Raw genomic sequence first — 56239 nt, 5'->3', positions numbered from 1 at the left:
ACGAACGCGAGGGTGAGCGGGTAGGAGCCGCTCAGCCCGCTCAGCGCGATGCCGACACCGCCGAGCAGCGTGCTGACCGGCAGCAGCCACGGCATAGCCCACCGGTCGGTGAGCACTCCGAACACCGGCTGCGCCACCGAGGACAGCAGCGAGGCGGCCAGCACGATGCCCGAGGCGACCGCGAGCGAGTAGGCGCGCTCGGCGATGAAGAACGGCACCAGGGCCGCGACGCAGCCTTGGTAGACGTCGACGCAGGCATGGCCCACGGACAGCAGAACGATCGGCGTGTTCCTTCGCATGCCGTCATGGTCCGGCCGGGGCGGGCTGTCGCGCTTTCGATAAACTGCCAGGTGATGCCGAACATCCGCCACGCTGACGTCGACCACGCCGCCGTACGCCCGGCTGACATCCCCCCGGCCGCCGTCCGTCACGACCCCGTGGCCCCGACCCGTACACGTCGACTGGCTCCCGGCGGCTCGATCGACGCCCACCGGCACGACGACCACCAGATCGTCTACGCGGGCCGCGGCGTCCTGACCATCACGACCGACGCGGGGTCCTGGGTCGCCCCGGGCACCCGCGCGATCTGGGTCCCCGCCGGCGTCGTGCACGCGCACCGGGCGTACGGCGAGCTCGATCTGCATCTGGTCGGGCTGCCCGTCACCGAGAATCCGCTCGGCCTCGACGCACCGACCGTGCTCGCCGTCAGCCCGCTGGTGCGCGAACTGCTCATCGCCTACACCCGCGCCGAGGACGACGACGGCCCCGAACGGGCCCGCCTCCGCGCGGTCCTCCTCGACCAGTTGCGGGCGTCCGCGCAGCAGCCGCTGCACCTGCCCACGCCCACCGCACCCCTGCTCCGCGCCCTGTGCGCCCTCCTCCAGGCCGACCCGGGCGACGGCCGTACGCTCGCCGAACTCGGCCGCCAGGTCGGGGCGAGCGACCGGACCCTGTCCCGGCTGTTCCGCAGCGACCTCGGCATGACGTTCCCGCAGTGGCGCACCCAGCTCCGCCTCCACCACGCCCTGATCCTCCTGACCGAGCGGACGCCGGTGACCGCGGTGGCGCATCAGTGCGGCTGGTCGTCCACCAGCGCCTTCATAGACGTCTTCCGCCGCACCTTCGGCCACACCCCGGGCTCGCATCCGGCAGGGTGAGCCCACTACCCGGAACCCGCTCGCATGCATACTGCACCGACCGCTAGCGTGCAGCCATGAGCACACCCGAACCCACCGAAACCACTCCCGCCGCAGCCGCCGCCCAGGTCTCCCACGCCCACCCCCGGTTCGCCGAGGCGCTGGCCGAACTGGGCCTCCAGGTCGAGGTGCGCCGCTTCCCGGACGCGACCCGTACGGCGGCGGAGGCGGCCACGGCGATCGGCTGCGAGCTGAGCGAGATCGTCAAGTCCCTGGTCTTCACGGCCGACGGCGTGCCCGTGCTGGTCCTGATGGACGGCTCGTCGCGGGTGGACGTCGAGCTGGTACGCCGCGAACTCGGCGCGCAGAAGGTCAAGCGGGCGGACGCGGACCTGGTCCGGCAGACGACGGGTTACGCGATCGGCGGCGTACCCCCGTTCGGCCACGCCACCAAGACCCGTGTCCTGGCCGATCGACGCCTCCTGGACCACGCGGTGGTGTGGGCGGCCGCGGGCACCCCGCACACGGTGTTCCCGCTCGACCCGAAAACGCTGATCGCCCACGCGGGCGCGACGGTCACGGATGTGCGCGAGTCCGCCAAGTGACCCCCCTGGTCGCCCTCGCGGTCCTCATAGCCGCCGTCACGCACGCCAGTTGGAACGCCATCGCCCACGCGATCAAGGACCAGCTGGTGTCCTTCACGCTGATCTCCGGCGGCGGCCTGCTGATCGGTGTGGCGATGGCCCTGTTCGCCCCGTTCCCGGCGGCGGCCGCCTGGCCGTACCTCCTGGTCTCGGCCGCGCTGCACGTGGCGTACATGATGCTGCTGATGCGCTCGTTCACGCTGGGCGACTTCGGCCAGATGTACCCGATCGCCCGGGGCACGGCCCCGCTGGTGGTGACGGTCCTGGCGGCGGTGTTCGTCGGCGAGCGTCCGGACGGCTGGGCGACGGCGGGCGTGGCGGTGGCCTCGGCCGGGCTGGTCGGGCTGGCGCTGTGGGGCATCCGGGGTTCCGGGAAGCGCCCGCACTGGCCTGCGATCGTGGCCGCCCTCGGCACGGGCCTGGCCATCGCCGGGTACACGACGGTCGACGGCGTCGGGGTACGCGCCTCGGGCACACCGCTCGGTTACGTCGCGTGGCTGATGGTCCTGGAGGGCCTGGCGATCCCGGCGTACGCGTACTACCGCCGCCGCGCCGAACTCCTCCCGCAGCTAAGGCCCTTCGCGGTACGCGGCCTGCTCGGCGCGGCCCTCTCGGTGGCCGCGTACGGGCTGGTGCTCTGGGCCCAGACGAAGGCCCCGCTGGCCCCGATCGCGGCGCTGCGCGAGTCGTCGATCATCGTGGGCGCGGCGATCGGCACGCTGTTCTTCAAGGAGCGCTTCGGGGCTCCGAGGATCGCGGCGGCGGGGCTGATGGTGGTCGGCATCGGGCTGATGCTGCACACGAGTTGAGGCTTCTGTCCGTTCGACCGCCCGCTGCTCAACGGGTACGGCGGGAGGGGCTGAGCCAGGAGGGGCTTGTGCGGTCGGGGCGCTGAAAGGCCCCGACCATGTGCCACGGAAGCAACACACGGACGAGGCCTGTCCGGGGCTGCGCTGCTATTCCTCGTCGTTCTTCGGAGGCAACACAAACCCTCGTGTCGGCCGCCCTTGCCTCTTCGGGGCAGGGTCGGGAGTGGACGCGGGAAGCAGTGCCGCAAGAGCCGCCAATGCGTCCGCAGTGATGTCCTTGCGGGTTGCCGGGTCGGTCTGATCGAACACTCGCCACGGGCCTGTCAGGTTCTCGGGGTTCTCCGGGGCGACGACGCCCGGAATACCGAACCGCCGCAACACGCTGCCGACCTGGCGGGCCTGTTCGGCGTCCATGTGCTCACCTTCCGTAGCGGTCCGGGAAGCCTAGCTACTCGCCGGATGCGGCGCACTGGCCCGGACGGACCGTGCCGCAGCCACTGCCCCGCTACTGCATCCTGTGTCCTGTGTCCTGGCACTGGGCGGCGACACTCACCAAGGTCTTGGTGGGGTCCGTCCAGAGTTCCCCGTCGATGGCGTATCCGGCCGGCTCAATGGAAGCAGGCTACGGATCGAGGCCACGGACACGCACGGCGGCAGCGTTCCGCCCGACCCCGTTCCTCGCAAGACCGTATGGGCGGAAATCGACCTCGTACGGTGACGGCTCCCGCCGGGTCGCGCCCTCCCGCGACCCGGTAGACCCCCGACACGCCACGACACACCCGCGACCGGATCGCGCCCGACCGCGACCCACTGAAGCGCGACATCAACCCATCAAAGAAACAAGAGAAATAACCCCACCCAACCGACCCCCTTGGGCACCTGCGGGCACGTCACCCACACGGGTGAGGTTTGCCAACTCGGCTCGCTTTCGGCCCGGTTGCCCGGCATATGCTCACGCCAGCACCACACCGCACATACGTCGGCCCCCGACCGGGAGTGCAATCCCAACCGAGGGCCTGGCCACCAAGGAAGAAAGCCGCTTCCCCGATGGATACCCAGCAGAATACTGCCCTCACCCGCGCCCTGGCGGAGATTCCCGGACCTCTCCCCACCTCCGGCGTGATCCACATCGCGATCCCGCACACCGACCGCTTCACCGTCGTCGGCAACCACCTCGCCCAGCACCCCGACCTCAGCTGCACCGCAGTCGGCATCGCCGTACGCATCCAGTCGCTCCCCGCTGGAACCAAGGTCGGCATCAAGGCGCTCGCCGCCCACTGCCGCGAAGGCGAGAAGCGCATCGCCGCCGCCCTGCGCGAACTCGAAGCCCACGGCTACCTGCAACGGGCCCGGGTCCGTCAGCCCAGCGGCCGGATCGTCACCCGCACGGTCTTCTGCAACCAGCCGCCCGCGCTGTTACGGCCTCGCCCGGCAGTCCAACAACAACAACGGGCCACACCTGCCGAGTTGCCCGCGCCCCCGCCACCGGAGGCGGACACGGAGACGCCCGCAGCCCCGCCCGTACCGCTGTCACCGCTGTCACCGCCTCCTCCGCCGGCCCCACCCTTCGTACCGCCCCCGACCGCGCCCAAGCCGCCGCCCCGGCCCCTCCCCCGGCCCAGCGAGCTCACCCCGGAACTCGCCCGCGCGGCCACCGCGTTCCTCAGCGATCTACGCCGCCACGCACCCCAGTTCGTCCTCTCCGAGGACGACGTCCGCCGACTGGTCCCCGGAGTCGCGGCCTGGCTCGAACGCGCGGCCCAACCCGACGCCATGCGCCACGCCCTCACCTACGACCCGCCCCGCCCGCTCAAGCACCCCGCCAAACTCCTCAAGTACCGGCTCACCGAACTGCTCCCACCACCGCTCCCCGGCATCCACGGCATCCCCACGCCCGCCCGCCCCCGCGTCACCGTCACACCGTTCCAGACCTGCGACGACTGCGACCGGGCCTTCCGCTCCCCCACCCCCGGCCACTGCCGCGACTGCCGCGACTGCCGCGCGGAACACACCCGAGCCGCCGCCTGAGACAGCTCGTTCGTCGTCCGCTCGGTCAGGCGACGAGAAGGCGGAGCCCCAGCTCTGCCCTGTCGAGGGCGACGAGGTCACGGTTGCGTTCGGCCCATCGGCCGGAGGAGAGGTCGTCGCGGAGGCTGTCCACGGCCCGCTGCTCGGCCTCCGGCCCGACTCGGGTCCACACCGACACCGCACGGCGCACCTGTTCGTCCAGGTAGGACTCGGGCCGCCGCCAGTGCGCCTCGAAGAAACCGTCGGCGCAGTCCCAGGGGATGAGCACCGGCTCCGCACGACCGCCGATGGCGCGCGTCAGATCGGCCAGGGAAGGCCAGTCGACGAGGAGGTCGGCGAACTCGGGCAGGTAGTCGCGGGTGAGCCAGAACCGTTCGAGCCACCCGGTCGTGCTCGCGTCGTACGTGAACACGACCACGCGGCGGGCCACGCGCCGCATCTCGCGCAGGCCCGCGATCGGGTCCTGCCAGTGGTGCACCGTGCTGAACGCCATCGCGGCGTCGAAGGACCGGTCCTCGAACGGCAGGCTCTCCGCGGCGGCGGCCACGCACGGGGCCGCGTCCGGCGGACGCTGCGCCCGCATGACCGCCGACGGCTCCACCGCAGTGACGTCACGGTCGCGGGGCTCGTAGGAACCGGTGCCGGCCCCGACGTTCAGTACCGTCCGGGCGTCCCCGAGCGCGTCCCAGACCTGCGCGGCGATCCGCGGATCGGTACGTCGCGTCGCCGGATAGGCGGACCCGATGACTTCGTACAACTGCGCGCCGAACACCTTCAATTGTTCCTCCGGTGTGGTCGTGATCCCCATGGCCCGTGCCTCCAGTTCCCTGTCGATGGCCGCCACCATGCCGTCGGCGCGGTCGCGCTGGGCCACCAGCAGGCCGCGCAGCCGGCGCAGGTGCGCGACCGCGTCGGTGTCCGGGTCGTCGACGAGATCCGCGATCTCACGCAGCCCGAAGCCCAGCCGCCGATAGGCGAGCACCTCGCGCAGCCGCTCCACGTCGCCGGCCGTGTAGGCCCGGTACCCGGCGGCTGTCCGCTCGGACGGCCGCACGAGGCCGATCTCGTCGTAGTGATGCAGCGTGCGGACGCTCACACCGGCCAGCCCGGCCACGCGCCCCACGATCAGGTGTTCCTCCATGGGACGGACTATGTGGCATCACGCCACGTGAGGGTCAAGCACTCCTCCGCGGCCTGACCGGGCCCTGATAATCTGCGATCTTCGCCGGTCGCCCGGACGGAGTCCCCCGGCAGGTCCTTATGCCTTGCTCCGAACAACTCGCCACAGCACTCGACGACTTGGACCAGGCCTTCGCCTCGGAAGAGCCGTTCCGCGTCACAGGGTGCACCCACTGCTACGACGAGCAGGACTTCGCCGAACTCTCCGGGCCGGCGCACCTCATACCCGACAGCCTGGTGTCCTCGGTCGCCGCGGAAGTGCCCGATCACTGGGACGACTTCCCGCGTCTCTACCGCCGTCTCCTCCCGCGCATCATCCGCGCCCTCGTCACCGGCCGGCTCCATGTCGACGAGGAGCTCATCGCCTCCCGCCTGGTGCAGGCGGGCTGGACCACCTGGGACGCGCCGCTGACCGAGGCTCTCCGCACCTTCTGGTCCACCTGGTGGTCGAGCACGCTGCGCACCCATCCCGGCCCCGTACCCGTCCGGGAAGTCCTCGGCTTCCTCACCGTCGCCACCAACGGCCTGCGTCCTTGGCTGAACACCTGGACCGCGACCCGTACCCCGGCCGCCGACGCGCACTTGGAAGACCTCGTCGACGGCGTGATGTTCCAGTTCGAGATCACCGACCTGGCCATGGGCTTCTACGACGAGTACGACGCCGGCACGGAGCTACTCGGCTGGCTCCTCACCGATGTGCGCGACCGCGTCACCGACGCCCGTCTCGACGACCCCTACCTCCAGGAACACCTTCGAGCCGCTGACCGGCGCTGACGAGGCGGGGCGGTCCGGCGGGCGGTCCGGCAGGCGGTCCGGCAGGCGGTCCGGCGGGCTCCGCGACTACCATCCGGCCCATGACGACCACCACGCGCGGCGAAGGCACCCACGGCTCCCAGGAACACCCGGAGAGCGTCGGCCTCGTGGACGGGTACGAGGTCGACACCGATCCGGACCGCATCGACATCGGCCTCGTACACCACTGGCTCTCCACCGACGCCTTCTGGGCGCTCGGCCGCAGCCGTGACCTCGTCGAGCGGTCGATGCGCGGGTCGCTCAACTTCGGTGTGTACGACGGCGACGGGACGCAGGTCGCCTACGCCCGGGTCGTCACGGACCGGGCGACCTTCGCCTGGCTCTGCGACGTCTACGTGGACCCGGCGCATCGCGGCCGGGGCCTCGGCGTACGGCTGGCGACCGCCGTCCGCGACCACCTCGCCCCGTACGAGCTCAAGCGGACTCTCCTCGCCACGCTCGACGCCCACGAGCTGTACGCCAAGGTCGGGTTCGTCTCCGTGTCCGATCCCAACATGCTCATGATCCTGGGCCCGACGTCGTAGCCGACCGAGCGGCACGTGCCGGTCGGCGGCACCTCGGCTCCACATCTCCGCGCGGCTACTGTGTTGCCGGCAGATCGTCCCGCCCGACGAAGAGAGCTGGGTTGTGCTGACCACTACGCACCCGCCGTAGGTACCTCTGGAAAGCCCGGAGGGCCCTACGGAGGCTCCTGATGTCCCGAACTGTCCGCACGACTCCCAGCCGGCTCCGCCGCCGAGAGGGCGCGTCGGAGTCCACGTTCCTGTACGACCTGCGCTACGCGAACGCTGAACTGGCCCAAGCAGCCCGTGAAGGCCGTCGCCCTGCCCCGGTGAAGACGCTGCGCCGGATCACCTCTTGGCAGTGGATGGTGCTGTACTGCAGGAAGGGCTCGTTCTCCGGCGAGATCGCGTCAGCCGAGGGCCGCGCCCGGCTCCAGGGGCGACTGGAGGCCCAGCGGATCCGCGGGCTGCACCGAGCTGGCCACGACCTTGACGACGCGGACATACCGCCGGTCCGCCACCGTCATGGTGTGCTCTGGAGCGCCTGGTAGAGGCAGAAGCACCCAGGACTGGCCGGTACTCACGAGCGCAGGAAGTGCGTACCGGCGACGGCCGTCCGCGCCGGAGGGCGGCGGGCCGTCGAGCAAGAGCCTGCGGTGGTCCGCCGGCCTTGGCCGGTTCGTTGAAGGTGAGGCGGCCGACGACGGCCGCGCAGAGGCGGGGGTGTGGTGTGAGGGATCGGCGGACCGATCCGGCGTTCGAGATGTGCCAGGCGCTGGTGGCCGGAGCGGATCTGGCCTCGTTCGCCGGAGGCGCGTTCGATGTGCGGGCGGTGGTGGCCGGCATCCAGTCCGGGGCCCACGGCAGGTTGCCTCTCGACGCCGTTCCGTGGGGGAACTTCCCTCACGGGAACGAGGCCCGGAAGGCCGTTCACCTGCTGCACACCGGCGAGGGCCCCGCAAGCCACGCTACGGGCGTGCTGGGGGGCCTGTGTGCCAACGACAGCCGGGCCGCCGTCGCCCTCGCCGTACCGTTCCTGATCCCCATCGCCACCGATGCCCACCACCCGCACCGTGCCGCCGCCCTCGGCGTACTCTCCGGCCCGGCCCGTGCCCAGCACTTCGGCGTCGCCTCCCGCGATGAACTCCTGCTCCACCGCGCCGATCCTCGGCGTCACGCCCCCGGCGGCTACGACGGCTACGGCGTCGAGGTGACCGGCTACCCGGCAGGCTGGTCGGTGGCCGCCGCCCGCGCCGTGATCACCGCCGAAGCACCCGTGCTCCTGCCCCTTCTCAACGACTCCGACCCCACCATCCGCATCGACGCCGCCTACGCTCTGGCCACCGCCGCCGACCCCGACCACACGGTCCGAAGCGGCCTCGCTGACAGGTTCGACACGGAGCACGACGCCATGGTCCGTGCCGCCCTGCTCCTTGCCGCCGCGGAGACCCGCCGGGCCCACGCACATCCGCCGACCGTCCGGTGGCTCCGTGAGCGGTGGCAGGACTGGACAGAGGCACCCGAAGTCCGCCTGGCCGCGGCGATCGGCTGGCTCTGCCTCACGGACGAGCCCGCCCCCGAGGACCTCCACCGGACCATCGACACTTTCGCCACAGATGAACGCGTGCACGCCATGGACGCCCTGCCGTGGATGAACGCCGCCGCCGGATCCGGTGAACCGGGACTCCGGCGCTGTATTCGCCGCATGCTCCACCCCGAAGAGCCCGAACCGTCGGACGACCCCTGGGCCTCCTCGCCTTGAGTGCCCGACCTCGCCCCCGGGAGCATCCGGCCTCTCGGCCTCACGATCACCGTGAGACGCGGTCTACCCTTGTCGAGGTGTCGTCCCTCGCTGTCACTGCGTCTTCGCACTCATCGGCATCGGCCGCCATCGTCTACGCGGCGCTCCTGCATGCGGAGTCCTGGCCGCTGTGGTCCGCCCACGCCGACGTCGAGTGGGATGTGCCCGCGGGAATCGACCGACCGGCACGCGTGGGTGACCGGCGCACCATCCGCACCCTCACCGGACGTGTGCACTGCCACGAGCGCGTCGTGGAGATGGTTCCCGACCAGCGGTTCAGCTACGAACAGGCCGCAGGGCTGTTCACCTCTCACCGAGGGTCTGTGGACCTGGCCCGAGCCCTCGATGGCGGCACCGACATCACCTGGTCAGCGACCTACCGGCACGCCCTCCCCCTCTTGGACAAGCTCAGGAGGCGGCGTCTGCGGGTTCTGGTCCACGACCTCGCTTCATACGCCAACTCGATCGTGAGCCGTAACTCCTAGAAGTGCAGCGAAAGTTCAGCTCCGCCACCACCTCCCCGTCCTCCTCCACCCCCGTCGGCCGGAAGCCGAGCGCGGTGTACAGGTGCGCGGCGGCCCGGTTGGCCGGGGCGTAGGAGAGGCGTACGGCGGTGCTGTCCTCGCGGGCGGCGAGCCAGGCCGCCAGGGTGCGTACGGCGGCTGCGCCGATGCCCGTGCCCTGGTGGGCGGCGTCGATCAGCATGCCGCCGATCCAGTACGCGCCGTCCTCCTCGTCCCGAGCCCACATGATGTGGCCTGTCACCTGGTCGCCGGCCAGGACCGCCAGCGAGGTCCAGGTGTCCTCGCGGCTGCTCAGCAGCAGGTAGCGGGCGGCCAGGGCCGGGACCCAGTCGCGCTGGTCGTCGCGGGGCGCGCTGTCGGCGACCGCCCGCCAGTTGTCCGCGTCCACCTCGTGGAGGGTGACGGGGCGGCCGGTTCTGTCGGTGTGTCCGTGGTTGATCATCCGCGCAGGGTAGGTCGCACGGGTGCCGAGCGACCACGGATTTACGGCTGCGCCATCGCCTTCCGGAAGCCCGTGTTCACCGCGAGGATCCCGCCGTCCACGCGCAGCGTCGTCCCGGTGATCCAGGCCGCGTCGGTGGAGGCGAGGAAGGCGACGGCGGACGCGATGTCCTCGGGGGTGCCGACGCGGCCGAGCGGGTAGAGGGCGGCGGCCCGGGCCAGTTCGGCGTCGCGGCCCGCCCAGGCGTCGGTGCGGATCGTGCCGGGGGCGACCAGGTTGACGCGTACACCCCGCGGTCCCGCGTGGCCCGCGAGCGTACGGGTCAGGCTGGTCAGGCCCGCCTTGGCGGCGCTGTACGCGTGGCCGCCGAAGTCCTGTTCGCCGTTGACCGAGCCGATGGTGACGATCGCGCCCCGGCCCGAGGCGACCAGGTGCGGCAGGGCGGCGCGGGCGCAGCGGAACGGGCCCGAGAGGGTGATGTCCAGGTCGCGTTCCCAGACCTCGTCCGTCTCGTCCTCGAAGAGCGGGGTGTCCTGGCCCGCCGCGTAGGCGTTGTTGACCAGGACGTCCAGGCCGCCGAAGGTCTCGACCGCGTACGCCACCGCCGCCTCGACCGCCGCCCGGTCGGCCACGTCGCAGACGAGGGACTCGGCGGTGCCGCCCGCCTCGCGGATCGCCGCCGCCGTGTGGGCGGCGCGCTTCGCGTCCAGGTCGGTGACGAGGACGGAGGCCCCTTCCGCCGCCAGGCGGCGGGCCGTTGCCGCGCCGATGCCCTGGCCGGCGGCGGTGATCAGGACGCTGTAGCCATCGAATCGAGGTCGTGTCATAGCGCCGACCGTACTGCCCTGACCAGGGCCTGGGCACGGGGGTCGGCGGTGACCCCTTTCTGGAGGCCGTTGGTGACGTAGCCGAGTGCGATGCCCGATTCGGGGTCGGCGAAGCCGAGCGAGCCGCCGCGGCCCGGGTGGCCGAACGAGCCGGGGCCCAGCAGCGGCGCGGCCGGGCCGTGCAGCATGTAGCCGAGGCCGAAACGGGTGTTGACGACCAGGACGCGGTCCGGGCCCGCCGACTCCTCGGTGCGGGCCAGAGTGAGCGTGGCGGGGGCGAACAGGCGGCGGTGGCCGTCGACCGGGCCGATCATCGCGGCGTAGCAGCGGGCCAGGCCCCGGGCGGTCGCGATGCCGCCCGAGGCGGGGAGTTCGGCCGCGCGGTAGGCGGGGTCGTTCTCGTCGGGGAACGGGTCGATCGCGCCGAACGCCCGGCGGGTGAGGGAGTCCGGGTCGCGGTAGGCCTCGACGACGGAGCGTTTGGGGCGTACGCGCAGGGCGCCCGAGGCGGCGGCCGCTGCCGGGGGCTCCACAGGGCCGATGCGGCCGATGCGGTGGGCCTCGTCGGCGGGGAGCCCGAACCAGAAGTCGAGGCCGAGCGGGCGGGCGATCTCCTCCGCGATCCAGCGGCCGATGGTGCGGCCGGTGGCGCGGCGGACCAGTTCGCCGATCAGCCAGCTGTAGGTCTGGGCGTGGTAGCCGTGGTCGGTGCCGGGCTCCCACTGCGGGCGCTGGGCGGCGACGGCGGCGGGCCCGGAGACCCCGTCGGCGGCCTCGGCGGGGGTGAGGGCGGTGTCCAGGGCGGGCACCCCGGCCCGGTGGGCGAGGAGGTCGCGGACGAGGACGCGTTCCTTGCCGTTCGTCTTGAACTCCGGCCAGTAGGTGGAGACCGGGGCGTCCAGGTCGACCTGCCCGCGCTGGTGCAGGAGGAGCGGGACGGCGGCGGCGATGCCCTTGCCGGCCGAGCGGACGATCTGGACGGTGTCGACGGCCCACGGTTCGGTGCCGTCGACGTCTCTCGTACCGGCCCACAGGTCGACGATCTTGCGCCCGTGGCGGTAGACGGCGACGGCCGCGCCGCGCTCGCCGCGCTGCTCGAAGTTGCGGACGAAGGCGTCCGCGACCGGTTCGTACCCGGGGGCCACCGTGCCCCGTACGTCCACGGCCCTGGACGCGTTCACCGCCTCCGTGCCCGCCTCCGTGCCCGCTCCCGGTTCCGCTGCCGCGCCCGCCGTGCTCACTCCCGCGCTCCCGCTCATCCCCCCATGGTGCACGTCCCGGCGGGGTGTTCGCGGGGCGGGTCGCCGTGGCCACCGCACTGTCACGAGCTGTTTACGGCCACGATCCGTTCACGGCGATGGAACGGTGACCGAACGCGGGTCGAAGCCGAACGGCAGCTCCAGCCGGTGGGAGCGCATCAGCTTCTCGTCGCAGAGGAGGTGCTGCGTACGGTCGTCGGCGGCGATGACGCCCTCGCTGAGGATGACGGCGCGCGGGCAGAGCTCCAGGGCGTACGGCAGGTCGTGGGTGACCATCAGCACGGTGACGTCCAAGGAGCGCAGGATGTCGGCCAGTTCGCGGCGGGAGGCCGGGTCCAGGTTGGACGAGGGTTCGTCCAGGACGAGGATCTCGGGCTCCATCGCGAGGACGGTGGCCACGGCGACGCGGCGGCGCTGCCCGAAGGAGAGGTGGTGCGGCGGCCGGGCGGCGTACTCCGCCATGCCGACCTGCTTCAGCGCGCGCAGCACCCGCTCCTCCAGCTCCGGGCCGCGCAGTCCGGCGGCGGCCGGCCCGAAGGCGACGTCCTCGCGGACGGTGGGCATGAACAGCTGGTCGTCGGGGTCCTGGAAGACGATGCCGACACGGCGGCGGATCTCGGCGAGATTCCTTTTGGCGACCGGGAGTCCGGCGACGCGCACCGTGCCCGAGCCGGCGTCCAGGATGCCGTTGAGGTGCAGGACGAGGGTGGTCTTGCCCGCTCCGTTGGGGCCGAGGAGCGCGACGCGTTCGCCGCGTCCGACGGTCAGGTTCACCCCGAAGAGGGCCTGGTGGCCGTCGGGGTAGGCGTAGGCGAGGCCGCTGACTTCGAGCGACGGGGCGTCGGCCGGGGCGTCGCCGGAAACGGAGGTAGGGGTCACAGGGTCCATCCCAGCAGACAGACAGTGAGGGCGAGTACGGGGAGGGCGGCGGCGTACGCCCACTGGGTGCGGGTGGCGGTCGCCCGGTCGATGACGGGCATGGTGCCGGTGTAGCCACGGCTGACCATGGCGAGGTGGACGCGTTCGCCGCGTTCGTAGGAGCGGATGAACAGGGCGCCCGCCGAGGCGGCGAGCACCCGCCACTGCCGTACGCCGCGCGCCTCGAAGCCCCGGGAGCGGCGGGCGATCGACATGCGCCGCATCTCGTCGGTGACGACGTCCCCGTACCGGATCATGAAGGAAGCGATCTGCACGAGCAGCGGCGGCAGCTTGAGGCGCTGGAGGCCGAGCAGGACGGCGCGCAGTTCGGTGGTGGCGGCCAGGAGCACCGAGGCGGCGACGCCGAGGGTGGCCTTGGCCAGCACGTTCCAGGCGCCCCAGAGGCCGGGGACGCTGACGGAGAGGCCGAGCACGGTCGTCTGTTCGCCCGGCACCACGAACGGCATGAGCAGGGCGAACGCGACGAACGGCACCTCGACGACGAGCCGCTTCAGCAGGAAGCCGGCGGGGACGCGGGCCACGGCGGCGACGGCGGCGAGCAGCACCGCGTACAGCCCGAAGGCCCACATCGCCTCGCGCGGGGTGGAGACGACCACGAGCACGAAGCAGAACACGGCCGTGAGTTTGCAGTGCGGCGGCAGGTCGTGGACCGGCGAGGGTCCGGGCCGGTAGAGCTTGTCGGCGTGGCCCGCACCCATGTCAGCTGTTCTCGTGCTCGCGGGAGGCGATGGCGTTCTCGTCCTCGCGGCGGCGGCGGACCACCCAGAACACCCCGGTGCCGACGACGACGGTGGCGCTGACGCCGATCACTCCGGCGAGGCCGCCGGAGAGCCGGGCGTCGGCGATGTCGCCGACGCCGTAGTCGGCGAGCGGCGAGTCGGCCGCGCCGTGCTCCTCGGCCTTCTCGTCGATGCCCTGGTCGGCGGCGACCTTCTCCAGGCCGTCCGGGTCGGCGGAGGCGTAGAAGGAGACGACGCCGGCGAGCAGGAACGCGGAGACCAGTCCGGTGATCAAGAACCCGCGGTTGGAGCGGGCGGCCGCGGGCTCGGGCTCGCGGGTGGCGGCCGGGGCGTCGACCAGTTCGCCGTCGATCCGGAGCTTGAGGGGGGCGGCGAGTCCGCTGACGCCGTGGACGAGGTCGGGGCGCACGGCCAGGACCGCGCCCACGGTCAGCGCGGTGATGACGGCCTCGCCGATGCCGATCAGGATGTGTACGCCGACCATGGCCGTGAAGACCTTGCCGATCGGGATGTCGGTGGTGCCGCCGATCCAGTAGAGGAGCGTGAAGGCGGCGGCCGCGGCCGGTACGGAGACCAGGGCGGCGACGAAGGCGGAGGCGGTGGCCGACCGCCGGGTGCGCGGGAGTACGCCGGTCAGCAGCCGGAACAGGCCGTACGCAACGAGGACGGTGACCACGCCCATGACGGTGATGTTGACGCCGAGGGCGGTGAGCCCGCCGTCGGCGAAGAAGACGCCCTGCATCAGCAGCACCACCGCGACGCAGAGCACCCCGGTGTAGGGCCCGACGAGGATCGCGGCCAGCGCCCCTCCCATGAGGTGGCCGCTGGTACCGGCCGCGACGGGGAAGTTCAGCATCTGCACGGCGAAGATGAAGGCGGCGACGAGCCCGGCGAGCGGGGCGGTGCGCTCGTCCAGCTCGCGGCGCGCGCCGCGCAGGCTGACGGCCACCGCACCGGCGGCCGCCACCCCGGCGGCCACGGAGACAGGTGCATCGATGAATCCATCGGGTACATGCATGGGAGGCTCCGCTTCCTGCGGGGGTCCACGCGGTCTCCGCGCCGTGCGGACGCGGTCCTGCGGGGCGGGGTCATGAACCCATCAATAATAGTGCCCTCCTGCGAACCATACGCAAGAGCAGAGGTCCAGCATCTGGGCTCCGCGAACCCCTCGGGCTCACCCGCTGTCACGTGAGCACACGCTCACCGTGCCACTTCCGCAAAATATGGGACATTAGAGGGCAGAGCTACACATATAGGAGGAGCCGGCCTATGTCCCCTGTCGTCGAAGTACATGCTCGGGCCCGGCTCATCACCGATGGCCCTCTGACCCGTCCGGTCCCCGTGGACCTGCGCTACGACCCGGCCGACGAACGGCGCACCGTCCACATAGGGCTGCCCGACGGCATCGACTGGGCGTTCGGCCTCGACCTCCTGGAACGCGGCCTGCGCACCCCGATCGAGCGCGGCGCCGTCCGCGTCTGGCCGTGCGGCCGTACGCAGCTGATCGTGGAGCTGCACTCGACGGACGGCGTCGAGGTGTTCCAGTTCGAGATCCGGACGCTGATGCGCTTCCTGGCCCGTACCCGCGCGCAGGCACCGGCCGCGCCGAAGGACTCCGGCCGGGGGCCGCAGCCGCCGTCACGTACAACCGCCACCCGCCCGGAGCGAGGCGCGCAGCCGGCCCACGGCTGAGCCCTCGCACCCCCGAGAAACACGGAAAGCCCCCGTGCTGTCAGCACGGGGGCTCTCGCTGTGCCCCGGTCCCCGTCCCCACAGGTAACCGGCGCTTCCGGGGCCGCGCTCCGCTCAGACGCGGACCCCGGAGCCAGAAGGGCTCACAGGCCCCACGGGGATCGGGTCAGACGCGGACGAGCTCGCGCTCGCCCTCGCCGCCGCCGTCCCCGGACCCCTGCCCGGAGCCGGGCTCGTCGGTCAGCTGCTTCTGCAGCTTCTCGCCCTCCACGTCCACGTTGGGCAGCGCCCGGTCCAGCCAGCGCGGCAGCCACCAGGCCTTCTTGCCGAGCAGGGCCAGGACGGCGGGCACGATCGCCATACGCACCACGAAGGCGTCGAAGAAGACGGCGATGGCGAGCGAGAAGCCGATCATCTTGATCATCTGCTCGCTGGAGCCGATGAAGCCGGAGAAGACCGCCATCATGATCACGGCCGCGGCCGTGACCACGCGCGCCCCGTGCTTGAAGCCGGTCACGATGGCCTGGCCCGGGCTCTCGCCGTGGACGTACGCCTCGCGCATCCGGGTGACGAGGAAGACCTCGTAGTCCATCGCCAGACCGAAGACCACACCGACCATGAAGATCGGCATCATGCTCATGATCGGACCGGTCTGCTCGACGCCGAAGAGCGAGCCGAGCCAGCCCCACTGGAAGACCGCGACGACCGCGCCGAGGGCCGCGACCACCGAGAGCAGGAAGCCCAGGGCCGCCTTCAGCGGGACGAGGATCGAGCGGAAGACCAGCATCAGCAGCAGGAACGCGAGGCCCACGACGAGCGCCAGGTAGGGCAGCAGCGCGTCGTTCATCTTCTGCGAGAAGTCGATGTTCATCGCGGTGGCGCCGGTGACCAGGACCTCGGCGCCGGTGTCGGCCTTGATGTCCTTGCCCGCGTCACGGATGTCGTGGACGACCTCCTCCGTGGCGTGGGAGGAGGGCCGGTCCTTCGGGATGACCGTGATCGTCGCGGTGTCGCCCGCCTTGTTGAAGACGGGCGGGATGACGGCGCTGACGCCGAGCGCCTCGATCTCCTCGGCGACCCGGTCGGCCGCGGCCTTCCCGTCGGAGCTGTTCTTCGTGTCGACGACGGTCAGCAGCGGACCGTTGAACCCGGGGCCGAAGCCGTCCGAGAGCATGTCGTACGCCTGGCGCTGCGTGGTCGACTTCGGCTGGGCGCCGTCGTCGGGCAGGCCCATCTCCAGCGAGGCGGCCGGTACGGCGACGATGCCGAGGCCGAGGACGCCGACGAGCATGACCCAGACCGGCTTGCGCAGCACGAACCGCGCCCAGCGGGTGCCCATGTTCGGCTTGGCGTCGGGGCTCTTCTCCGCCTCGGCGGCCTTGCGCGCCTTGCGCCCCATGATCCGCTTGCCCGCGAAGCCGAGGGCGGCCGGGACGAGGGTGAGCGCGATGAGGACGGCGATGGCGACCGTACCGGCGGCGGCGAGGCCCATCTTCGTCAGCATCGGAATGTTGACGACGGCGAGGCCGGCCAGGGCGATGACCACGGTCAGGCCCGCGAAGACGACAGCGGATCCGGCGGTTCCCACGGCCCGCCCGGCGGCTTCCTCGCGCTCCCGGCCCTCCGCCAGCTCGGCGCGGTAGCGGGAGACGATGAAGAGGGCGTAGTCGATGCCGACCGCGAGGCCGATCATCATGGCGAGGATCGAGGTGGTGGAGCCCAGGTCCATCACGCTGGCCAGCGCGGTGATCGTGGAGACCCCGATGCCGACCCCGACGAGCGCGGTCACCAGCGGCAGCCCCGCCGCGATCAGCGAACCGAAGGTGATGACGAGGACGATGGCGGCGATGACGACGCCGATGATCTCGGCGGTCCCGGTGTGCGGCATGACCTGGAGGGCGTCGCCGCCGATCTCCACCTTCATGCCGCTGCTCTGCGCCTCCTTGCCCACGTCCTCCAGGGCGTCCCGGGTCGCGTCGGTCAGCTCCATGGAGTTGACCTTGTAGGAGACCGAGATGTACGCCGTCGAACCGTTCTGGCTCACGGCCTGCTGCTGGAACGGGTCGGCGACCACGGCGATCTGGTCCGAGCCGGACCGCAGCTCCTTGACGATGCCGGTGATCTCGCGCTTGTTCTCGGCGTCGGTCACCTTCTCGCCCTCGGGCGCCTGGAAGACGACCCGGGCGGTCGCGCCGTCGGCGCTGTTGCCGGGATTGCGCTGTTCCAGCAGGTCGAAGGCGCGCTGCGCCTCCGTACCGGGGATCGAGAAGGAACTGGAGGTGGCGGTGGACGCGGTGGCCGCACCGATTCCGGCGACCGCCAGCAACGCCACCCAGATCAGGGCGACGAAGCGGCGGCGGCGGAAGGTGAGCCGTCCGAGCTTGTAGAGGAAAGTGGCCACGGGGGCGTACTCCCGGTCAGGTCGTATGAGTGGAAATCGGGCGTGAGGAACCAGCCCGACGACGAGAGCGGCGTGTCAGGTGGAGCGTCGGGGAGAGGGCCGTGCGGGTGGGACGGGCCGTACGCGGGGAACAAGCCGTACGGGCAGTGGTGCGGGGACGTCAGACGCCGAGGGCGGGGAGAACCACGGAGTCCACGTAATCGATGAGGAACGCCTGGTCGACAGGACGGTCCTCGATCAGCTGCCGGGCGGCCAGCGCGCCGACCAGCATGTGCGGGATGTACTTCAGCGCCGGATTGTCCGGACGCAGTTCACCCCGGTCCACCGCCCGTTGCAGCAGCTGGTCGAGACCGGTCATCTCCGGTTCGATCAGCAGCTCGCGCAGGGCCTGGAGCAGCTCGGGGTACTCATGGACGGCATGGCTCAGACCCCGCATCAGCGCGGCGTCCTTCTCCATCTGGCAGTCGTCGGTCCGGCTCAGCGCGGCATGGAAGTCCCCGCGCAGCGAACCGGTGTCGATGTCCGCGAGGCTCCCCGGCTTGTTGTGCCGCAGCGCCTTCGCGACCAGCTCGGGCTTGGAGCCCCACTGGCGGTAGAGGGTGGCCTTGCTCGACCGGGTGCGGGCGGCGATGGCGTCCATGGTCAGGGCGTCGTAGCCGACCTCGCGGAGCAGGTCGAGAACGGCCTCGTAGAGCTCGCCCTCACGCTCGGGGGTCAGCCTGGTGCGTGCCATGTGCCGACCTCCTTCGCTTCACCTGTCCGGTGTCCCGCTCATTCTCACTCAGTCCCGCTCAGCATCGAACGAAACTGTTTCGTACACCTGAACCGTACCCCCACCGCCCAGCGAAACGAAATCGTTTCGCTTGTGTCGTGCACCACAAGTTGCCCCGGGCCCTTCTCGCGGAAAGCATTGGGGGGTGAGTGACGACGTCGCGTATCTCCGTTTCCCGCACCTTCACCAGGACTTGCTGTGCTTCGCGGCCGAGGACGACCTCTGGGTCGCCCCCCTCGCCCCCGCGGGGCACCGCCCAGGACGGGCCTGGCGGGTGACCGTCGACCGGACCCGGGTCAGCCATCCGCGCTTCTCTCCCGACGGCGCCTCCATCGCCTATACGACCTGGCGCACGCTGGACCCCGAGATCCACCTCGCCCCGGTGGACGGCGGCCCGGCCCGCCGGCTCACCCACTGGGGCTCGACGGACGCCCGGGTCTGCGGCTGGAGCCCCGATCCGGGCGAGGCCTGCCAGATCCTCGCCGTGTCCTCGCACAACCAGCCGTTCTCCTACTTCTCCTGGGCCTACAGCGTCCCCACCGACGGCGGCCCCGGCGGCAGGCTCCCCTGGGGCCCGGTCTCCGACATCGCGGTCGCCGACATCGACGGCGAGCGCCGCACGCTGCTGCTCACCGGCACGCCCCCGCACGAGCCGGCCGCATGGAAGCGCTACCGGGGCGGGGCCATGGGCCGCCTGTGGCTGCACGGCGAACGCCTGCTCCCGGACATCGACGGCCACCTCGCCAACCCGATGTTCGTCGGCCGCCGTATCGCGTTCCTCTCCGACCACGAGGGCGTCGGCAACCTCTACTCCTGCCTGATGGACAGCACCGACCTGCGCCGCCACACCGACCACGACGCCTTCTACGCCCGTAACGCCTCCAGCGACGGCCACCGGGTGATCTACCAGTGCGCCGGCGACCTCTGGCTGGTCGAGGACCTGGAGGCGCCGGACGCCACCCCGCGCAAGCTGGAGGTACGCCTCGGGGGCCCGCGCACCGGCCGGCGCGTCCACCAGGTGCCGGCCGCCAGCAACGTCGACTCGCTCTCCGTCGACGAGACGGGCCGGGCCAGCGCCGTCACCGTACGCGGCAGCCTCTACTGGCTCACCCACCGCGACGGCCCCGCCCGCACCATCGCCGACACCCCGGGCGTACGGGTGCGGCTGCCGGAGATGCTCGGCAGCGGCGGGCAGGTCGCGTACGTCACAGACGCGGACGGCCCGGACGCGGTCGAGATCGCCTATCTGCCGCGCGCAAGCGGCGACCGGCCCCCGCGCAGGCTGGCCACCGGGCAGCTGGGCCGGGTGCAGGAGATGATCTCCGACCCGGACGGCGAACGCCTCGCCATCGCGTCGAACGACGGCCGCCTGCTGCTCCTGGACACGGCGGAGCCCGAGGCGGAAGCGGAGGCGGAGGCGGGGGCCCCCGCGGAGAAGGCCCCCAGCGGCTCGACCCGCGCCGACCTCCACGCGGCCACGGGCGCGGCGGCCCCGGACAGCGCCGCACCGGTCGACGAGCACCCCGGCCTCACCGAGCTGATCCGCTCCGTCAACGGCCCGGTCCGCGATCTCGCCTTCTCCCCCGACGGCGACTGGCTGACCTGGTCGCACCCGGGCGTCGGCCGCTCGCTGCGGCAGATCAAGCTGGCCCGGATCTCCGGCCCCGGCGCCCCGGTGATCGTCGATGTCACCAACGGCCGCTTCGAGGACGAGAACCCGGTCTTCACGGAGGACGGCCGCTACCTCGCCTTCCTCTCCTGGCGAGGCTTCGACCCGGTGTACGACGTCCACACCGGCGACCTGTCCTTCCCGCTCGGCTGCCGCCCGTACCTGGTCCCGCTCTCCTCGGCGACGCCCTCCCCCTTCGCCCTCTCGCCCGACGGCCGTCCGGCGGCGGGCGGCCTGGACCCGATAGACGTTCCGGAAGGAGGGGGTACGGGCGAAGGGTCCACGGTCATGGTCGAGTTCGAAGGCCTGGAGAGCCGGGTGACGCCGTTCCCGGTCTCCGCCTCCAAGTACTCGGCGCTGGCCCCGGTGAGCGGCGGCGGGCTGGTCTGGCTGCGCTGGCCGATCTCGGGGGCGCTGGGCGAGACGTTCGCGAACCCGGCCGACATGTCGGGGCGGCCGACCCTGGAGCACTTCAACATCGCGAAGGCGCGCAGGACCGAACTGGTCGACCACCTCGACTGGTTCGCGGTCAGCGGCGACGCGACCCGGCTCGTCGTGATGGACGACGGCGAACTGCGCGCCGTACCCGCCACCGAGCCGGGCGACACCGACTCCACGGTCTATCTGGACCTGCGCCGCATCCTGCACGAGGTCGACCCGGGGGCGGAGTGGCGGCAGGCGTACGGCGAGGCGGGCCGAATCATCCGCTCCTACTTCTGGGAGCCGGACATGTGCGGCATCGACTGGGACGGCGTACTGGACCAGTACCGACCGCTCGTCGAACGGGTGGCCTCGCCCGACGAGTTCGCGGATCTGCTGCGCGAGGTGCTGGGCGAGCTGGGCACCTCGCACGCGTACGTCTCCCCCGCCCGCCGCAACGAAGGCCCGCCGCACTACCAGCGGGCGATCGGCCTGCTGGGCGCCAACCTGGTCTGCCGGGACGGAGCCTGGACCGTCCAGCGCATCCTGCCCGGCGACTCCTCGGACTCCAAGGCGCGTTCGCCGCTGGCGGGTACGGGCATCCGCGAGGGCGCGGTCCTCACCCACGTGGACGGCCGCCCGGTGGACCCGGTGGCGGGCCCGTACCCCTTGCTGACGGCGGCAGGCGGCACAACGGTCGAGCTGACCTTCTCCCCGGCCGGCGGCGGCCCTTCCCGCCGGGTGGCGATCATGCCCCTGATCGACGAACGCCCGCTCCGCTACCAGGACTGGGTGGCCAAACGCCGTGACGTCGTGCGGGAGTTGAGCGGCGGCAAGTGCGGCTACCTGCACATCCCGGACATGGGCGGCTCGGGCTGGGCCCAGTTCAACCGGGACCTGCGCCTGGAGGTCTCCCGCCCGGCCCTGATCGTGGACGTCCGGGGCAACGCGGGCGGCCACATCAGCGAGTTGGTCGTGGAGAAGCTCACCCGCAAGATCCTCGGCTGGGACCTCACCCGCAACGCCCAGGCGGTGAGCTACGCCTCCAACGCGCCGCGCGGCCCGGTCGTCGCCCTGGCCGACGAGGCGACGTCCTCCGACGGCGACATGATCACCGCCGCGTTCCGGCTGCTGAAGCTGGGCCCGGTGGTGGGCCAGCGCACCTGGGGCGGCGTGGTCGGCATGACCGGCCGCCACCGGCTGGGCGATGGCACGGTGATCACGGTCCCGATGAACGCGGCCTGGTTCGACACGTACGGCTGGTCGGTGGAGAACCACGGCGTGGAACCGGACGTGGAGGCCCTGCGCACCCCCCTGGACTGGGCGGAGGGCCGCTACGCGGTCCTGGACGACGCGGTCCGCCTGGCCCTGGACCTGCTCGCCGCACACCCGGCATCGACCCCACCGTCGTACGACACGGCCCCGGACCTACGGAGGCCGCCGCTGCCGCCGCGGAAGGCCTGAGGGCGGGGCACCCCCGGGGGAAGCCGTCAGAACTCCCGGGCCGAAGCGCGAAGGAGCTTCCCACGTCTTGCATTCGACTGCGCTGCGCATTCCGCCCGGTAGGTTCTCCTGTTCGTGGCTCTCCAATAAAGCGTGATGCACAAGGTCGCGAGCGATCTGATATGCGATCTCGTCGAGTTCATGGACTGCGGCGGGTACGACCCAACCGCCCAAATGGTTTCGTCGGCGAGAGGCGGCACGCGTCCACCGCAAAGCGGTCTGGGACGCCTTGCCACGGCTCAAGGACGGCCTTGGCCTCGACGACGTGAAGAAGATCGGGAGAAGCCTCCTCGAAATGGGGCGTGTTCTGGGAATCGGCATCACGCTGGATCTCGCGAATCAGGAAGGGCTGGAGCCTCCCTTCATTGCCCTCACAGCCATGCCGCACAGCGGCCCGAACAGACCATAGAGAGGTGAATTCGGTGGAGCTCTCGATTGTCAGCCTGTTCTCCAGTGGGCCGGTAATTCGACTGATCGAACTTGCGACCGCAGTACAGGAATCGAGAGGCGAACTCTCTCTGGACGATGAGATCCGACGCTACATCCGGTTGACCGAAACGAACTGGACGGCGAACTGGATCTGCCCCGTCTACACAGCAGCGGCCGCACTGGACCTTGCCGGGAAATCCGTATCGGCATCGGGAACGCTCGATGATTACCCTCCAGAGTTCAAGGAGAAGGTCACACGGGCAGCCGAAGGAATGGACCCCTCAGAATACCTGCACATCCTTGCCGAAATAGTCAGGAGTCTGAATCGCGGCCCTTACCCCGAATACGATCAACTACCCATGGCCGGCTGGGAGTTCTTGCAGACGTTCCCATCGCTGTACGGTTTCGATGCCGTCCTCATGGACGAAGGAGACCTCCCGTTCTCCGGCCTGGTCCGGAGGTTCGTGGCGGCCGAGCACCCGTACTGCAACGAGCGAGCGGCCGCGCTGTCCGCACAGGCGCAATACGCCCTCGCACTCTTCCCCGGAGAGCAGTGCATCGCGCGACATCTTTCCTGGGCCACTCGCGCCGGGCTCCTCGAACTGATCGACACGGTCAACGAACACATGCAGCGAGAGCATTCATGACAGCAGTCCGAAACCGGTCCGCCACCTACCCGGACCGCGACACAGCCCAGTGGGCCACCCGACAGGTGGTCACGCAGAACGAGCAACTGATCCACCGATGGCCGGCCCGGTCCACCCGGCGGCGACTGACTGTCGAAGCGGCCTGGCCCGTCCGAACGGGTTCGCCGTGCACTCCACCTTTCCGATCTACCTCCAGGGGAGCCGGTGTCTCTCAGCCCGTTCGAACACGACAAGAAGTACGGCGAGCTGGACCAAGTGGTGCGGGCTCACGTGCTCGTTCAGCACGGCAGCCTTCATCGTGTCCCGTGCGGCGGCGACCGGCTCGCCGCCCGGGTGTGCCCGGGTCAGCGGTCGCTCGGCACACAAGAAGGAGGCGCACCCGGTCACCCGGGTGCGCCTCCTGACGCGACGCGTACGCACGCGCGAACCGCAGCGCGCACGCGTCACACCTCAGAGACCGTCAACGGTCAAAACGCTCGCGCGCCTGGTCCGCCGCGTCCTGGGCACGGTCCTTCATGCCCGAGGAGGAGTCCGACTTCTGGTCGCGGGCCTGCGAGGCGCGGTCCTTGGCCTCGTCCTTGCCCTGGCCGGCCTTCTGCTTGGCCTGGTCGGCGAGCTCCTGCGCCTTGTCCTTGAACTGGTCTGCGATACCCATGCTGTTCACTCCTGTGGGATGCGTGGGGTACGTGTGGGATGGCCCCCCTGCGGGGCCGTGCCCAGCGTTACACGACCCGACATCTCACGCATTTCGGACCGCTACCCACCGTCACCCACGGTCCGCACGCTCCGCTCGCGCGTCCTGGTCCGCCGCTCCTCCGGCCCCCACCAAGCCCTTCGACACCGTGTGGAGGCGCGGCTCGAAGCGCCGCATCTCGCGCTGTCCGCCGATCGCGATGACGGAGGGCAGATAGCCGCGGACCGACTGCATGCCGCGCAGCCACCACTGGGCGTACACATGCGGGGAGCGCCGCGCGATGCCGTCGACGATCCGGTCGACGGCCGGGCCGAGCGGATACGTACGGTTCATCGGCCACGGCAGCCGCTGGCGCAGCTCGCGCATCACGTCGTCCTGGTCCGCGCCGCGCACCATGTCGGTGTCGGTCCAGGAGAGATAGCCGACGCCCACCTTGACGCCCTTGTAGCCGACCTCGGCGCGCAGGCTGTGCGCGAAGGCCTCGACGCCCGACTTGGACGCGCAGTACGCGGTCATCATCGGGGCCGGGGTGATCGCGGCCAGCGACGCTATCTGGAGGAAGTAGCCGCGGCTCTCCATCAGTACCGGCAGGAACGCCCGGCCGGTGACCGCGCCGCCGATGAGGTTCACCTCGATGACCCGCCGCCAGGCGTCCGGGTCGGAGTCGACGAACGGGCCGCCCGAGGCGACGCCCGCGTTGGCGACGACCACGTCGACCTTGCCGAAGCGTTCCTTCACCTCGCGCGCCACCTGGGCCATCGCCGCGTGGTCGGTGACGTCGGCGAACCAGTGGTCGCTCTCGCCGTGCAGCCGCTCGGAGACGTGCTTCAGCTCGTCCGCCTCCAGGCCGACGAGCGCCAGCGTCGCGCCGCGCGCGGACAGCTTGCGGGCCAGCAGCTCGCCCACGCCCCGGGCCGCGCCGGTGACGACGACGACCTGGCCCTCCAGATTCCGCCTGCTGCTCATGCGACATCCTCCCTCTCCGCCGTGGCGGCCGTGCCCGTGGCGGCCGCCCCCGAGGCGACGTACCGCGTGACCAGCTCCCTGATCTTCGCCGTGACGGCCTCCGGGGCCTCCACCGGCGTCATGTGCCCCATGCCGGCCAGCTCGGTCAGGCCGAGGCCGACCGGCAGCGCGGCGGCGATGGTCCGGGCGTGGACCGGCGGGGTCAGCCGGTCGTCCGCGCCGGCGATCACCGCGGTCGGCACCCGCAGCTCGCGTACGCCCGCCGCGAGGTCCAGTTCGGCGAGCACATGGCCCCACTCCACCCTCGCGCGGCGCGGGCAGGCGTGCACGATGCGCGCACAGGCGTCGACCCGTTCCGGAGCCGAACCCCGGCCCATCGTCGCGTACTTGAGGACCTTCTTCGAGACCGGGTTGACCGGGCCGAGCGGTGCCTTCGCGCCCAGTACGGCGGTGGTGAGCCGGGTGCGCAGCGCGCCCGCGCGCAGCGGCAGGACCCGCGCCTCGGCGGTCAGCCGCGTACTGCCGGTGGAACAGAGCAGGACGGCGGCGGCGTGCTCGCGCAGCCCGGGGCGGGCGGCGGCGGCCATCAGCGTCATCCCGCCCATGGAGTGCCCGGCGAGCACCGCCTTGCGGCCCGGGGCGAGCGTCGCGGCGAGGACCGCTTCGAGGTCGTCGGCCAGCGCGTTCGTGCTGTAGCCGCCGGGGCCCGGTTCGGGGGTGAGCCCGTGGCCGCGCTGGTCGTAGGCGATGACCCGGTGGTCGGCGGCGAGGTCGCGTATCTGGGCGTCCCAGAAGCGGGTGTTGCAGGTCCAGCCGTGGGCCAGGACCACCGCCGGGGCGTCCTCGGGGCCGTGCAGTTCGACGTGTATCCGCGAACCGTCGGCGGACCGCGCGGTCAGTTCGGCCGCGGGCACCGGTGCGGGTGCGTCGCGGTGCAGGAGGCGGCTCATCGCGCGGCCTCCTCGGCGACGGACGCGGCTTCCGACGCGGCGGTCACGCTCTCGCGGTCGGTACGGCCGGGCTGTTCGGGTACGCGCCCGGACCCGGCGGACCGCCGCGCACCGCCCGCCGCGCCGGCCCGGATGACGTCGTACTCCGCGAGGTCCACCGAACGCGTCTGACGCCGGAACTCGCCCGTCGTGCCCGGCCAGACGGTGGTGTTGCGGCCCGCCTCGTCCAGATACCAGCTGGTGCAGCCGCCGGTGTTCCACACCGTGCGCTTCATCCGCTGCTGGACGCGGTCGTTCCACGCGGTGACGGAGGCGGACCGGGCGCCGAGCGCGGCGCGTCCGCCGAGGACGTTCAACTGCCGCAGATAGTCGGCCATGTAGTTCAGCTGGGACTCGATCATCAGGATCATCGAGGAGTTCCCGAGGCCCGTGTTGGGGCCGATGATCGTCATCCAGTTGGGGAACCCGGCGGCGGTCGCGCCGCGCAGCGAGTTCATCCCGTCCTTCCAGGACTCGGCGAGCGTGATGCCCTCCTCGCCGACGACCCGCTCCGCGATCGGCATGTCCGTCACATGGAAGCCGGTGCCGAAGATGATCGCGTCGACCTCCGCCTCGGTGCCGTCGGCGGCGACCACCGTGGAGCCGCGTATCTCGCTGAGCCCGGAGGCGACCACGTCCACATTGGGCTGGGCGAGCGCCGGGTAGTAGGTGCTGGAGAGCAGGATCCGCTTGCAGCCGATGCGGTAGTCCGGGGTCAGCTTGGCCCGCAGGGCCGGGTCCTTGATCGCCCGCGCCATGTTGGACTTGGCTATCTTCTCCACCAAGCCGAGCTGGTCCGGGTGCTTGGTGAAGGCGCTGACCTGCAACTCCCGTATGCCCCAAAGCAGTCCGCGGCGAGCGGTGCCGGTCACGGGAACGGCCCGGTGGAGCGCCCGCTCGGCCTTGCTGATGGTGCGGTCCATGCGCGGCATGACCCAGGGCGGGGTGCGCTGGAAAAGCGTGAGCTTCGCGGTCTTCGGCTGTATCGCCGGGACGATCTGGATCGCGGAGGCGCCCGTTCCGACCATCGCGACGCGCTTGCCGGCCAGATCGTAGTCGTGGTCCCAGCGCGCGGAGTGGAAGACCTTGCCGGGGAAGGAGTCGAGCCCGGGTATGTCCGGCATCTTGGGGTCGGAGAGCGGACCGGTGGCGGAGACGACGACATCCGCGTGGAGCGTCGTGCCGTTGGCCGACTCGATCACCCAGTACAGATTCTCCTTGTCCCAGCTCATCAGCTTCACCTCGTGGTTCAGCCGGATGTGCGGGCGGAGCCCGAAGGTGTCCGCGACGCGCTCCAGGTAGGCGCGGATGTGCTCCTGCCCGGAGAAGGTGCGCGGCCAGTCGGGGTTGGGGGCGAAGGAGAAGGAGTAGAGGTGGGACGGTACGTCGCAGGCGCAGCCGGGATAGCTGTTGTCGCGCCAGGTGCCGCCCACCGAGTCGGCCCGCTCCAGGACGACGAAATCGGTGATGCCTTCGCGGCGCAGCCGGACGGCGGCCCCCAGGCCCCCGAATCCGGTTCCGATCACCGCCACACGTACGTGCTCCTGCTGGGCCATGCTGCCGCCTCCCGCGGTACGTCACGCGACTCTGCCAGCAATCACTGGCATTGTTCGGAGAGTAGAGCAGGACCGTACTGATGGGTAGGGGTCGGACCGAGGAAAGTTACCGGCGGTACAACATAGGGTGCCCTTGTGGCTGAAGGACGCGAGCACCGCGAATACCGCATGGAGGAGCTGGCCAAGGAGGCCGGCATCACCGTGCGGACCCTGCGCTTCTACCGGGAGCGCGGGCTGATCCCACCGCCTCGCCGCGAGGGCCGCATCGCCTGGTACGACGACCATCACCTGGCCCGCCTGCGGACCATCGCGGGCCTGCTGGAGCGCGGCCACACTCTCAACGGCATCGCCGACCTGGCCGCCACCTTCGAGAGCGGCCGCGATGTCGCCGAGGTGCTGGGCCTGGGCGAGCCGACCGAGGAGACCCCGGTCCGCCTCACCCCGGAACAGCTCGCGGACTACTTCGAGGGCGAGGTCACGCCGGAGAACCTCGCCAGCGCGCTGGACCTGGGCTATCTCGCCACCGACGGGGACGAGATCGTGCACATCAGCCGCCGCCTCCTGGAGGTGTCGGCCGAGCTCGTACGGGAAGGGGTGCCGCTGTCCACGGTGCTCTCCTCGGGCCGCCGCGTCCGCGAGCACGCGGACGCGCTCGCCGAAATCTTCGTACGCGTACTGCATGCCCACACGAAGGAGACCGAACCGGCCCAACTGCGCCCGCTGGCCCGCGCGGTGGTGGACGCGGAGCTGTCGATGGCCCTGGACCGGAGACTGCGCCGCGAGGACGGCACACAGCCCCCGAAGGCGTAACGCCTCGCGGTACGGCCTCCGGAGGCATGACGCCCCGCGGCACGACCTCCGGAGGCTGGACGTCCCGCGGCACAGCCCCCGAAGGCGTAACGCCTCGTGCTACCGCTCGTAGACGACCGTCACCGGCGCGTGGTCGCTCCAGCGCTCGCCGTGCGTGGCGGCCCGCTCGACCCAGGCCTTCACCGCGCGCCCGGCCAGCCCCGGGGTCGCGATCTGGTAGTCGATGCGCCAGCCGCTGTCGTTGTCGAAGGCCCGCCCCCGGTACGACCACCAGCTGTACGGCCCCTCGACGTCCGGGTGCAGCCGCCGCACGACGTCGACGTACGCGGCCTCCTCCAGGACGCGGGTCAGCCAGGCGCGCTCCTCGGGGAGGAAGCCGGAGCTCTTGCGGTTGGCCTTCCAGTTCTTCAGGTCGGCCTCCTGGTGGGCGATGTTCCAGTCGCCGCAGACCACGACCTCACGGCCGTCCGCCGCGGCCCGCGCCTTCAGGCCCTGGAGGTAGGGCAGGAAGGCGGCCATGAAGCGCTCCTTCTCGTCCTGGCGCTCGGTGCCGACCTCGCCGGAGGGCAGATACAGGCTCGCGACGGTGACACCGGGGAGGTCGATCTCCACATACCGGCCGCTCGCGTCGAACTCCTCGGCCCCGGGAACACCGAAGCCGCCGAAGCCGATCTGGACCCGCTCGGGGGCCTGCCGCGAGTAGAGCGAGACGCCGGCGCGACCCTTGGCGGCCGCGGGCGCGTGGACGGTGTGCCACCCTTCGGGGGTGCCCACCTCTTCGGGCAGCTGGGCGAGCTCGGCCCGCACTTCCTGGAGGCAGACCACATCGGCGTCGGTGCCCGCCAGCCACTCGACGAAGCCCTTCTTGGCGGCGGCGCGGAGCCCATTAACATTCACGCTGGTAACGGTGAGCATCCCGAAACAGTACCCACTCCACCCCTACGCATAGATGTACGATACATGGCATGATTATTCAGACGCGGCCCTTCGACCACCCCGACGCCGTCAAACTCAACGACCAGGTGCAGCTCGAATACGACGAGCGCTACGGCGATGGGGGCGATCTCACACCGCTCGACCCCTCGATGTTCCTGCCGCCTCACGGCCTGTACCTCCTCGCCTACGACGAGCAGGACCGCCCGGTGGCGACCGGCGGCTGGCGGACCCAGAACCGCAACGACCAGGGCTACTGGGACGGCGACGCCGAGATCAAGCGGATGTTCGTGATCCCCGAAGGGCGCGGCAGGGGCCTGGCCCGGCGGATGCTGGCCGCCCTGGAGGAGGACGCACGCGCCGCCGGCCGCATCCGGATGGTCCTGGAGACCGGCGACCAGCAGCCCGAGGCCATCGCGCTGTACGCGTCGAGCGGCTACACGGTGTGCGAGAAGTTCGGCCACTACCGGGAGTACGAGAGCAGCATCTGCATGGCCAAGCCGCTCCGGCAGCCCGGAGCGTGACCCTTCGCCCCGGGGCCACGGACTCCGGGGCGGGGCCGGCGCACCCGCGCGACCCTCGGTCAGCGCACCCGCGCGACCCCCACGTAGAACCCACTGCGCTCCTGGGCGGGCGCGGGCTGCTCCTGGTACCACTCGGCGGCGGGCACCAGACCCGGCGCGACCAGCTCCAGCCCCTCGAAGAACGGCTCGACCTCCGCGCGGGTCCGCATCCGCAGGGCGATGGCCCCCTTGCGGTACGCCTTCTCCGTCTCCTCCCGCAGCTCCGGGTGCTGGTCCGCCGTGCCGTGCGACAGCACGAGGAAGCTGCCCGGGGCCAGCGCGCCGACGAGCGTCCGCGTGATGCCGTACGGATCGTCCTCGTCCCGCAGGAAGTGCATCAGCGCGATCAGCGACAGGGCGATCGGCCGGTCGAAGTCCAGCACCTTCCGCGCCTGTTCGAGGATCGCCTCCGGCTCGCGCACATCGGCGTGCAGATAGTCCGTCGCCCCCTCGGGACTGCTGACCAGCAGCGCCTCCGCGTGCCGCAGGACGATGGGGTCGTTGTCCGCGTAGACGATCCGGGCCGTCGGGGTGATCCGCTGGACGATCTGGTGGAGATTGGGGGCGGTGGGTATCCCGGTGCCCACGTCCAGGAACTGGTCCACCCCCCGCTGCGCCAGCCAGGCCGCGGACCGGTGCATGAACGCCCGGTTCCGCGCGGCGTTGGCCCTCGCCTCGGCGGGCAGCTTCTCCCCCACCTCCTGGTCGACCGCGTAGTTGTCCTTGCCGCCGAGCAGCCAGTCGTAGACGCGCGCCGGATGGGGCTTGCTCGTGTCGATCGGGTCGCGCTGCGGGGCGGACGTCACAGAAGCCACTCCTCCGTACGGAACCGGCGCCGGGACCTCCGCCGGCGCCCCGGAAAGCGTACGCCGCCCTACGGTCAAGTAACCACTCGGGAGCGGCCGTTGATCAGGCGCTCCCGCCCAGCACCAGAACGACGTGCTCGTTCTCCCCGTGCTTCACCGTCTCCGTCGCCACGAAACCGCACTTCTCCAGCAGGCGCACCGATCCGGTGTTCCCGACGACCGGGTCCGCGTACAACGGGCGGACCGTCTCCCGCTCCAGGAACGCGGTCAGCGCCCGGGTGCCGATGCCCCGGCCCCAGTACGGACGGCCGAACCAATAGCCGATGAAGCGCCGGTCCTCCTCCCACCAGGCCACGACGTTCCCCGCCGGCTCGCCGTCCACGACGACCGTCTGCACGAGGACCGTGGGGTCGCCCAGCACCCGCGTCTTCCAGTGCGCCATGAACGCCTCCCTCTCCCGGGGAGGGAACCGCGACTTCTCGACCGCCTCCGGGTCGTGCTCGTACGCGAGAAACGCCTCCAGGTCGGCCTGTTCGACATCCCTGAGCCGCACACCGTTCTCCATGGTCTCCATGCCGACCGAGTCTGGCACCCGCCACTGACAATCGGCCCGACAGCTCACCTCGGGGTGGCCAGCACCTGGGTCCAGTAGGGGCCGCGCGGGGAGTCGGCGATGCCCACGCCCACGTGGACGAAGTCGCAGTTGAAGATGTCGTCGTCGCGGCCGGGGCTGTTGCGCCACTCCTCGACGACCGCGGCGGGATCGCTCATACCGGTCGCGATGGTCTCACCGACGGCCGACCAGTCGTAGCCCGTGGCGCCGACCCGGTCGCCCGCGCCCCGGCCTGAGGAGTCGGTGTGGCCGAAGTAGTTCCGCGCGGCCATGTCCTCGGAGTGCCGCTGGGCGACCTGGGTCAGCCGGGGGTCGGTCTCCAGCTCCGGGCAGCCGTTCGCGGCGCGCAGGGTGTTGACCCGGGTGACCACACCGGTGTCCGGGCCGGGGCGCGGCTTGCTGGGCGCGGGCGATGCGGAGGGCGACGGGGTGGCGGCGGGCGGCCGGGAGGCGGAGACCGTACGGCTCGGCGACGGCGAAGGCGTGGGCGAGACCGTGGAGGGCGAGGGCAGTGGCTCGGCGGGGGCGTCCGCGGGCGGCGGGGGCGCGGGGCTGTGGGTGACGCCGCCGCCCCGGGCTTCGGGCGGGGCGGGGGCGGAGGGCCAGATCAGTACGGCGAGGGCGGTCACGGCGGCCGCCCCGGCTATGAGCCCCGCCGCCTTCCCGACCGAGAACGCGGCGGACGCGGAAGGGGCGGCGGCGGACGAGGTCGCCGCGGACGCGGTGGCCGGCGCGGCGGACGAGGCCGAGGAGGCGACGGCCACCGCCGCCGACTGCCCGCTGTCGTAGAGCGGCACCACGAGGGCGAGCCCGGAGAGCAGGCCCTCCGGCGGGACCAGCCCCGCACTGCCGTCGGAGCAGGAGGCGCAGCCGCGTACATGGCGGGCGATCCGCTTGCGCCACAGCGGCGTCGGCGTACCGTCCCAGTCGCCCAGCAGCTCCTCCAGGGCCGGGCAGCGGGGGTCGGAGGCCAGGGCCCGGACGACCGCGCGGCCGACGTCGAGCTGGTTCTTCACCCGCTGGACGCGTACGGCGGCGTGCTGCGGGGAAAGGCCGAGCGCCTCGGCGAGCTCGGACCGGGTGAGGTCGCCGGTCGTCTCCAGCCACCACAGCGACAGCACATCGCGTTCGGCGTCGTCCAGCCAGCGGGTCGCCTCGGCCGTCTCGCGCCGCTGCCCGGAGAGTTCGAGGCGCAGGATCGTCAGGTCGACGAAGTCGGCGGCGGGGTCGGCGGCGTCCTCGGTCGCCTCCAGCGGTGCGGGACGGTGGCCGAGACCGGACCATCGGGTGCGGACCTGGTTCATGGCGATGGCGACGAGCCAGGAGCGGAAGCGGGCCGGATCGCGCAGCGAGGGCAGTCCGGACAGCGCCCGGAGCATGGTCTCCTGCACGACGTCGTCCACGTCCGGATGGCCGTTGAGGGCGCGCCCGACGACGTTGTAGACCAGGGGGAGGTACTGGGCGGCCAGCCGTTCCCCGGCGGCCCGGTCGCCGTTCCTCGCCGCGATGACCAGAGCGGTGCTGTCCACGCCGTTCACGCCCTTCGTTCGGTTCGCCGCCGGATGTGGGACAGGTCACCCCTGAGGGATTTGTTATCCGCCACCCGTCCGGTGGTCAACCAGTATGCGGGGGCCTGTCGGCCGTCCCGCCGAGAGGCTGCCGGAAACGGGAGGGACATGTCGAGCAGAACGGACACCGAAGAGGCGCGCGCCACCGAAGCGCGGGTCACCGATACGTGCCTCACCGACCCACGCGCCACCGAGGCGCATGCCACCGCGGCGCGGACGGGCGAGGCCATCACCACCTCGGCCCTGCACGCGGCGGCGACCGGCGCCGACACCTTCCCCGGCGTCCTGCGGGAGGCGCTGAACCGCCGCGGGCTGTCCCTGGAGCGGGTGAGCGAGCGGCTCAGGGTGCGCGGCATCACCATCAGCCAGGCCACCCTCAGCAGCTGGCAGCGCGGCCGCAGCCAGCCCGAACGGGCCCGGTCCCTGCGGGCGGTGGACGTGCTGGAGGAGATCCTGGAGCTGCCTGCCGGAGCCCTGCGCTCGCTGCTCGGCCCGCGCCGCCCGCGCGGCCGGATCACCCCGCCCGGTGCGGAGGGGGCGGCGCTCCAGATCCTCGGGGAGGACTCGGTGGTGGAGAAGGCGCTCGGCGCACGGTTCCGCCACTTCAACCAGGAGACCAGTTCGCTGCTCGTCCACGACATCGTGAAGATCGGCGAGAGCGGCACGATGAGCGGGATCTCCACCACGAACGTGCTGCGGGCCAGCCGGGCGGGGGCGGACCGGGCGATCTTCGTGCTCAGCTTCGACGACGAGGCGGCCGAGCCCGTCGACATCAGGGTCACCTGCGGACGCCTCGTCGAGGCCACGTACCTGAAGGGGCTGAAATCCCTGGTGCTGGAGATCCACTTCGGCCGGGAACTGGCCAAGCTGGACACCACGGTGGTGAGTTACGCGGTCGATGTGAGCCCGTCCGACACCCCGGCCACACACTACGAGCGCTGGTCGCGGACGAACCTCCACGAATACCTCCAGCAGGTCTTCTTCCACCCGGGCGCCCTGCCGACGGACTGCCACCGCTACGTCCGGGACAAGGTCGGCGAACCGCCCCGCGGCCGGCGGCGTATCCCGCTGAGCGACGCGCACAACGTCCATGTGCTCACCTCCCGGTGCAAGCCCGGGGTCCACGGGGTGGCATGGGACTACGGGCCGGGAACAGGTGGAACGGGAGACCGCCCAGGATGAGTGGACGGTCTCCCGCGTCTGGGGGGTGGCCTTGGCCGGTCTTGAACTGCGGTGCTGTTACTTGGTGTTGAGCGTCAGCCCGTAGTACGCGAGGGCGTCGTCGAGCGGCTGGAAGTAGGAGGAGCCGGGCGAGTTGACCTGGCCGTTGCAGCGCTGGTTGCTGGGACCGCCGGACGTCATGCCCTGGGCCTGGTCACCGGAGATGTACGCGCCTCCGCTGTCCCCTCCCTGGGTGCAGACGCTGGAGCTCGCCAGGCCGGTCACGACGGTGTCCGGGCCGCCGTTCTGGTCGGTGTAGGTGACGCTGACGTTGTACGAGCCGACCTTGCCGCAGGTCCACTGGGTGGTCTGGCCGGACTTGCAGAGCGCCGCGCCGGAGGGGGCCCGCTTGCTGCCCTTGACCGGGACGGTGCCGGCCTTGCCGTACGTGGTGACGTCGAGGCCGATCGAGTTGCCGGCGTCGACGGCGGCGATGCCCATGTCCACGCTGCGGGTGCCCAGCGCGAACCGGGTGTGGGTGCCCTTGGCGAACCGGGTGCCGTTGTAGGCCAGTTCGGGCAGGTCCTCGATGCAGTGCCCGGCGGTCACGAGCACCTGCTTGCCGTTGCGGTCCTTGGCGCCGTAACCGACGGAGCAGAGGTAGCCGTTGAAGGTCATCCGGCTGCCGGGCGGAACGACGGCCTGGGTCTCCAGCTTCTCCTGCCCCTTGACGACGCGTACGGCGTCGCCGTTGCTCTTCGCGGCCTTGAGGAAGCTGCGGGTGGCGGCGTCGGAGTCACCGTTGACCTCGACGGTCACGGTGTCCGAAGCGAGGTCGACGGACCACGCGGACACCCCGGCCGGGGCGCTCTTGAGCGCCTTGGCGTCGAGCTCGGCCTTGATGCGGTCGAGCTTGCTCTCACCGCGCTCGGGGACCCGGGCCTTGAGGCCGGCAGCGCGGACTTCCTCGGCCGCCTCGGCGTCGGCGGCGTTGACGACCAGCGAACCGTCGGCGGCGAAGAAGGCGCCGAGCGTGCTGACCCGGTCCTTCCGCAACTCCGCGAACCGGTCCTGCTGCTGGGCCTCGCGGTCCAGCCGCTGCACCGCGGCCTTCTCGCTGACGCCCAGGGTGGTGGCGAGCGCCTTGACCATCTCCGGCTGGTACGCCGGCGCCGAGGGAGCCGAGGATTCCGTCGTCGAACCGGCGTAGGCCCCTGTGGCGACTCCGGCCGACAGAAGGGCGCCGATCGAGGCGGCGACGATGTATCTGCGCGCGTTCTTCTTCCTGCTGTGCTTCACGCGATTCCTTCCGCTACGCAGGCGAGCGTCCAGACAATGGGGGGGTGGCCACACCGCGCCTGGGGAAGCGCGATGTGTTCCATGGACACTGCCCGGCGGCGATGACATGTTCCTGTCGCCGCGCCTCGAACTCTGGCGCAGCCGGAACTGCCGCGACAAGAAGCGACGGCGGGGCTCTTTTCTACAGAACTGGCCGAGAACTGTAGAGAGATCGGCGAAAAGCGCAGGTGCAGACCTTTGCGCCCGGCAATGCGAGCGCGTCCGAGTCCAGCCCGAACACCATTCCCCAGCAGTAGAGTTGCCTTCCGAATAAGGAAGGACGCGGCCGTGAACAGTGCCCGAAGAACCGTACTGATGTGGACGGGCCTGGCGGTCGCCGTGCTCGCCGGAGCGCTGTCCTTCCTCAGCTGGGACCGGGCCGATCAGGTGGCCGGGGTGATCTCCGCCGTGGTAGGCGTGGCCGCCCTGGGGGTCGGCGTGTACGGGGCCCTCGGCCCGCCCCGCGGCCCCGACGTGCAGGTCAAGGCAACGGGCGGAGCGATGTCCCGCGGCGGCGAGGCCAACACCGGCTTCATCGCCCCGGCCTCCACCGGCACGCCGGGCGCGGTCTCCGTCAGCGACACCGGCGACGCGGAGGCCGACGGGGGCAACGCGAACACCGGCTTCCGGCAGGGGTAGCGGCGCGGTGGCCGAGGGCAGGATCGGGGTGAAGGGAACGGGCGACGCGTCGGCGGAGGGCGGCGTCGCGTTCTCGAACACCGGGGTCTTCATCGGCTCGGCGAACATGGCCGCACCACGGATCGCTGTGTCGGGCTACCTGCTCCAGGTCGAGCGGGTGGCCGCGGCCGATTTCCGTGGACGTGAGGCCGAGCTTTCGGAGTTGGCGTCCTTCAGTACGGAGACACGCTCGGAAGACGTCTCCGGAAAGAACTACTGGCGCTGGCTGGCCCCCGCCTGGGCCGGAAAGTCCGCCCTGCTGGCCGACTTCGTCCTGCGTCCGCCGCCCGGAATCGACGTCGTCTCGTTCTTCATCACCTCCCGCATGGCGGGCCAGAACGACGCGGCGGCCTTCTGCGAGGTCGTCCAACGGCAGCTGTACGCCCTGCTGCGGGAGGAGGAGCCGCTCAGCACACCCCACACCCGCGACGAGCAGATGCGGCTCGCCCTGAACCGTACGGCGGAACACTGCGCCGCACAGGGCCGCCGGCTCGTGCTCGTGGTGGACGGGTTGGACGAGGACCACGGCATCACCTCCGGGCCGGGCGGCCACAGCATCGCCGCGCTGCTGCCGCGTACGCCTCCGCACGGCATGCGGATCATCGTGGCCGGCCGCCCGCACCCGCCCGTACCGGAGGACGTGCCCGCCGACCACCCCCTGCACACCACGGAGATCAACCACTGGCTGAAGCCCTCCCCGCACGCCCAAGCAGCCCGCCGGGACGCGGAGGAGGACCTGCTGCGGCTGCGCGACGCCGGCGGTCTGGGATGGGACCTCGTCGGCCTGACGGTGGCGGCCGGCGGCGGTCTCAGCGCGAGCGACATCGCCGCGCTGTCCGGGAGCCGGCCCCGCCTGGTGGAGCGCGAGCTGTCCGCCGTCAGCGGCCGAAGCTTCCGCCGCCGCTCCGCGCACTGGACGCCGGACGGCCCCGAGGTCTACCTCCTGGCCCACGAGGAGATCCAGCGCAGCGCCGCGGACCTGATCACGGCCGCGGAGCTGACGGACTGCCGCGCCCGCCTGCACCGGTGGGCACAGACGTACCGGAGCGCGGGCTGGCCCGCCACGACACCCGAGTATCTGCTGCGCGGGTACGCCCAGCGCCTGCGAGAACTGGGCGACACCGGGCGGCTGGTGGAGCTGGTGTGCGACGCGGAACGGCACGAGCGGTTGTGGCAGGTCACCGGGGCGGACCTCGAAGCGCTCAGCGAGTTGTCGGCTTCCCTGGACCAGCTGCTGTCGGACGGCACGCGGAACGGGGACGTGGACGTCTCCGCCGCTCTGCGCCTGGCCGCCGCCCGCGACGGGCTGCACGAACGGACGGGTGCCCTGCCGCGCGATCTGATCGGCCTGTGGGCGCGGCTCGGGCATACGGACCGCGCCGTCAGCATGGCGAAGTCGCGGCACGATCCGGGCACCCGGGTGAGCGCTCTGGTGGCCGTCGCCCTAGCGTTCGCCGCATCCGGGCAACCGGCTCGGGCCCTCGAGCTGACGTACAACGTGGAGACCTTCAAGGACCGGGACCTCCTCCTGGCGGCGACCGCGGAGGGACTGGCGGAAGCCGGCCGGTACACCGATGCCCTGCTGATGACGTCCGTGGTGAAGGACGAGGAACGGTGGACGGAAGCTCTCGTCGCCGTCGTCAAGACGGCGGCCGAGGCAGACGTACGGCGGCAGCCGGAAGTGAGGGCGACTGTCGTCCAGCACGCGGCCGAGGCAGTACGGGCCGTCGATTCCGCTGCCGACACCACCCACCACCCTGAGCTGTACGCCGACCTAGCCTGCGCGTTCTCGTTGCTCGGGGAGGACGGCCAGGCTCAGGCGGCGATGGAGCGCGCTCTCTCCTCCACGGCGGACGCAGAGGTGTTCCGACAGGCTCAGAACCTCAGCTTCATCGCCGTACGCCTGGCGAAAGCGCCTCGCCTCGCGGCGTCGGCGGCCGAGATCGCCCTCAGATCCGCCGAGTTGGCCGCGACGACAACGGACCTGCAGGAGTTCGCCTGGCTCTTCCCCGAGGTCGCCGCCGGCCTGGCAGCGGTCGGGGAGCACGAACGGGCGGAGCGGATCGTCGAACGGTTCCTCCCCGACCCGGCCGACCGCGACGAGGAGCTGTGCGCCATCGCGACGGCCATCGCCGAATCAGGCGACCCGGACGGAGCGCTGGAGTCGGCCGAGCGGATCGCCACTCCGGTCTTCCGGTCGAAAGCTCTGACCGCCGTAGGAACGGCATGGGCGAAGGCCGCACAGCCGACGCTCTGCGCGCACCTGGCGGTGCGGAACCTCCATGCGATCAGCCAGGTGTCCTCCCCGGGCTGGCAGGTGGACCTTCGGGTCCGTCTGGCGGAATCACTGCTCCGAGCGGGTCGCCCGGAGCTTGCCGAACCGGTGGTGGCGGCGGCCACGGACCTCGCGCGGGTCAGCCGGGCGCCGCGCGGCAAGGTGACGCCGCAGATCGCGGTGGCCGGTGCACTGATCTCGGCGGGCGCTGATGACGCGGCGTACGCCCTCGTGCGGTGGGCCGAGGAATCGGCCGAGCCGGAGGACGGATACGCCCGGGTGCTGGACATGGTGGAGGTGGTCAAGGGGCTGCACCACACCGGCCGGGACGACCGGAAGAACGCTCTGCTCGCCTCCCTGCTCGAAGAGACCCGGCAAAGGCTGTCCATCTCGCAGTACTCCCACGCCATGGAGAAGATCGCCATGGCGTTCGGCGCGACGGGCAGCCCGGACCGGGCCCGCGAGGTGGCTCAGGAACTCCTGTACGAGGCAAGAGCCCTGGACAGCCCCTACCAGCAGAGCTGGCACAGGTACAGCGCCGCAGGCGCCTTCCTCGCGGCGGGGGACATCGATGAGGCCCTGGCTCTCACCACGTCTCTGCCGGAGGACATAGTGCACGAATTCCTCTCCGCCGTCGTGGCGAAGCTCGTCGAGACAGGCGATCTGAACCGGGCGGAACGACTGACCGAGGATTCGTTGGGGCCCGGTGCGGACGAACACGGCCTCGGGCACCTGGCGGCGGGCACAGCAGCCGCCGGCGACCTCCCCCGTGCCATCGCCCTGCTCGACGAGATCTTCAGCCCCGCCCTGCGGGACAGGAGCACGGCCGATGTCGTCCAGGCCGCGGCCCGGGCGGGCGCGACGGAGGCAACCCTCGCCCTGGCCGACTCCATCAGCGAGCCGGACAGCCGCAGCGAAGCCATCGGAGCCATCGCCCACTCACTCGGCCCCACCCCGACGGCCCGTCTCCTCCTCGCCAAGGCACTGTCCCTGGGCCCCTGGGACCAGTTGGTCGAGGCGATCGCCGGTGTGGCGCCCGAGCAGCTGCCCCTGCTGGCGTCCCTGTCCCGGGGCGAGCGGTAGTCCCGTCCCGGGCGGGGATGCGGCGACGAGTGGCCGGAAACGACGAGATCCCGCCCCGCCTTCCGGCGGAACGGGATCTCGTGACGTTTCTTGAGAGCTACTCAAGAACTGTCGGTTGTGGACCTGTGGGGATTTGAACCCCAGACCCCCTCGATGCGAACGAGGTGCGCTACCAGACTGCGCCACAGGCCCTTGCGACGTGTGAAACTCTAGCACCCTCATGGGGGTGCTTGGAAATCCGTTCCTCCGCTGGTCAGCGGTGTCGGGCTTCCCGGGCCCCCGGCGCCCCCGCCGCCTCACTCATTGGCCGCGCGCGGCCGGTCCTCGTCGTCGTACTGGTCGAAGAGCGGGGTCCGGCCCCGGTCGCGGTTGCGGCGGGACTGGTTCGTGCGCTGGCGCGGGGCCGGGTCGACCGCGGGGGGCGTCGGGTGCGACGTGCCGGTCTGGCTGGGCTCGGCGGTGCTGGAGCGGGCCGCGCTCCAGGTCTCCGGGTCGCCGACCTCCACGCCGCCCGTGGCCCGGGGGGCGACGGGCGCGGTGACATAGGTGGGCAGCGGTACGGGGACGGGCTCCCAGCTGTCGCCCTGGACACGGCCGCGTTCGCGCTGCTGGTCCACCCACTCCGCGTGGTCCGTCTGCTCGACGAGGGCGCGCCGGCCGGCCTCCTGGGGGGAGACCGTGGGCGTGGGCTCCGGCTCCGGGTGGTGGGCCTCGGAGTCGTCGTCAGGCTCGGCGGGGGCGGGGGCCGCGGGCTGGTGCCTGCGGGGACGGTTCTCGCGCAGGCGCTGGGCCGCGACCTCGGCCCGGCGACGGTCCATCGTGAAGGCGAACCGTCGGCGTTCCTGGGCGCGCAGATGCACGATGTACGTGCTCAGCAGCACGGCCGGTACCGCCGGGGCCCACAGGAAGCCGAGGCCGCCGACCGCCGCGACGACCGCGCCGGCGGTGAAGGCCAGGAAGAGGACGACGGTGGTCCGCCTGCGCCGGGCCAGGACCTGGGAGCGCTGGGCGCGCCGGGCCCGCTCGGCGTCGGCCGCGCCGGAGCGGGGTCGCCGCTGGGCGGGGGGCGCGTGCTCCGCGGGGCGCTCACCGGACCGGCGTTCGTTCGGCTGACGGTCCGACGGCTGATGCCCCGCCCGACGATCGTGCGCCGGACGGTCATGCGCCGGACGGTCGTGCGCCTGGCGGTCGGAAGCCTGGTGGTCCGGGACGCGCTCGGGCGCGTGCGCCGGGTCGCTCAGCCTGGCTTCCGTGTGCGCCGGAGGCGCGGCAAAGGCCCGGACGTCCACGGATTCCATACGGTCCGTTTCCCGGTCCGGGTCGACGTCGGGCGCCGCCTCCTCGGCGGTGCGCTCCCGCAGCTCCTTGGCGTACCGGCGCTCCATCGCCGCCCGTCCGGACACCAGCCGGATGGCGGTGCTGAAGCGTTCCGTCGGACGGGCTTCGTTGAGCTCGTCCTGCCTGCGGAGCCACATCGGCACCAAGTAGGCGGCCCAGGCCCCGACGATGACTGCGTAGATGAGGCCGCTGCTGCTCACGCTCACACCGTAGAGGGGTTTGCGCGGAAGGATCCGCCAATTGGCTCGGTGTGTCGCACGATCCGGCTGATATCACGGACTTTTTTTGTGATTGTTCGGATCAACAGCCGCCGATAGCCCGACCCAATGCGGTCATCCGACGGTCATCCCGCGATCAAATTCGAACACTTATTTTATTTCGTCGGACGGTCCGGGGCTTCTCGGCGTCACCGGGCGCGACCGGCGCCAGCGCCGGAGCATCCCCTCGGGCACTTCCTCGGCGGTGAGGGCGAAGATCAGGTGGTCGCGCCAGGCCCCGTCGATGTGGAGATAGCGCGGGCGCACGCCCTCCGAGCGGAATCCGAGTTTCTCCACCACCCGGCGGCTGGGCCCGTTCTCCGGGCGAATGCAGACCTCGATGCGGTGCAGGCCCACGGTGCGGAAGCAGTGGTCCACGGCGAGTGCCACGGCCGTCGGCATGACCCCGCGCCCGGCGACGCCCCGGTCGACCCAGTAGCCGATGTGCCCGGAGCACATCGAGCCCCAGGTGATCCCCGCGACCGTGAGCTGACCGACCAGCCGGCCCTCGTACTCGATGGCGAACGGCAGCATCCGCCCCGCGTTCGCCTCGGCGCGCAGATGGCGGACCATCTGCCGGTACGTGGGGCGCTGCGCCATCGGGCCGCCGGGGGCGGGCGGCGGGACGGTGGCTTCCCAGGGGCGCAGCCAGTCGCGGTTGCGCCGGTTGACCTCGCGCCACATCCGCTGGTCACGCATCTTTATCGGGCGCAGGACGATCTCGCCGTCGGTCAGCGTCACCGGCCAGGTCGCGATGTTCAGCTCGGGCTCCCCGGTCGGGGGTGGTCGCCGCCGCGGAGCTGGTCGACGGCGTGCACCAGAAGCCTGCCGAGGACCGCGAGTCCGTCCTTCACCCCGCCGGTGGAGCCGGGGAGGTTGACGATCAGGGTGCGGGAGGCGACGCCCGCGAGGCCCCGGGAGAGGGCCGCGGTCGGAACCTTGGCGAGGCCCTCGGCCCGGATCGCCTCCGGGATGCCGGGGATCTCGTGGTCGAGGACGCGGCGGGTGGCCTCGGGGGTGGCGTCGGTGGGTGAGATGCCCGTACCGCCGGTGGTGACGATCACGTCGTACCCGGCGGCGACGCCCGCGCGCAGGGCCGCCTCGACCGGGTCGCCGTCGGGGACCACCTGCGGGCCGTCGACCGTGAAGCCGAGGCCGGTCAGCGCCTCGGCGATCAGCGGGCCGCCCTTGTCCGCGTACACCCCGGCGGAGGCCCGGTTGGAGGCGGTGACGACGAGGGCGGCGTACGGAGAGAGCAACGCGGCTCCGGTGGGTTCCGGCCCCCCTGCCGGCTGCTCGTGGCCGGAGGCCCCTGGCCCCGACGCCTGCGCGTGCCCCTCGTGGCCGGAGGCCCCGGGCCCGGGCGCCCGCCCTTCGTGGCCGGACGCGGCCGGCTCGGGCGGCGTCACGCGTCCGGTCCCTCCGGCGCGGTGCGCCGGTAGTCGCCGGACTTGCCGCCCGACTTCGCCTCGACCCGTACGTCGGTGATGACCGCGCTCTTGTCGACCGCCTTGATCATGTCGACGACGGTCAGGGCCGCCACCGACACCGCCGTCAGGGCCTCCATCTCGACGCCCGTACGGTCCGTCGTCTTCACGGTGGCCGTGATCTCCACCGCGTCGTCGGCCACGCTCAGGTCGACCGTCACACCGGAGACGGCCAGCGGATGGCAGAGCGGGATCAGCTCCGGGGTGCGCTTGGCCCCCATGATCCCGGCGATCCGGGCGGTGGCGAGGGCGTCGCCCTTGGGGACTCCCTCGCCGCGCAGCAGCTCGATCACGCGCGGCGAGACGAGCACCCGGCCGGCGGCCCGGGCGACGCGGGTGGTGACGTCCTTCTCCGACACGTCGACCATGCGGGCCGCGCCCGCCTCGTCGATGTGCGTCAGCCTGTTCTGCGTACTCAACTCACTCCGCCTAGCGGTAGGGGCACCGATGGGCCTCGGACCCGGAGGGGGTCCCCCGGAAGGCACGGCGGCAGATACCGTACCGCCACCGGGCGGCGGTCAGCGGAGCAGGATCACGTCCGTCTCCGTGCCGGGCTCGACCGAGGTGACGTCCTCGGGCACCACGATCAGCGCGTCCGCCTGCGCGAGCGCGGCGATCAGATGCGATCCGGAACCGCCGACCGGAGTGACCGTGCCCGCCTCCGCGTCGTAGCGGCCGCGCAGGAACTGGCGGCGGCCGTCCGGCGAGGTGAGCGCCTTCTCGGCGCTCAGCTCCGCGCGGGCGGTGGGGCGGTGCACATCGGTGAGGCCCATCAGGGCGCGGATGGCGGGGCGGACGAACAACTCGAAGGAGACATAGCTGGAGACCGGGTTGCCCGGCAGGGCCAGCAACGGGGTGTGGTCCGGGCCGATCGAGCCGAAGCCCTGGGGTTTGCCCGGCTGCATGGCGAGCTTGCGGAACTCGATCCCGCTGCCCGGCTCGTCCTCGTCGCCGACGGAGGACAGCGCCTCCTTGACCACGTCGTACGCGCCGACGCTGACGCCGCCCGTGGTGACGACGATGTCCGCGCGGATCAGCTGGTCCTCGATCGTGGCGCGCAGCGTCTCGGCGTCGTCGGCGACCGCGCCGACCCGGTAGGCGATGGCTCCGGCGTCCCGGGCGGCGGCCGTCAGCGCGAAGCTGTTGGAGTCGTAGATCTGGCCGCCCGTCAGCGTCTCGCCGGGCTGGATCAGTTCGCTGCCGGTGGACAGGACGACCACGCGGGGGCGGGGCCGTACGACCACGGTCGAGCAGCCGATCGCCGCGAGCAGCCCGATCTGCGGCGGGCCGACGACCGACCCGGCGGCCAGCGCCAGATCGCCCGGCTTGACGTCGCTGCCGCGCTCGCGGACATGGGCGCCGGCGACGACGGGCCGGTGCACCCTGACCTCGCCGGTGGCGTCCTCGGGCGCGTCGCTGTGGGCGCGCATGGCGGCGGCCGGGCCCTCGCCCGTACCGCCGTCCGTCCATTCGACCGGGACGACGGCCTCCGCACCGGCGGGCAGCGGTGCGCCCGTCATGATGCGGGCGGCCTGTCCCGGTCCCACGACCTGGTCGTCGGCGAGCCCCGCGCTGCCCGCGGCGACGTCGCCGATGACGGTGAGGACCGCGGGGAACTCCTCGCTGGCGCCCTCGACATCGGCGATCCGGACCGCGTAACCGTCCATGGAGCTGTTGTCGAACGGCGGCAGGGCCACCTCCACGACGACGTCCTTGACGAGCACGCAGCCCTGGGCGTCCGGCAGCTGCAGCTCGATGGGCTCCAGCGGCCGCACCGCGGCGACGATGTCGTCCAGGTGTTCGTCGACCGACCAGATCGTGCTGCTCACGGGGTTACATCTCCTCAGCGACGTACTTGCGCAGCCAGGTCCGGAAGTCCGGCCCCAGGTCTTCACGTTCGCACGCCAGTCTGACAATGGCGCGCAGATAGTCGCTGCGGTCGCCGGTGTCATAGCGGCGGCCCTTGAAGACGACGCCGTGCACGGGGCCGCCGGTCTTCTCGTCGGCCGCGAGGAGCTGGAGCGCGTCGGTGAGCTGGATCTCGCCGCCGCGGCCCGGCTCGGTGTGTCGCAGTATGTCGAAGACCGCGGGGTCCAGGACGTACCGGCCGATGATGGCGAGGTTGCTGGGGGCGTCGGCCGGGTCCGGCTTCTCGACCAGGTCGGTGATGCGGACCACGTCGCTGTCGACGGTGGCGTCCGCGGCGGCGCAGCCGTAGAGGTGGACCTGCGAGGGGTCGACCTCCATCAGCGCGATGACGCTGCCGCCCTCACGCTCCTGGACCTCGACCATCCGGGCCAGCAGGGCGTCGCGCGGGTCGATCAGGTCGTCGCCGAGGAGCACCGCGAAGGGCTGGTCGCCCACGTGGGGGGCGGCGCACAGCACGGCGTGTCCGAGGCCGCGGGGGTCACCCTGGCGGACGTAGTGCATGGTGGCGAGGTCGCTGGACTCCTGGACCTTGGCGAGGCGTTCGGCGTCGCCCTTGCGGGTGAGCGCGGACTCCAGCTCGTAGTTGCGGTCGAAGTGGTCCTCGAGGGGACGCTTGTTGCGACCGGTGATCATCAGTACGTCGGAGAGTCCCGCTGCCACGGCCTCCTCGACGACATACTGGATGGCCGGCTTGTCGACGACAGGCAGCATCTCTTTCGGAGTGGCCTTCGTGGCGGGCAGGAACCGGGTGCCGAGACCTGCTGCCGGGATGACGGCCTTGCTGATCCTGGAGGGCGACTGAGTCATGTGCAGACCTTAACGGCTGCACACGGCCGGAAGCTGATATTCCGGTTAACTTCGTCCTTAAATATGCCCATACGAGAATCGTGCGAGTCTCTATTGAACACCGACAAGTCCGGCAAGGCGTCCGCGAAGAGCTCCCTGCGGCGCGAACTGCTCGCCGCGCGGGCCCTTCTGACGAAGGAGGACGCCGTGCGGGCCGCCGCGGTTCTCGCCGAAGCGGCCCTGGGCCTTCCCGAACTGGCCGACGCCCGTACGGTCGCCGCGTACGTCTCCGTGGGTCGCGAGCCAGGCACCCGTGCACTCCTGGAAGCGCTGCGCGGGCGCGGCGTGCGCGTGCTGCTGCCGGTGCTCCTGCCCGACAACGACCTGGACTGGGCGTCCTACGAGGGCCCGGAGCACCTGCTGCCGGCCGGGCGGGGGCTCCTTGAGCCGGACGGCCCACGGCTGGGCCCCGCCGCCGTCCTGGACGCCGACGCGGTGCTGCTGCCCGGCCTGGCGGTGGACGGGGCCGGGATGCGGCTCGGGCGGGGCGGCGGCAGTTACGACCGGGTGCTGGCCCGGCTGACGGCCGCCGGGGCGCACCCGGCGCTCGTCGTGCTCCTGTACGACGACGAGGTGGTCGCACGGGTTCCCTCGGAACCGCACGACCACCCGGTGGACGCGGTGGTCACACCGTCCGGAGCGCGGCGCTTCGCATCCTGAACCCCGGACAGGCGCCTGAACCCCGGACAGGCGAAAGCCCCTAGGGGCTCACGCGTGAGCCCCTAGGGGCTTCCTACCGGGCGCTCTTGGCGATCCCTACGGTTTCAGCGTCAGCGTGTCGACGGTGGACGCGTCGACCGCTTCCGTCCCGAAGGACCAGTCGAGCAGTTCACCGTCGACCCACTTGTCGGTCTGGTCGGTGTAGTGCGCGCTGAACGCGTGCCCGGAGGCCCCGCTGAGGTTGATCCAGCGGGACTTGTCCCAGTCCCCCACGTTGACGACCATCCGCATCGACGGCACCCAGACGACCTCGTAGCCGCTCGCCGCGTTCCAGCCGGTGGCGTTGACCGCCGCTTCGCCGCCGCCGAGGTTCCAGGGGCCGCGGTTGAGCGCCCGCTGGAGCAGGCCGGGGCCTTCGGTGCCGAGCGTCTGGTTCTTCAGCGTCAGGCGGTGCAGCCGGCCCCAGCTCCAGGTGGAGATGTTCTTGCCGAGCTTGGCCGTCAGCTCCCAGCGCGCGTCCTCCATCGCCCGGGCGAAGAGGTCGTCCCGGCTCTCCAGGGCGTCCTCGCGGCCCCGGGCGGGCGCCTTCCACCACTCGTTGTCCGGGTCGTCCATGATGTCGCGGACCACCTGGAACCAGCGGTCGCCGCCGTCCGGCTGCGCGGTGTCGCCGTCGCGCTGGCCGCACTCGCGGACGAGCTTCTTCTGCTGGTCCACCGGGCCGCTGTTCTTGGCCGGCGGCACATTGATGCAGTCGCCCTCGACGCGCATCTCCTTGGGAAGCTTGTTACCGAAGGCGAGCTTCAGGATGTTGCGCCAGACGCCGTTGAAGTACGCGGCGGCGGCCGAGTCGGGTTCCTGGGTGTAGTCCCAGCCCTCCAGCAGCTTCTGGGCCTCGCGGACGCTCGGGTCGGAGATGTTGATCTTCTTCAGCTCGGGCACCAGCAGCGCGGCGATCTCGCTGAAGTTGTCCATCTGCATCTTCTGCATGTCATCGGTCGAAACCTTCTCGCCGCCCTTGATCTTCTGGGCGAGGAGGTCGTTGATCCGCTGGCTGCGGGCTCCGTAGCCCCAGTCCTTGGTCAGGAGGTGCGGGTACTTCTTCTCGTCGATGACGGCCTGGTTGGCGGTGACGATGTAGCCGCGGTCCGGGTTGTACTCGTAGGGCAGCTGGTCGAAGGGGATGTAGCCCTTCCACGCGTACTTCGGGTCCCAGCCCGGGGCCGGGACCGTGCCGTCGTAGCCCTCGGAGCGGACCGGGATCTTGCCGGGCGCCTGGTAGCCGATGTTGCCCTCGGTGTCGGCGTAGATGAGGTTCTGCGAGGGGACCTCGAAGTACTCGGCGGCCTTCCGGAAGGTGGCGAAGTCCTTGGCCCGGTTGAGCGCGAAGACCGCGTCCATGGACTTGCCGGGCTCCAGCGCGGTCCACTTCAGCGCCACCGCGTAGCCGTCGGCCCGGTCGGGTGCGGCATTGCTGACGGGCGCCTTCTGGCCGACCTTGTCCAGTTCCTTGCTGCGGTCGGAGACCAGGGGGCCGTTGTTCGTCTCGCGGACGGTGATCGTCCGGTCCCTGCCGCCGGCGACCTTGATGGTCTCGTCGCGGGTCTTGAACGGCTTGGTCTCGCCGTCGTACAGATAGCCGTCGCCGGAGACCTTCTCCAGGAAGAGGTCGGTGACGTCGGCGCCCAGGTTGGTGAGGCCCCAGGCGATGTCCTGGTTGTGGCCGATGATCACACCGGGCATACCGGAGAACGTGTAGCCGGCCGTGTCGTACTGGCAGGTCTTGGAGAGCTCCCGGCAGTGCAGGCCCATCTGGTACCAGAGGGAGGGCAGCATCGGCGCGAGGTGCGGGTCGTTCGCGAGCAGCGCCTTGCCGGACGTCGTGTGCTTGCCGTCGACGACCCAGGAGTTCGAGCCGATGCCGTTGCCGTTCGGGCCGAGCAGCGCCGGGATCTCGTCGAGGGTGTCGGAGAGGGCGGAGAGCTGGGTGTTCAGGCCCTCGGTGGCGCCCTCGGGGGTCGTGGAGCCGACGTTGTCCGACGGGTTCGCCTCGGGGTCGAACTCGCCCGTGACCGGGGAGATCGCGCCCTGCTCGACGATCGGCCTGTTCTTCTTGTACGGGTAGCCGGGGTACAGGTCCTCGATCTGGTCCTTGTCGAGGCGGCTGGTCAGCAGCGACCGGTCGATCTCGTCCTGCATGTTGCCGCGCAGGTCCCAGGCCATCGCCTTGAGCCAGGCCACCGAGTCGACCGGGGTCCACTCGCCGGGCTTGTAGTCGTTGGTGAAGCCCAGCGCCGCGTACTCGACCGAGATGTCCCGGCCTTCCTTGCCCTTCAGGTACGCGTTGACGCCCTCCGCGTACGACTGGAGGTTCTTCTTGGTGCTCTCGTCGAGGACCTCGTCGTACTCCTTCTGCGCCACCTGCCGCCAGCCGAGCGTCCGCAGGAAGGAATCGGTCTCCACCTGGCCGGAACCGAACATCTCGGAGAGCCGGCCGGACGTCATGTGCCGCCGGACGTCCATCTCCCAGAAGCGGTCCTGGGCCTGGACGAAGCCCTGGGCGCGGAAGAGGTCGGCGTCGGAGTCCGCGTAGATCTGCGGAATCCCGTAGGAGTCACGTTTGACCTCGACGTCGCCGCTGAGGCCGTCGAGAGTCATCGACCCGGTGGTCTGCGGGTACGAGGCCCGCACGGTGGACACGGACCAGTACGCCCCGTACCCGACACCCGCGACGAGCGCCAGCACCAGGACGAGCACGATCAGGCGGGCGCGTCGCCCCTTCTTCCTGCCGGGCTTCTTCGCGTCGGAAGGGCCGGAAGAGGCGGTTGTGTTGGCGGGCATCGCTGTCCTTCGAGGGGCAGGGTGGTCCTGGGAGTGCAGGAGCAACCATAGGCGCAGCGGAGAAGCCACTCGGACGCGGTATGGGGATGCATCCATTTGCGTCTTCCTCGTACGAACACTCGAAGCCGTCAAGGAATCGTTAACGATTAGGTAAGGTAACGAAGTAACTGGCTGCCGGAGGACGATCCGGCAGGCGCACGCAGGGAAGGAACGGACCCTGACTGTCCACGCGCTCAACGAACTCCTGCTCGTCTGCTCGCTCGTCCTGCTCGTCGCCGTGGCGGCGGTACGGATCTCCTCGCGCAGCGGGCTCCCCAGCCTGCTCCTGTATCTCGGCATCGGGATCGCCCTGGGTCAGGACGGCATCTTCGACGTCAAGTTCGACAACGCCGAGCTGACGCAGGTGATCGGCTATGCCGCCCTGGTCGTCATCCTGGCCGAGGGCGGACTCGGAGCGAAGTGGAAAGAGGTCCGCCCCGTCCTGCCCGCCGCCGCGGTGGTCTCGACCGTCGGCGTCGCCATCAGCGTGGGCATCACCGCCTCGGCCGCGCACTATCTCGTCGGCCTCGACTGGCGCCAGGCCCTCATCATCGGCGCGGTCGTCTCCTCCACGGACGCCGCGGCCGTCTTCTCCGTCCTGCGCAGAGTGCCCCTGCCGTCGCGGATCACGGGTGTCCTGGAGGCCGAGTCCGGCTTCAACGACGCTCCGGTCGTCATCCTGGTCGTCGCGTTCTCCGCGGTCGGCCCGGTCGAGCACTGGTACGTCCTGGTCGGCGAGATCGCCCTGGAGCTGGCCATCGGCGCCGCGATCGGCATCACGGTGGGCTGGCTGGGCTCCCTGGGGCTGCGGCACGTGGCGCTGCCCGCCTCCGGCCTCTACCCGATCGCCGTGATGGCCATCGCCGTCTCCGCGTACGCAGCGGGCGCCATGGCCCACGGCAGCGGGTTCCTCGCCGTCTACCTGGCCGCGATGATCCTCGGCAACTCCAAGCTGCCGCACTGGCCCGCCACCCGCGGTTTCGCCGACGGGCTCGGCTGGCTGGCCCAGATCGGCATGTTCGTGCTGCTCGGCCTGCTGGTCACCCCGCATGACCTGGTCGACGACTTCTGGCCCGCCATCGTCGTGGGCCTGGTGCTGACCATGGTGGCGCGACCGCTGTCGGTCTTCCTGAGCCTCGCGCCGTTCCGGATGCCGGCCCGCGAGAAGGTCCTGATGTCCTGGGCCGGGCTGCGCGGGGCGGTGCCCATCATCCTTGCGACCATTCCGATGGTGTCCGGGGTGGAGGGCAGTACGAGAATCTTCAACATCGTGTTCGTCCTGGTCATCGTCTACACCCTGATCCAGGGTCCGACGCTGCCCTGGGTCGCGAGCAAGCTGAAGATCGCCGACGATCCGGCCGAGGCCGACGACCTGGGCATCGAGTCGGCCCCGCTGGAACGGCTGCGCGGCCATCTGCTGTCGGTCGCCATCCCCGCGAAGTCGAAGATGCACGGCGTGGAGGTCGGCGAGCTCCGGCTCCCGGCCGGCTCCGCGGTCACGCTGGTGGTCCGGGAGAACAAGAGCTTCGTGCCGTCCCCGGCGACGGTGCTGCGGCGCGGTGACGAGCTGTTGGTGGTGGCCACCGATCCGGTGCGCGACCGGACGGAGGAACGCCTGCGGGCGGTCGCCGAGGGCGGCAAGCTGGCCGGCTGGCTGGGCACGGGCGGATCGCCCGCTTCCGGCACGCCCGGTGCGGCGGGCCCCCAGGGCGGATCCGCCATCCCACAGGCGATGAAGCTGGCCAAGAAGCTCGGCGGGGCCGGCGCCGGCGCCAATGCCGGTGCCAACGGAAGCGGAAGCGGCGCGAAGACCCGCCCCTGAGAAGGCGTCGCAGATCACAGGCTGAAACGGAAGCCCTGTGTGCAATCACAGGCGCACAGGTCTTCCTGCCTGTAGCATGAAGGCAAACCTGATCGACCAACTCTGTCTGAAGCAGAGCTGGCGCGACCGTATGGCGGTCGTGGTGTCTCTTCGCCCGGCGTTTCTTCGCCGATTGCAGCGAGTCGCCCGGCATCTACCGCAGTTCCGCGCGAAGAGGACAGCTCTCGGCCGCTTCCGTCCGGCCCGCCCCACAAGGGCGCCGGGAAGCAGGGCTACCAGGCGGCAGAAAGGCAAGGACCGTGGCAACCACGGTCTCCGACCGCCCCGGATACGGGCAACTGCTGCGCACCCCCGGTGCGTGGACCTTCCTCCTCCCGGGCTTCGCCGCACGGCAGCCCTTCGCGATGCTGACCATCGGCATCGTCCTCCTCGTGCAGCACACGACCGGCTCGTACGGCAGCGCGGGCGCCGTCGCGGCGGTCTCCGGCGTCTCCATGGCGCTGTTCGCCCCGCAGACCGGCAAGCTCGCCGACCGCTTCGGCCAGCGTTCCGTCCTGCTGCCCGGGGTTCTCCTCCACGCCGTCTCGGTGAGCGCCCTGACCGTCCTGGCGCTGGCCGACGCGCCCCTGTGGGCGCTGTTCGTCGCCGCGGTGCCGACCGGCGCCTCGATCCCGCAGATCGGCCCCATGGTGCGGGCCCGGTGGGCGGCGCTGCTGGGGGCCACCCCCGACCGGCCCGCCTCGCCGCTGATGTCCACCGCGGCCGCGTTCGAGTCGGTGACGGACGAGTTCACGTTCGTCCTCGGCCCGGTGATCGCGACCGCGCTGTGCACCGGCGTGCACCCGGCGGCCGGCCTGATCACGGAAGCCGCCCTGACTCTGGTCGGCGGTCTGTTCTTCGCCGCGCAGCGCGCCACCCAGCCCGCCCCGCGCAACGCCGCCACCGCGGCCGAACCGCACGCCTCGGCGCTCTCCGTACCGGGCGTGCGCGTCCTGGCCATCACCTTCCTGGGCATCGGCGCGGTCTTCGGCGGAATGCAGGTTTCGCTGACCGCGTTCTCCGAGGAGATCGGCCACCCCGGCGTCAACGGTGTGCTCTACGGCATCTTCGCCGCGGGAAACATGCTGGCCGGCATCGCCTGCGGCGCCATCGCCTGGAAGAGCAGCCCGCGCCGTCGACTGATCGTCGGGTACGTGGCGCTGACCCTGACCGCGTCCGGCCTGTGGGCCGTCCACTCGGTGCCGCTGCTGGCCGGGCTCGGCCTGCTGGTCGGCCTCTGCATCGCCCCGGCGCTGATCAGCGGCTACACCCTGGTCGAGTCGCTGGTGCCCGCCACCGCCCGTACCGAGGCCTTCACCTGGCTGACGGGCGCGGTGGCGCTCGGACAGGCCGCGGCCGTGACCGTGGCGGGGCAACTCGCCGACGCCCATGGCGCGAGCACCGGATTCCTGGTGCCCCTGGCCGGAACCGCACTGGCCCTGGTGACCCTGCTGGCCCTGCGCTCACGGCTGACCCCCCGGTCCCCGGGACGCACCGTGGCACGTGGGATCGGTCACCGCGAGCCGGTCACGGTGGACTGATTCAAAGGAATACGTCAGTATGGAGCGTCGTTAGCACTCATTGAGTGAGAGTGCCAGGAGGAGCAAGTGCCGACCTATCAGTACCAGTGCACCGAGTGCGGCGAGGGCCTCGAGGCGGTGCAGAAGTTCACCGATGATGCCCTGACCGTGTGCCCGAGCTGCGACGGACGCCTCAAGAAGGTGTTCTCCGCGGTCGGCATCGTCTTCAAGGGTTCCGGTTTCTACCGGAACGACAGCCGTGGCTCGTCGTCGAGCAGCACGCCGGCGTCGGCGACCTCGAAGTCGTCCGACTCCACGTCGTCCTCGTCGTCGGGTTCGGACTCGAAGGCGAGCGCATCGTCCTCGTCCTCCTCGTCCGGCTCCTCCTCGTCGTCGGCCTCCGCGCCGGCCTCGTCGAGCGGTACGTCGGCCGCCTGAGCCCGCGTACGCCCCACCTGCTTTTCACCGGACCCCGCCGAGACCACTCGGCGGGGTCCGGTCGTGCGTCCCGGGAAACGCTCCTCCGGATACGGTGACCGCATGGCGAACGCACATACGGAATCGGGCTCCGGTACGGGTACCGAGGGTTCCGCGGAGATCGGTGTCATCGGCGGCTCGGGCTTCTACTCCTTCCTGGAGGACGTCACCGAGGTCTCCGTGGACACCCCTTACGGGAAGCCGAGCGACTCGGTCTTCCTCGGTGAGCTCGGCGGCCGGCGGGTGGCCTTCCTGCCCCGCCACGGACGTGGCCACCATCTGCCGCCGCACCGCATCAACTACCGGGCCAACCTGTGGGCGCTGCGCTCCGTCGGGGTCCGGCAGGTGCTCGGGCCGTGCGCTGTGGGCGGGCTGCGGCCGGAGTTCGGGCCGGGCACCCTGCTCGTCCCCGACCAGCTGGTGGACCGCACCAAGACCCGCGTACAGACCTATTACGACGGTGAGCCCCGGGCCGACGGGACCGTGCCGAACGTCGTCCACCTGGGCTTCGCCGACCCGTACTGCCCCGAGGGCCGGAAGGCCGCGCTGGCAGCGGCCCGCGGACGCGACTGGGAGCCGGTGGACGGCGGCACCCTGGTAGTGGTCGAGGGGCCCCGCTTCTCGACCCGCGCGGAATCGCGCTGGCATGCGGCGATGGGCTGGTCGGTCGTGGGCATGACCGGGCACCCCGAGGCGGTCCTGGCCCGTGAACTGGGGCTCTGCTACACCACGATGACCCTGGTGACCGACCTGGACGCGGGGGCCGAGGCGGGCGAGGGCGTCTCGCACGAGGAGGTGCTCCAGGTGTTCGCGGCCAATGTGGACCGGCTGCGCTCGGTGCTGTTCGACGCGGTGGCCGGGCTGCCGGAGAACGACAGCCGCAACTGCACCTGCGCCCACGCGCTGGACGGGATCGACACCGGGATCGCGCTGCCGTAGCGGGCAGCAGGGCGGGACTCACCGGGTCACAGGGCAGGCTTCACCGGATCAGGTGACGGAGTTGTCCACAGTGCGGGGACTGTCCACAGGCCTCAGCGGGTTCTGCTCGGACCGTGGAAAGTGAGGGGAGTCCGGCCGGGTCACACCGGCCGGACTCCCCTTTCCCTTGCGCTTTCCTCGCGCTCGTCCGCCCCGATCCCCAGGTGGTGCCATGTCCTCGTCCCTGTCCACTCCCCCGTCCGCCTGCTCCTTCCCGGCACCGGTGCCCGCACCGTGCGGGGTCGGGCCCTTCGCTCCGCTGCGGGTGCGGGGCGGCGGCGCGGACCGGCTGCGTCGGATGCTGCGCCGACAGCGGCGTGCGGCGGCTGCCGGGCTCGCGCTGGCGGGTGCCGCGCTGGCCACCACGGGCCTGAGCAGCGCCGACGGAGGGTCCGCCGCACCGGACGCGCCGCCGGGTGCCGACCGGTCGTCCGAGCGGCTGGTCTCCGCGCCGGTCCGGATCGCGGACCCGGAGACCGTACGGCTGCTGCGGCCGGGAGATCGGGTCGATGTGATCGCGGTCGGCGATACGGGCGACGACGACGCGCGCGTGGTGGCACGAGGGGTGCGTGTGGCGAAGGTGCCGCACACAGCCGCCAGACCTGGCGGCCACGCGGCGGGCGGTAGCGGTGAAGCGGGGGCCGGGGCGCTGGTGGTGTTGTCCGTGGAGCGGCCGACGGCCACGGCCCTGCTCGGCGCGGGCACTTCGGGACGGTTGGCCGTGGCGGTGTCCGATGCGAACTGACGCCCTCTCAAGTCACTCGTGGGAATTAGCGGATTGGACAGTGTCGCCTTCGTCCGCCTTAGGTGGCGGAGCAGTTTGCTCCCCCTACCGCCCATGCGAAAGAAGGCTCACCTGTGAGCGAGAAGAAGGTCAGTCTGCTGGACGGCTTCAAAGCCTTCCTGACGCGCGGCAATGTGATCGACCTCGCGGTGGCTGTCGTCATCGGCGCAGCGTTCACCAACATCGTGAACGCGGTCGTCAAGGGCGTCATCAATCCCCTGGTCGGTGCGTTCGGCACCCAGGACCTGGACAACTACAGCTCCTGTCTCCAGGGCCCGTGCACGACGGACCCGAAGACCGGGGAGATGGACGGGATCGAGATCCTGTGGGGCTCGGTGCTCAGCGCCGCTCTCAGCTTCCTGATCACCGCTGCCGTCGTGTACTTCCTGATGGTGCTGCCGATGGCCAAGTATCTGGCCCGGCGGGCGGCGGCGCAGGCCGCCAAGGAGGGCGTGCAGGAGACGATGGAGGTGAGCGAGCTGGAGGTGCTGAAGGAGATCCGCGACGCCCTCCTCGCACAGCGCACCGGTGGCGCACCGGGCCGGCTCGGGCCGGACTCGGGCGAGGGTCCTGGCGGGACCGGCGGGACCGGCGGGGCTGGGGCGGGCCCGGTCGAGGACCGGTAGCCCTCCGGGCGGCCGCTCAGATGTGGTGGGGCGGCTTCTCGTCCAGGAAACGCGCGAGGTCCGCGGCGCTGCCTCCGGTGAGAGGCCGCTCGCCCCACCCCTGGTCCGTATCGTCCGCGGACTGCCGGTCCAGCGGATCGTCGAAGATCAGAACCGGCTTGGGCTTCGGTTCCTGGTGCGGCTGCTCTTCCGGCTGCTGCGGCTTCTTCGCATCACGCGGTCGGGGGGCGGGGGCGGCGCTCATGTCTCCAGGGTACGGCGGCTCACCACGAGGTGTGAGCCGCCGTGGAGCAGGGCGGTGGGCGTCAGCGGTCCTTCGGATCGAGCAGCCACAGGCCGAGCACGACCAGGAACGACAGACAGAGGAAGCCGGCCCCCCACCAGGCCGTGCCGGTGTTGCCCTCCATCCACTCGTCGATCAGGATCGTCAGCCCCCAGAGCTGGCCGATGACGACGGTCATGGCCAGAGCGAGCCGGGCGGTCAGTTTCGAGGAGCGTTCGGGGTCCTGGTCGGTGCCCGCTCCGGGCCCGGGGCCGGTGTGCCGGACGCGGGGGTCCCCGTATCCGCTGGTGGGGCGGATCTGCGGATAGCGCTCGTGGACGGGCCGGTTCAGTACGGGGTCCGCGCTGCCGGGGTGGTAGGTCGGGTAGTGGCTGCCCGGGGGCGGCAGCGGCTGCTCGGGGTGCGGGGTGTCGTTCATGTCCGCCTGCCCGGGTTCTCGGCGGTGGCGGACACCGCACCGGTTCGCCGGCCGGGGCCGGTGGCCCGGGGCGGGGATTCGGCTCCGCCGCCGATGTCGGGGCAGCCGATACGGGTCGCGAGGTCGGGGCGCTCGCCGCCGAGCTGGCGACAGAGGCCTTCCTCGACGCTCTCGCCGGAGCGGGTGGTGCCCACGGCCCAGATGCTTCCGTCGCCCTGTTCGATGACCACGACCTTCGGCAGCCCTCGGGGCGGCGGCCCGGCGGTGACCTCGCCGGACCGGGCGTCGAAGACTCCCTCGTGGCACGGGCAGTACAGCTCGCCCTCGCTGCCCCGGTCCTTGCGCCACAGCACGGCGCAGGCGAGGTGGGTGCAGACGGCCGAGTAGCCGACGAGGGTGCCGTCGTCGAGGCGGACGGCCACGGCCCGGTCCTCCTCGCCCGGGTAGCGGAACGCGATCGACTCGCCGGGCAGGAGCTGCCCGGCGATGCGCTTCGGCTCGGAGGCCTTGCCCTCCTCGCCGTCGCCGTGGCGGTGGAGGATGCCGGCCGCCACTCCGATGCCGCCGACGGCGAGACCGCCGGAGACGGTGGTGACGATCCGGAGGTAGTCCCGCCGGGTGGTGAGGGAGTCGGCGGCGATCCGGTCCTGGAGCGCCTCGCGCGGGTCTCCCCCGGCGGGGTGCT

General features: G+C 71.4%; 54 protein-coding genes, 1 tRNA gene and 1 pseudogene (2 of these 56 only partly in view). 25 read left to right on the top strand and 31 right to left on the bottom strand.

What is annotated here, in order from left to right; translation table 11 throughout:
- Positions 1 to 299, bottom strand: the 5' portion of a protein-coding gene (locus G3I54_RS29120) for an MFS transporter (RefSeq protein ID WP_164618730.1). Its footprint begins 904 nt before the window's first position; 299 of the gene's 1203 nt are visible here — the first part of the coding sequence; it begins with the start codon at positions 297 to 299; its stop codon lies beyond the left edge, outside the window.
- Between the two features lie 6 nt (positions 300 to 305).
- On the opposite strand from G3I54_RS29120, the gene G3I54_RS29115 reads away from it, so the two are divergent.
- From G3I54_RS29115 to G3I54_RS29105, 3 genes are read left to right on the top strand one after another with little or no spacing between them, the layout of a single operon-like run.
- Entirely contained in the window at positions 306 to 1157 is an 852-nt protein-coding gene (locus tag G3I54_RS29115; RefSeq protein ID WP_203687324.1) for a helix-turn-helix transcriptional regulator, read from the top strand.
- Between the two features lie 56 nt (positions 1158 to 1213).
- Positions 1214 to 1741, top strand: a complete 528-nt coding sequence (locus G3I54_RS29110) for a YbaK/EbsC family protein (protein WP_164618729.1) — start codon at positions 1214 to 1216, stop codon at positions 1739 to 1741.
- Complete coding sequence (locus tag G3I54_RS29105) at positions 1738 to 2589, top strand: DMT family transporter (RefSeq protein ID WP_164618727.1); 852 nt, start codon at positions 1738 to 1740, stop codon at positions 2587 to 2589. Before G3I54_RS29110 ends, G3I54_RS29105 begins: the two co-directional genes overlap by 4 nt.
- Positions 2590 to 2736: 147 nt before the next feature.
- On the opposite strand, the gene G3I54_RS29100 is transcribed toward G3I54_RS29105, so the two are convergent.
- Entirely contained in the window at positions 2737 to 3003 is a 267-nt protein-coding gene (locus G3I54_RS29100; protein ID WP_164618725.1) for a hypothetical protein, read from the bottom strand.
- 181 nt (positions 3004 to 3184) lie between these two features.
- On the opposite strand from G3I54_RS29100, the pseudogene G3I54_RS39810 reads away from it, so the two are divergent.
- Both G3I54_RS39810 and G3I54_RS29095 read left to right on the top strand, forming a co-directional pair.
- Positions 3185 to 3307 (top strand): annotated as a pseudogene (locus G3I54_RS39810) (ATP-binding protein); the annotation flags it as partial.
- A 329-nt stretch (positions 3308 to 3636) separates the two neighbouring features.
- On the top strand, positions 3637 to 4617 hold the full coding sequence (locus G3I54_RS29095; RefSeq protein ID WP_164618723.1) for a hypothetical protein: 981 nt from the start codon (positions 3637 to 3639) through the stop codon (positions 4615 to 4617).
- Positions 4618 to 4642: 25 nt separating this feature from the next.
- On the opposite strand, the gene G3I54_RS29090 is transcribed toward G3I54_RS29095, so the two are convergent.
- The gene (locus G3I54_RS29090) at positions 4643 to 5758 is read right to left on the bottom strand and encodes a MerR family transcriptional regulator (RefSeq protein WP_164618721.1); all 1116 of its coding nucleotides are present in this window, start codon (positions 5756 to 5758) and stop codon (positions 4643 to 4645) included.
- A gap of 119 nt (positions 5759 to 5877) precedes the next feature.
- Between G3I54_RS29090 and G3I54_RS29085 the strand changes: the two genes are divergently transcribed.
- The 5 genes from G3I54_RS29085 (at position 5878) to G3I54_RS29065 (ending at position 9398) form a co-directional block, all read left to right on the top strand.
- The gene (locus G3I54_RS29085; protein WP_164618719.1) at positions 5878 to 6570 is read left to right on the top strand and encodes a hypothetical protein; all 693 of its coding nucleotides are present in this window, start codon (positions 5878 to 5880) and stop codon (positions 6568 to 6570) included.
- A gap of 80 nt (positions 6571 to 6650) precedes the next feature.
- A complete protein-coding gene (locus G3I54_RS29080; protein WP_203687323.1) occupies positions 6651 to 7133 on the top strand; it encodes a GNAT family N-acetyltransferase in 483 nt (160 codons plus the stop codon).
- A gap of 170 nt (positions 7134 to 7303) precedes the next feature.
- Positions 7304 to 7663: a hypothetical protein gene (locus G3I54_RS29075; protein ID WP_164618717.1), complete on the top strand. Its 360-nt coding sequence runs from the start codon at positions 7304 to 7306 to the stop codon at positions 7661 to 7663.
- A gap of 179 nt (positions 7664 to 7842) precedes the next feature.
- Positions 7843 to 8874 (top strand): hypothetical protein, encoded by a 1032-nt coding sequence (locus G3I54_RS29070; protein WP_343240456.1) that lies wholly within the window; start codon positions 7843 to 7845, stop codon positions 8872 to 8874.
- Between the two features lie 77 nt (positions 8875 to 8951).
- A complete protein-coding gene (locus tag G3I54_RS29065) occupies positions 8952 to 9398 on the top strand; it encodes an SRPBCC family protein (RefSeq protein WP_164618715.1) in 447 nt (148 codons plus the stop codon).
- Here G3I54_RS29065 and G3I54_RS29060 read toward each other — a convergent pair.
- The 6 genes from G3I54_RS29060 to G3I54_RS29035 all read right to left on the bottom strand — a co-directional run bounded on the left by G3I54_RS29060 (position 9322) and on the right by G3I54_RS29035 (position 14662).
- On the bottom strand, positions 9322 to 9879 hold the full coding sequence (locus G3I54_RS29060; RefSeq protein ID WP_164618713.1) for a GNAT family N-acetyltransferase: 558 nt from the start codon (positions 9877 to 9879) through the stop codon (positions 9322 to 9324). The two genes, G3I54_RS29065 and G3I54_RS29060, sit on opposite strands and share 77 nt — an antisense overlap.
- A gap of 41 nt (positions 9880 to 9920) precedes the next feature.
- Positions 9921 to 10706, bottom strand: coding sequence for an SDR family NAD(P)-dependent oxidoreductase (locus tag G3I54_RS29055; protein ID WP_164618711.1), 786 nt, complete (start codon positions 10704 to 10706; stop codon positions 9921 to 9923).
- A complete protein-coding gene (locus tag G3I54_RS29050) occupies positions 10703 to 11869 on the bottom strand; it encodes a serine hydrolase domain-containing protein (RefSeq protein WP_164618856.1) in 1167 nt (388 codons plus the stop codon). Before G3I54_RS29050 ends, G3I54_RS29055 begins: the two co-directional genes overlap by 4 nt.
- 186 nt (positions 11870 to 12055) lie before the next feature.
- Entirely contained in the window at positions 12056 to 12853 is a 798-nt protein-coding gene (locus tag G3I54_RS29045; RefSeq protein ID WP_164618709.1) for an ABC transporter ATP-binding protein, read from the bottom strand.
- Positions 12841 to 13602 carry a cobalt ECF transporter T component CbiQ gene (cbiQ, locus tag G3I54_RS29040; protein WP_164618707.1) on the bottom strand — a complete coding sequence of 254 codons (762 nt, stop codon included), beginning with the start codon at positions 13600 to 13602 and terminating at the stop codon, positions 12841 to 12843. Before cbiQ ends, G3I54_RS29045 begins: the two co-directional genes overlap by 13 nt.
- Before the next feature lies 1 nt (position 13603).
- Complete coding sequence (locus G3I54_RS29035; protein ID WP_164618705.1) at positions 13604 to 14662, bottom strand: energy-coupling factor ABC transporter permease; 1059 nt, start codon at positions 14660 to 14662, stop codon at positions 13604 to 13606.
- A 251-nt stretch (positions 14663 to 14913) separates the two neighbouring features.
- Between G3I54_RS29035 and G3I54_RS29030 the strand changes: the two genes are divergently transcribed.
- Positions 14914 to 15336: an SsgA family sporulation/cell division regulator gene (locus tag G3I54_RS29030; RefSeq protein ID WP_164618703.1), complete on the top strand. Its 423-nt coding sequence runs from the start codon at positions 14914 to 14916 to the stop codon at positions 15334 to 15336.
- Between the two features lie 166 nt (positions 15337 to 15502).
- Here G3I54_RS29030 and G3I54_RS29025 read toward each other — a convergent pair whose 3' ends face one another.
- Together G3I54_RS29025 and G3I54_RS29020 are read right to left on the bottom strand one after the other, a co-directional pair.
- Complete coding sequence (locus tag G3I54_RS29025; protein ID WP_164618701.1) at positions 15503 to 17737, bottom strand: MMPL family transporter; 2235 nt, start codon at positions 17735 to 17737, stop codon at positions 15503 to 15505.
- A gap of 160 nt (positions 17738 to 17897) precedes the next feature.
- Entirely contained in the window at positions 17898 to 18470 is a 573-nt protein-coding gene (locus tag G3I54_RS29020) for a TetR/AcrR family transcriptional regulator (RefSeq protein WP_164618699.1), read from the bottom strand.
- Positions 18471 to 18654: 184 nt separating this feature from the next.
- Between G3I54_RS29020 and G3I54_RS29015 the strand changes: the two genes are divergently transcribed.
- Both G3I54_RS29015 and G3I54_RS29010 read left to right on the top strand, forming a co-directional pair.
- A complete protein-coding gene (locus G3I54_RS29015; protein ID WP_164618697.1) occupies positions 18655 to 22062 on the top strand; it encodes a S41 family peptidase in 3408 nt (1135 codons plus the stop codon).
- 461 nt (positions 22063 to 22523) lie between these two features.
- On the top strand, positions 22524 to 23177 hold the full coding sequence (locus G3I54_RS29010; RefSeq protein ID WP_164618695.1) for a hypothetical protein: 654 nt from the start codon (positions 22524 to 22526) through the stop codon (positions 23175 to 23177).
- 460 nt (positions 23178 to 23637) lie between these two features.
- Here the strand turns inward: G3I54_RS29010 and G3I54_RS29005 are convergent, their stop codons facing one another.
- The 4 genes from G3I54_RS29005 to G3I54_RS28990 all read right to left on the bottom strand — a co-directional run bounded on the left by G3I54_RS29005 (position 23638) and on the right by G3I54_RS28990 (position 27382).
- Positions 23638 to 23832 carry a hypothetical protein gene (locus G3I54_RS29005; RefSeq protein ID WP_164618693.1) on the bottom strand — a complete coding sequence of 65 codons (195 nt, stop codon included), beginning with the start codon at positions 23830 to 23832 and terminating at the stop codon, positions 23638 to 23640.
- Positions 23833 to 23943: 111 nt separating this feature from the next.
- The gene (locus G3I54_RS29000; RefSeq protein ID WP_164618691.1) at positions 23944 to 24837 is read right to left on the bottom strand and encodes an SDR family oxidoreductase; all 894 of its coding nucleotides are present in this window, start codon (positions 24835 to 24837) and stop codon (positions 23944 to 23946) included.
- A complete protein-coding gene (locus G3I54_RS28995) occupies positions 24834 to 25787 on the bottom strand; it encodes an alpha/beta fold hydrolase (protein WP_164618689.1) in 954 nt (317 codons plus the stop codon). The genes G3I54_RS29000 and G3I54_RS28995 overlap by 4 nt, the downstream gene beginning before the upstream one ends.
- On the bottom strand, positions 25784 to 27382 hold the full coding sequence (locus G3I54_RS28990; protein ID WP_164618687.1) for an NAD(P)/FAD-dependent oxidoreductase: 1599 nt from the start codon (positions 27380 to 27382) through the stop codon (positions 25784 to 25786). Before G3I54_RS28990 ends, G3I54_RS28995 begins: the two co-directional genes overlap by 4 nt.
- A 168-nt stretch (positions 27383 to 27550) precedes the next feature.
- Between G3I54_RS28990 and G3I54_RS28985 the strand changes: the two genes are divergently transcribed.
- The gene (locus G3I54_RS28985; protein ID WP_164618854.1) at positions 27551 to 28192 is read left to right on the top strand and encodes a MerR family transcriptional regulator; all 642 of its coding nucleotides are present in this window, start codon (positions 27551 to 27553) and stop codon (positions 28190 to 28192) included.
- 99 nt (positions 28193 to 28291) lie between these two features.
- Here the strand turns inward: G3I54_RS28985 and G3I54_RS28980 are convergent, their stop codons facing one another.
- On the bottom strand, positions 28292 to 29107 hold the full coding sequence (locus G3I54_RS28980) for an exodeoxyribonuclease III (protein WP_164618685.1): 816 nt from the start codon (positions 29105 to 29107) through the stop codon (positions 28292 to 28294).
- A gap of 50 nt (positions 29108 to 29157) precedes the next feature.
- Here G3I54_RS28980 and G3I54_RS28975 point away from each other — a divergent pair, with 50 nt between their 5' ends.
- Positions 29158 to 29649, top strand: a complete 492-nt coding sequence (locus G3I54_RS28975) for a GNAT family N-acetyltransferase (protein WP_164618683.1) — start codon at positions 29158 to 29160, stop codon at positions 29647 to 29649.
- Positions 29650 to 29708: 59 nt separating this feature from the next.
- Here the strand turns inward: G3I54_RS28975 and G3I54_RS28970 are convergent, their stop codons facing one another.
- The 3 genes from G3I54_RS28970 to G3I54_RS28960 all read right to left on the bottom strand — a co-directional run bounded on the left by G3I54_RS28970 (position 29709) and on the right by G3I54_RS28960 (position 32645).
- Positions 29709 to 30494 (bottom strand): SAM-dependent methyltransferase, encoded by a 786-nt coding sequence (locus G3I54_RS28970; protein ID WP_164618681.1) that lies wholly within the window; start codon positions 30492 to 30494, stop codon positions 29709 to 29711.
- Between the two features lie 103 nt (positions 30495 to 30597).
- The gene (locus G3I54_RS28965) at positions 30598 to 31059 is read right to left on the bottom strand and encodes a GNAT family N-acetyltransferase (RefSeq protein WP_203687337.1); all 462 of its coding nucleotides are present in this window, start codon (positions 31057 to 31059) and stop codon (positions 30598 to 30600) included.
- A 53-nt stretch (positions 31060 to 31112) separates the two neighbouring features.
- On the bottom strand, positions 31113 to 32645 hold the full coding sequence (locus G3I54_RS28960) for a sigma-70 family RNA polymerase sigma factor (RefSeq protein ID WP_164618679.1): 1533 nt from the start codon (positions 32643 to 32645) through the stop codon (positions 31113 to 31115).
- Positions 32646 to 32783: 138 nt separating this feature from the next.
- Here G3I54_RS28960 and G3I54_RS28955 point away from each other — a divergent pair, with 138 nt between their 5' ends.
- Complete coding sequence (locus G3I54_RS28955) at positions 32784 to 33857, top strand: helix-turn-helix transcriptional regulator (protein ID WP_164618677.1); 1074 nt, start codon at positions 32784 to 32786, stop codon at positions 33855 to 33857.
- A gap of 57 nt (positions 33858 to 33914) precedes the next feature.
- Here the strand turns inward: G3I54_RS28955 and G3I54_RS28950 are convergent, their stop codons facing one another.
- A complete protein-coding gene (locus tag G3I54_RS28950) occupies positions 33915 to 35135 on the bottom strand; it encodes a S1 family peptidase (protein ID WP_164618675.1) in 1221 nt (406 codons plus the stop codon).
- A 327-nt stretch (positions 35136 to 35462) separates the two neighbouring features.
- Here G3I54_RS28950 and G3I54_RS28945 point away from each other — a divergent pair, with 327 nt between their 5' ends.
- Both G3I54_RS28945 and G3I54_RS28940 read left to right on the top strand, forming a co-directional pair.
- Positions 35463 to 35813 (top strand): hypothetical protein, encoded by a 351-nt coding sequence (locus tag G3I54_RS28945; protein ID WP_343240455.1) that lies wholly within the window; start codon positions 35463 to 35465, stop codon positions 35811 to 35813.
- A 7-nt stretch (positions 35814 to 35820) separates the two neighbouring features.
- A complete protein-coding gene (locus G3I54_RS28940; RefSeq protein ID WP_164618673.1) occupies positions 35821 to 39210 on the top strand; it encodes a hypothetical protein in 3390 nt (1129 codons plus the stop codon).
- Between the two features lie 118 nt (positions 39211 to 39328).
- On the opposite strand, the gene G3I54_RS28935 is transcribed toward G3I54_RS28940, so the two are convergent.
- The 7 genes from G3I54_RS28935 to galU all read right to left on the bottom strand — a co-directional run bounded on the left by G3I54_RS28935 (position 39329) and on the right by galU (position 45028).
- A tRNA-Ala gene (locus tag G3I54_RS28935) sits at positions 39329 to 39402 on the bottom strand.
- Positions 39403 to 39506: 104 nt separating this feature from the next.
- Positions 39507 to 40748 carry a gephyrin-like molybdotransferase receptor GlpR gene (gene glpR, locus G3I54_RS28930; protein ID WP_343240454.1) on the bottom strand — a complete coding sequence of 414 codons (1242 nt, stop codon included), beginning with the start codon at positions 40746 to 40748 and terminating at the stop codon, positions 39507 to 39509.
- Between the two features lie 168 nt (positions 40749 to 40916).
- On the bottom strand, positions 40917 to 41546 hold the full coding sequence (locus G3I54_RS28925; protein WP_164618670.1) for a GNAT family protein: 630 nt from the start codon (positions 41544 to 41546) through the stop codon (positions 40917 to 40919).
- A gap of 17 nt (positions 41547 to 41563) precedes the next feature.
- A complete protein-coding gene (locus G3I54_RS28920) occupies positions 41564 to 42064 on the bottom strand; it encodes a MogA/MoaB family molybdenum cofactor biosynthesis protein (protein WP_032766941.1) in 501 nt (166 codons plus the stop codon).
- A 146-nt stretch (positions 42065 to 42210) separates the two neighbouring features.
- The gene (gene moaC / locus G3I54_RS28915) at positions 42211 to 42711 is read right to left on the bottom strand and encodes a cyclic pyranopterin monophosphate synthase MoaC (RefSeq protein WP_164618668.1); all 501 of its coding nucleotides are present in this window, start codon (positions 42709 to 42711) and stop codon (positions 42211 to 42213) included.
- Positions 42712 to 42810: 99 nt separating this feature from the next.
- A complete protein-coding gene (gene glp, locus G3I54_RS28910) occupies positions 42811 to 44121 on the bottom strand; it encodes a gephyrin-like molybdotransferase Glp (RefSeq protein ID WP_164618666.1) in 1311 nt (436 codons plus the stop codon).
- 4 nt (positions 44122 to 44125) lie between these two features.
- Entirely contained in the window at positions 44126 to 45028 is a 903-nt protein-coding gene (galU, locus tag G3I54_RS28905) for a UTP--glucose-1-phosphate uridylyltransferase GalU (RefSeq protein ID WP_164618664.1), read from the bottom strand.
- Between the two features lie 93 nt (positions 45029 to 45121).
- Between galU and G3I54_RS28900 the strand changes: the two genes are divergently transcribed.
- Positions 45122 to 45727 carry a 5-formyltetrahydrofolate cyclo-ligase gene (locus G3I54_RS28900; RefSeq protein ID WP_164618661.1) on the top strand — a complete coding sequence of 202 codons (606 nt, stop codon included), beginning with the start codon at positions 45122 to 45124 and terminating at the stop codon, positions 45725 to 45727.
- 96 nt (positions 45728 to 45823) lie between these two features.
- On the opposite strand, the gene G3I54_RS28895 is transcribed toward G3I54_RS28900, so the two are convergent.
- Positions 45824 to 48568, bottom strand: a complete 2745-nt coding sequence (locus G3I54_RS28895) for a penicillin acylase family protein (protein ID WP_164618659.1) — start codon at positions 48566 to 48568, stop codon at positions 45824 to 45826.
- A 217-nt stretch (positions 48569 to 48785) separates the two neighbouring features.
- On the opposite strand from G3I54_RS28895, the gene G3I54_RS28890 reads away from it, so the two are divergent.
- From G3I54_RS28890 to G3I54_RS28865, 6 genes are all read left to right on the top strand, one after another.
- On the top strand, positions 48786 to 50429 hold the full coding sequence (locus tag G3I54_RS28890) for a potassium/proton antiporter (protein WP_164618845.1): 1644 nt from the start codon (positions 48786 to 48788) through the stop codon (positions 50427 to 50429).
- Between the two features lie 299 nt (positions 50430 to 50728).
- Positions 50729 to 52009, top strand: coding sequence for an MFS transporter (locus tag G3I54_RS28885; protein ID WP_164618657.1), 1281 nt, complete (start codon positions 50729 to 50731; stop codon positions 52007 to 52009).
- 66 nt (positions 52010 to 52075) lie between these two features.
- Complete coding sequence (locus G3I54_RS40185) at positions 52076 to 52426, top strand: FmdB family zinc ribbon protein (protein ID WP_164618655.1); 351 nt, start codon at positions 52076 to 52078, stop codon at positions 52424 to 52426.
- Positions 52427 to 52528: 102 nt separating this feature from the next.
- The gene (locus G3I54_RS28875; RefSeq protein ID WP_164618653.1) at positions 52529 to 53404 is read left to right on the top strand and encodes an S-methyl-5'-thioadenosine phosphorylase; all 876 of its coding nucleotides are present in this window, start codon (positions 52529 to 52531) and stop codon (positions 53402 to 53404) included.
- A 304-nt stretch (positions 53405 to 53708) separates the two neighbouring features.
- Positions 53709 to 54188: an RcpC/CpaB family pilus assembly protein gene (locus G3I54_RS28870; protein WP_164618843.1), complete on the top strand. Its 480-nt coding sequence runs from the start codon at positions 53709 to 53711 to the stop codon at positions 54186 to 54188.
- A 113-nt stretch (positions 54189 to 54301) separates the two neighbouring features.
- Complete coding sequence (locus tag G3I54_RS28865; protein ID WP_164618651.1) at positions 54302 to 54853, top strand: MscL family protein; 552 nt, start codon at positions 54302 to 54304, stop codon at positions 54851 to 54853.
- 16 nt (positions 54854 to 54869) lie between these two features.
- Here the strand turns inward: G3I54_RS28865 and G3I54_RS28860 are convergent, their stop codons facing one another.
- From G3I54_RS28860 to G3I54_RS28850, 3 genes are all read right to left on the bottom strand, one after another.
- Positions 54870 to 55097, bottom strand: coding sequence for a hypothetical protein (locus G3I54_RS28860; RefSeq protein WP_164618649.1), 228 nt, complete (start codon positions 55095 to 55097; stop codon positions 54870 to 54872).
- Between the two features lie 61 nt (positions 55098 to 55158).
- On the bottom strand, positions 55159 to 55554 hold the full coding sequence (locus G3I54_RS28855; RefSeq protein ID WP_164618647.1) for a hypothetical protein: 396 nt from the start codon (positions 55552 to 55554) through the stop codon (positions 55159 to 55161).
- A protein-coding gene (locus tag G3I54_RS28850) for a Rieske (2Fe-2S) protein (protein ID WP_164618645.1) crosses the window boundary here: on the bottom strand, positions 55551 to 56239 show its 3' portion. It continues 31 nt past the right edge of the window; the window shows 689 of its 720 coding nt (coding positions 32-720); its start codon lies beyond the right edge, outside the window; its stop codon occupies positions 55551 to 55553. Before G3I54_RS28850 ends, G3I54_RS28855 begins: the two co-directional genes overlap by 4 nt.

It is taken from the genome of Streptomyces sp. SID14515 (assembly GCF_010548505.1).
GTDB classification, from domain to species: domain Bacteria; phylum Actinomycetota; class Actinomycetes; order Streptomycetales; family Streptomycetaceae; genus Streptomyces; species Streptomyces caviscabies.
The sequence above is the reverse complement of the archived record's forward strand: the minus strand, read 5'-3'. Positions and strand labels throughout refer to the sequence as shown.

What these genes read in the sequence shown, in the direction of transcription:
- G3I54_RS29005 (WP_164618693.1), bottom strand. Translation starts at nt 23,832, where the DNA reads ATGGGTATCGCAGACCAGTTCAAGGACAAGGCGCAGGAGCTCGCCGAC.
- G3I54_RS29045 (WP_164618709.1), bottom strand. Translation starts at nt 12,853, where the DNA reads ATGGACCCTGTGACCCCTACCTCCGTTTCCGGCGACGCCCCGGCCGAC.
- G3I54_RS29030 (WP_164618703.1), top strand. Translation starts at nt 14,914, where the DNA reads ATGTCCCCTGTCGTCGAAGTACATGCTCGGGCCCGGCTCATCACCGAT.
- G3I54_RS29020 (WP_164618699.1), bottom strand. Translation starts at nt 18,470, where the DNA reads ATGGCACGCACCAGGCTGACCCCCGAGCGTGAGGGCGAGCTCTACGAG.
- G3I54_RS28975 (WP_164618683.1), top strand. Translation starts at nt 29,158, where the DNA reads ATGATTATTCAGACGCGGCCCTTCGACCACCCCGACGCCGTCAAACTC.
- G3I54_RS28965 (WP_203687337.1), bottom strand. Translation starts at nt 31,059, where the DNA reads ATGGAGAACGGTGTGCGGCTCAGGGATGTCGAACAGGCCGACCTGGAG.
- G3I54_RS28895 (WP_164618659.1), bottom strand. Translation starts at nt 48,568, where the DNA reads ATGCCCGCCAACACAACCGCCTCTTCCGGCCCTTCCGACGCGAAGAAG.
- G3I54_RS28995 (WP_164618689.1), bottom strand. Translation starts at nt 25,787, where the DNA reads ATGAGCCGCCTCCTGCACCGCGACGCACCCGCACCGGTGCCCGCGGCC.
- G3I54_RS28860 (WP_164618649.1), bottom strand. Translation starts at nt 55,097, where the DNA reads ATGAGCGCCGCCCCCGCCCCCCGACCGCGTGATGCGAAGAAGCCGCAG.
- G3I54_RS29055 (WP_164618711.1), bottom strand. Translation starts at nt 10,706, where the DNA reads ATGACACGACCTCGATTCGATGGCTACAGCGTCCTGATCACCGCCGCC.
- G3I54_RS29095 (WP_164618723.1), top strand. Translation starts at nt 3,637, where the DNA reads ATGGATACCCAGCAGAATACTGCCCTCACCCGCGCCCTGGCGGAGATT.
- G3I54_RS29090 (WP_164618721.1), bottom strand. Translation starts at nt 5,758, where the DNA reads ATGGAGGAACACCTGATCGTGGGGCGCGTGGCCGGGCTGGCCGGTGTG.
- G3I54_RS28990 (WP_164618687.1), bottom strand. Translation starts at nt 27,382, where the DNA reads ATGGCCCAGCAGGAGCACGTACGTGTGGCGGTGATCGGAACCGGATTC.
- galU (WP_164618664.1), bottom strand. Translation starts at nt 45,028, where the DNA reads ATGACTCAGTCGCCCTCCAGGATCAGCAAGGCCGTCATCCCGGCAGCA.
- G3I54_RS29000 (WP_164618691.1), bottom strand. Translation starts at nt 24,837, where the DNA reads ATGAGCAGCAGGCGGAATCTGGAGGGCCAGGTCGTCGTCGTCACCGGC.
- G3I54_RS29100 (WP_164618725.1), bottom strand. Translation starts at nt 3,003, where the DNA reads ATGGACGCCGAACAGGCCCGCCAGGTCGGCAGCGTGTTGCGGCGGTTC.
- G3I54_RS29110 (WP_164618729.1), top strand. Translation starts at nt 1,214, where the DNA reads ATGAGCACACCCGAACCCACCGAAACCACTCCCGCCGCAGCCGCCGCC.
- G3I54_RS29075 (WP_164618717.1), top strand. Translation starts at nt 7,304, where the DNA reads ATGTCCCGAACTGTCCGCACGACTCCCAGCCGGCTCCGCCGCCGAGAG.
- G3I54_RS28855 (WP_164618647.1), bottom strand. Translation starts at nt 55,554, where the DNA reads ATGAACGACACCCCGCACCCCGAGCAGCCGCTGCCGCCCCCGGGCAGC.
- G3I54_RS29085 (WP_164618719.1), top strand. Translation starts at nt 5,878, where the DNA reads ATGCCTTGCTCCGAACAACTCGCCACAGCACTCGACGACTTGGACCAG.
- G3I54_RS28955 (WP_164618677.1), top strand. Translation starts at nt 32,784, where the DNA reads ATGTCGAGCAGAACGGACACCGAAGAGGCGCGCGCCACCGAAGCGCGG.
- cbiQ (WP_164618707.1), bottom strand. Translation starts at nt 13,602, where the DNA reads ATGGGTGCGGGCCACGCCGACAAGCTCTACCGGCCCGGACCCTCGCCG.
- G3I54_RS28980 (WP_164618685.1), bottom strand. Translation starts at nt 29,107, where the DNA reads ATGCTCACCGTTACCAGCGTGAATGTTAATGGGCTCCGCGCCGCCGCC.
- G3I54_RS29115 (WP_203687324.1), top strand. Translation starts at nt 306, where the DNA reads ATGGTCCGGCCGGGGCGGGCTGTCGCGCTTTCGATAAACTGCCAGGTG.
- G3I54_RS28875 (WP_164618653.1), top strand. Translation starts at nt 52,529, where the DNA reads ATGGCGAACGCACATACGGAATCGGGCTCCGGTACGGGTACCGAGGGT.
- G3I54_RS28985 (WP_164618854.1), top strand. Translation starts at nt 27,551, where the DNA reads ATGGAGGAGCTGGCCAAGGAGGCCGGCATCACCGTGCGGACCCTGCGC.
- G3I54_RS29060 (WP_164618713.1), bottom strand. Translation starts at nt 9,879, where the DNA reads ATGATCAACCACGGACACACCGACAGAACCGGCCGCCCCGTCACCCTC.
- G3I54_RS29080 (WP_203687323.1), top strand. Translation starts at nt 6,651, where the DNA reads ATGACGACCACCACGCGCGGCGAAGGCACCCACGGCTCCCAGGAACAC.
- G3I54_RS29035 (WP_164618705.1), bottom strand. Translation starts at nt 14,662, where the DNA reads ATGCATGTACCCGATGGATTCATCGATGCACCTGTCTCCGTGGCCGCC.